The sequence below is a fragment of the Deinococcus aquiradiocola genome (assembly GCF_014646915.1).
Lineage (GTDB): Bacteria > Deinococcota > Deinococci > Deinococcales > Deinococcaceae > Deinococcus > Deinococcus aquiradiocola.
Genome location: NZ_BMOE01000008.1, coordinates 1 through 57,671, shown reverse-complemented (window position 1 = coordinate 57,671; position 57,671 = coordinate 1). Strand labels below are relative to the sequence as shown.

Genomic DNA, 57,671 nt, shown 5'->3' with positions numbered 1-57,671 from the left:
GTTCGGGGCGCTCGTCGCGACCGGGTTGCCGCTCGCCATGAGCGTCCTGAGCATCACGGTCGCCATGGCGGGCCTGTACGGCCTGACGACCTTCACGGCCGTGTCGACGTTCGCGCAGAGTGTCGTGACCCTGCTCGGCCTGGGGGCCGGCATCGATTACGCGCTGCTGATGGTGAACCGCTTCCGGGAGGAGCTGAAGCGGGACGGGGACGCGCCGCGCGCGGCGGAACGCACGGTGATGACGGCGGGCCGCAGCGTGGCGTTCAGTGGCCTGACGGTCGCCATCGCCATGGCGGCCCTGATCATTCCGCCGCTGTCGTTCGTGCGCAGCATGGGGTTCGGGGGGGTGCTGGTGGTGCTGCTGACGGTCCTGAGCAGCGTCACGGCGCTCCCCGCGTGCTTCGCGCTGCTGGGTGAGCGCGTGAACAGTCCGCGCCTGCTGCGCCTGAACTGGAGTCAGAATGCCGGGGCGAGTGCCGCGTGGACGGCGTTCGCGCGGCGCGTCACGGCGCGCCCGTGGGTGGCGGTCGTGTCGTGCACGGCCGTCCTGCTGACGCTCGCGTCACCGGCCGTGCAGCTGAAGACCGGATACGCGGGCGCGTTCGGTCTGACGCCCGGCGTGGAGTCCCGTGACGCGCTGCAGGACGTGCAGCGGCTCGGGGCGGGCGGCCTGCTCTCGAATTTCGAGGTCGTCCTGAACCTCGGGGACCGCCGGTACGGGCCGGAGTCGCGCGGCACGTTCCGGCGGGTCGTGACGGACCTGCGGGCCCTGCCGGGCGTGCGGGCCGTCCTGTCGCCGTTCGTGCAGGCGAGTGACCTGGGCGGCGCGGGCGGCACGGACGCGCTCGGGCAGATCGCGACCCTCACGCGCCGCAGCGTGAGTGCCGACCGGCACCTGCTGCGCGTGACGGTCATCCCGGACCGGTACCTGCGGGCCGACCAGATCGATCCCTTCGAGCGGCGCCTGCGTGCGAGCCTGGACCGGAGTGGCCTGCCGTACCTGCTGGGCGGCGCGCCCGTCGGGGAGCGCGAGTTCACGCGGGCGCTCACGCGGGCGACGCCCGTCGCGGTGGGCGTGGTGTTCGCCGCGACCTTCGTGCTGCTGATGATCGCCTTTCGCAGCCTCGTGATTCCGCTCAAGAGCATCGTCATGAACAGCCTCACGGTGGGCGCGGCGTACGGCGTGGTGGTGCTGGTGGTGCAGCGCGGCGTGGGTTCGCACCTGCTCGGCATTCCGGACGGGGTGGGCGTGCTCGACAGTTCCCTGCCGCTGCTGCTGTTCGCGGTGCTGTTCGGGCTGAGCATGGATTACGAGATCTTTCTGCTGTCGCGTGTACAGGAAGAGTACCTGCGCGGTGCGAGCAACGACGAGGCGATCGTGCTGGCGGTGGGGCGGACGGCGCGCATCATCACAAGTGCGGCCGCAATCATGTTCATCGTGTTCTGCGCGTTCGTGGTGGGGCGGGTCGTGGTGAACAAGAGCATCGGGCTGGGCCTCGCGGTGGCCGTGCTGCTCGATGCGACGCTGGTGCGCCTGGTGCTGGTGCCGGGCCTGCTGAAGCTCGCGGGCCGCTGGAACTGGTGGCTGCCCGCGTGGCTGGACCGGCTGCTGCCCCGCTTCACGCTCGATCACTGAGAGGGATTTCGGGACACCCGGCCGGAAAAGCAAGTCCGCTCCCAGACTCACTGAGAATCGTGCGGCAGAACACGCTCCATGTCTATCGATTTTCCGTCAGTCGCCGATCAGGAAATTCATGCTCTGGGGGCAGGGTCGGGGGGGCATTGACGATACGGTGCGGGGCACGCCAATCTGAGAAAATGGTGCATCGACACGAGCAGCGTTCACGACTTCAGAGCCGGAACCTCATCCAGGGCCGTGATATCACGCCCCGCACTGTCGGCACACTGTTCGCCACCGTCACGCTCGCACTGCTGGTCGGCTGTGGGTCCGGCACGCCCACCGCCACGCCCACCACCGGCACGCCCACCGGCCCGACCGTCCCGGCGCAGCCCGCGCCCGTCGCGGCTCCGGTGGTCCTGAACACCGACGGTCAGGCGGTCGGCGTGCCCACCGCCAGCTACCCGTACGCCGTGACCGTCAGGACCGTACGGGGCGACACGCCCGAATCGCTGCAGCAGGCATACGACGCGCGCATCGTGTCGTTCCAGCCCTCGGACGGCTTCGCGCTGCTCGCCACCAAAACCACGGCGCTGCCCAGCGACCCCGCGCGCGACCCCGTCGTCGAGAAGAACGCCAACACCATCAACGGCGGCGGCATGACGGCCCACATCAGCGCCAAGACCAAGGTCTGGCTGACGGGCGGCCTGCAGGCCTGGACCACCGCCAAGACCAAGGTCTGGCTGACAGGCCAGTACATGCCCGTCCCGGAAAACACCAACCTCTGGAAGCAGGTGAACCTCGAGGCGGCGCAGGCGGCAGCCACGACCCTCGGGGCGGGCGTGAAGGTCGCCGTCATCGACACCGGCATCGACCCCGCCCACCCGGCCTTCGAGGGCGCGCTGGCCCCGAAAAACGAGTGGCACGACTTCTACGACGACGACGCGGACCCCACCGACGTCGGCACGCTCGGGCAGGGCGGTTACGGGCACGGGACGAGCACGGCGGGTATCGTGCTGCAGGTCGCGCCGAAAGCGACGATCCTGCCGCTGCGTGCCCTCGGGCCGGACGGCGGCGGGGACGTGCTGAGCATCGCGCGGGCCATCGACTGGGCCGTCGCGCGCGGCTCGAACATCATCAACCTCAGCCTCGGCAGCAGCGACCGTTCCACCGCCATCCAGAGTGCCATCGACCGCGCCGGTAAGGCAGGCGTGCTCGTGGTGGCCGCCGCAGGCAACGACAACCGCAAGGCCCTCAACTATCCGGCCGCCGACGCGTACCGCAGTTTCTTCACGCTCAGCGTGGGCAGCGTGAACGGCGCCGACGTGAAATCCGACTTCTCCAACTACGGCGCGGCCCTGGAACTCACGGCACCCGGCGAGGAAGTGTACGGTCCTGCCCCCGGCAAGAACGCGCAGGGGGACTGGAACATGGCCGCCTGGAGCGGCACCAGCATGAGCGCCCCCATGGTGAGCGGCGCGCTCGCACTGGAACTGTCGCTGGTCGGCGCGCAGCGCAACACCATCGTCACCGCGTACCAGAAGGCCCGCCTGCTGCACACCACCGCCGAGATCGAGGACATCGCGGGCAACAAACCGTACAAGGAGCTGCTCGGGAAGGGACGACTGGACATAAGACAGTACGTCTACGGCCGATAACCCCCGTATGTCGGCCGCTCAGAATATTTCGAGGATCGACCTCTCGAATATCCTGAAACGGAACAGCATCGGGAGCAACGCCTACTTCAGCGACCCCGGCCGCTGCATCGAAGGCCTGCTGGACCGGGTCACGGACCTCATCGAGAACGACGAGTACCTTCAGGCGGAAGCGGGTGTCGGCGACGCCATCTCGCTCTCCGTCTTCTCGAAACGGCCCGAGCTGGAAGCCCGGTCGAAGAATCTGCTGTCGTACCTCATGGACCTGCAGGGCGACTACAAGTCGGCCCTCGGCCTCCTGGAGGACTCCCTGGGGATCTTCACGCGGCTGGGGGACCTGCGGGGCCGGGCCGTGTGCCTCGGCAACATCGGCGGCATCCGCGCCGGCATGAACCAGTTCGACGCGGCGATGGAGTACCTGCGGCAGGCCCTGAACGCGTCCGAGACGCTCGGTGACGAGCGGCTGTCGGCGGGCATCCTGCTGAACATCGGCCGGAACTACAGCGAGTCCGGCTTCGAGGAAAGCGGCCTCACGTACTTTCAGGAGGCGCGCAGCCGGGCCGAAACGATCGACAACGCCGACATGGTGCTCGCCTGCCTCGTCAACGAGAGCGACGCGCTCATCAACCTGGGGCGCAGGGAGGAGTCGCTCGGCATCCTCGAATACTCCAGGGACTTCTCGGTGCTGCACAACAACGCGCACACCCACATCGTCACGGTCATCAACCTGGGCCGGTATTCCGAGAAGTTCGGGTCCACGACCGACGCCGTCCGTTACTTCGCGCAGGCGCGCGACCTCGCGCGCAGCCTCGAGTACGCGGAAGGGGAACTGAACGCGGCACTGAACCTGGGCCGCGTGAACGTGGACGGCGGGGACGCGCCGGCAGCGGCGGAACAGCTGCTGGAGGCACTGCGGCTGGCGGTGCAGCTGGACCGGCCGAACAGTCGGCGGGACGCGCACCTGCACCTCTCGCGCCTGTACAAGCGCGAGGGGGAGCTGGCGCTGGCGCTGGAGCACTTCGAGGCGTACCACACCGAGGAGCGCGCCCTGTTCAGCGCGGAGCGCGACAAGACCACGCGGACCCTGATGATGCAGTTCGACGTGGAACGCGCGCAGACGCAGGCCCGCGCGGAACGCGAGAGCCGCGAGCACGCCGAGCGCCTGCAGGCAGAAGCGGAAGCGCAGGTGCGTGAACGCACCGCCGAACTGGAGCAGGCGCAGATGGAGGTCGTGGGGCGCCTCGCGATGGCCGCCGAATTCCGGGACGACGCGACCGGCGAGCACACGCGGCGCGTGGGGGTAGGGTCGGCGTTGATCGCGGAGACGCTGGGCCTGTCGAGGGGCTTCGTGGAGACGCTGCAGGTCGCGGCGCGCCTGCACGACGTGGGCAAGCTCGGCATTCCGGACGCGGTCCTGCTCAAGGCGGGCAAGCTGACGGTCGCGGAGTTCGAGGACATGAAGCGGCACACGACGATCGGAGCGCGGCTGCTGTCGGGCGGGCGGAGCGAGGTGCTGGACATGGCGCGGCAGATCGCGCTCACGCACCACGAACGCTGGGACGGGAACGGCTACCCGCACGGCCTGACCGGCACGGAGATTCCGCTGGTGGGCCGCATCGTGGCGCTGGCGGACGTGTTCGACGCGCTGGTGCACCGGCGGCCGTACAAGGCCGCGTGGGCGAAGTCCGAGGCGCTGGCGGAACTGGCGCGGCAGCGTGGACGGCACTTCGATCCGGAGTTGACGGACGCGGCCCTGAAGGTGTTCGGGAGCGGGCGGTACGAGGCGGCCCTGCTGGCAGAGGACCGCCCGGTGCTGCCCGTGCCGGGCACGGGCGCGGACGCGGTCGGCTGGGAGGTGGAGGCGCTGCGCGTGCAGTACGAGGCGCTGCTCGCGGCACGCACGGCCGAGCTGGAGGCGGCGCGCGCCCTGGCCGAGGGGCAGGTGGCGGCGCTGCGGGTGGCGGCATTCACGGACGCCCTGACGGGCCTGCACAACCGCCGGGCCTTCGAGGCGGACGTGCAGACCTTCGCGGAGGAAGCGCAGGAGTCCGGGCGGACGCTGGGCGTGATCTCGCTGGACCTGGACGACCTGAAGCGCGTGAACGACTCGGGCGGGCACGCGTCCGGCGACGCGCTCATCATGGCCGTGGCGGGCCTGCTGCGCGCGCAGTTCGAGCCGGTGGGGCGCGTGTACCGCATGGGCGGGGACGAGTTCGCGGTGCTGCTGTGGAGCGACGCGCAGCTGGACGGCACGGCGCTGGCGGGAGACGTGGCGCGGCTGGAGGGGGACCTTGGCGCGCTGGGGTTCGTGTCTTCGCTCAGTGCGGGCGTGGCGTGCTGGCCGCAGGACGCGGACGACGCGGGCAGCCTGCTGCGGCTGAGCGACGAACGGATGTACGCGCAGAAACGCACCCGGAAGGGCCAGGAAGGCACCGGCCCGGCCTGACCCTCCCCCGTGGGGGACGGAACGGCAGGACCGGCGGGGTCAGCGTTCGAGTTCGGTGCGGGCGCGCGTCCAGTCGCTCGCGCCGGAGAGTTCCGCGAGGTCGTCCGGCGTGAGGGTCAGGTCGAGCGTGCCGAGCAGGTCGTCCAGCTGCGCGGTGCTGTTCGCGCCGATGATGGGGGCCGTCATGGCGGGCTGCGCGAGGAGCCACGCGAGCGCCACCTGGGCGGGCCGGGCGGCGTGGCGTTCCGCGACGCTCACGAGCGACCCGATGACGGCGTCATTCTTCTCGGTGAGGCGGGACGCGGCCTCGCCCGCACGGACGCTGTCCGGCAGCGCCTGCCCGCGCCGGTACTTGCCGGTCAGCAGGCCCCCGCCGAGCGGACTCCACGGGATGATGCCCAGGCCGTACTCGACGCAGACGGGCATGAGTTCCCGCTCGAAGTTCGCGCGGGTGGGGTCCAGCAGGCTGTACTCCGGCTGGACGCTCACGTAGTGCTCCAGTCCCCGGCGGTCGCTGGTCCAGAGGGCCTGCATGAGTCGCCACGCGCTGTAGTTGGAGCAGCCGATGTAGCGCACGTAGCCGCGCCGCACGAGTTCCGTGAAGGCGGCGAGCGTCTCCTCGACGGGCGTCTGGTTGTCCACCCAGTGCGCCTGGTACAGGTCGATGTGGTCCGTCTGCAGGCGGCGGAGGCTGTCCTCGCAGGCCTTGATGATCCAGCGGCGCGACAGGCCCTCGCGCTGGTGGATGCTGCCGCGTCCGTCCTGGCCGTTCTGGCCCATGCCGCCCCGGACCTTGGTGGCGAGGACGATGTCGTCGCGGTTGCCGCGCGCCTTCATCCAGCGGCCGATGATCTCCTCGGAGACGCCGCCGGGGTTGCCGGGCGTCCAGGTGGTGTAGATGTCGGCCGTGTCGATGAAGTTCCCGCCGACCGCGGCGTAGTGGTCGAGGATGCCGTGCGACGTGGCCTCGTCGGCACTCCAGCCGAACTGCATGGTGCCGAGCCCGAGCGGGAAGAGGTGCAGGCCACTGCGGCCCAGTCGGCGGTACGTTGCGCTGCTCATGCCCTTCACTGTAGCGATTCAGATGACCTGCCCGGCTTCCTGAAGGAGCGCTCAAGGTCTGCGCAAGTCGCGTCAAGGTGCGTCTCGTCCGGCGGGCGGGCCGCGCCCCGTACCCTGCGGCATGAACCGTTCCGAACCCGATCTGCTGAAGGGCGCGCTGGCGGGCGCCGCCGCCGGACTGGCCGCCGCGTACCTGAAATCGAAGGCCGAACCGCCCCTGCAGGAGATCACGGAAGGCATCTGGCCGCCCACGCCCGCGCAGAAGAAGCTGGTGGGCGCCGACCCGACCGGACACCTGGACAACATGCCGCCCGCCGTGATGATCGAGGCGGCGGCCGAGCAGTTCGCGGACACGCACCTGGACCGCGAGCGCAAGCTGGCGTACCAGCAGGTGGTGCACTACGCGCTGGGCGCCGTGCTGGGCGCAGCGTACGGCGCGGCGGCCGAGCGTGCGCCGGTCGTGACGCGCGGGCTGGGCGTCCCGGCGGGCGCGGTGATGTACGCGCTGACGCACGGGAGCGCCGTGCCGGCCACAGGCTTCCAGCGCTGGCCGTGGCAGCTGCCGCGCGCGGCGGTCGCGTGGGAGAGCGGGTCGCACCTGGTGTTCGGGGCGGGCCTGGAGGTGCTGCGCCGCCCGCTGCGCCGCCTGCTGAAGTGAAGTAAGGCGGCCCGCCACCGATGCACGCGCAGGTCAGCCGGACGGCACACTCCGCGCCGGGACCACCCGGGCGGAGTACAGTCGGGACATGACGGCAACACACCTGGCGGAACAGGCGGCCGAGACCCGGACGGCTCTCGTGACGGGCGGGACGAGCGGCATCGGGCTGGCGTGCGCGCGGCGGCTGCAGGCGGACGGGCTGCGTGTGGCGGTGCTGGACCTCGACCGGCCGGAAGCGCGGGCCGTCGCGGAGCGGCACGGGCTGGCGTTCGTGCCCGCCGACCTGAGTGACCGCGCGCAGACGGTCGCGGCGGTGGCACGGGCGGCGGAAGCGCTGGGCGGGCTGGACGTGCTGGTGAACAACGCCGGGTTTCAGCACATCGAGGCGATCGCGAGCTTCCCGGAGGACACCTGGGACGCGATGCTGCACGTGATGCTGACCGCGCCGTTCCTGCTCATCAAGCACGCGTGGCCGTACCTGTCGCGCAGCGGGCAGGGGCGTGTGGTGAACGTGGCGAGCATTCATGCACGCGTCGCGAGCCCGTTCAAGGCGGCGTACGTGAGCGCGAAGCACGGCCTGATCGGCCTGACGCGCACGGCGGCGCTGGAGGGCGCGGAGGTGGGCGTCACCGTGAACGCCGTGTGCCCGGCGTACGTGCGGACGCCGCTGGTGGAGCGGCAGATGCAGGATCAGGCGCGGACGCGCGGGATCAGCGTGCAGGAGGTGGAGGAGCGCGTGATGCTGGAGAGTGCCGCCATCAAGCGGCTGCTGGAGGCGGACGACGTGGCGGGCCTCGTGAGCTACGTGGTCGGGCGGGGCGCGTGGGGCATGACGGGCGCGGTGCTGGACCTGGACCTCGGGTGGACGGCCCGCTGAGCAGCGCGGGAGGGGGATGGCGTTAAACGGCGTGTAGCACGTCCTGCCGGACGGGCGGGCGGCCGGGTCGGCTCACGGCGTCATCATCTGGCCGGGCGGGCGGGCGTGGCGCGTGGAGGCTTCTCCTCCCCTGCCGCCCACCACGCCCGGCAGGGGGCCTCATGAGTCTTCTCAGGCGGGACTCATGTGCGCTCAGGCCGGATGAGACACCCTGAAGGCACGATGAAGCCGACCTTTATGATGCTGGCCGCCCTGACCGCCCTGCTCGCCGCGTGCGGACAGACCACCACCGGCACGGGCAGCACGCCCGTCACGACAGCCCCCAGCACCGGCAGCGCCGCCCCGCTCGCGTCTCAGGCGGTGGGAAGCAGCATCGCCCTGCAGGCCGGGCAGACCCGCCAGATCACCGTGACCGTGAACGGCGCCCCCGCGCAGCCCGGACAGCTGACGTGGACGACCGGCAACGCGGGCGTCGCGACCGTCACGTCGTCGGGCCTCGTCACGGCGGTCGCGGCAGGCAGCACCACCGTCCGCGCCGCGCTGAGCAGCAACCCGGCCGCGTTCCTCGACTTCCCCGTCGCGGTCGCCGCCGCCAGCACCCCCGCACCCACGCCCACCCCGGCGCCCGCCCCCACGCCCGGCACGGGCAGCGGCATCAGCGCCACCGAGCAGCGCGTCCTCGACCTCACCAACCAGGCGCGCGCGCAGGCCCGCACCTGCGGCACCACCAGCTACCCCGCCGCGCCCGCCCTCAGCTGGAACGCCAGCCTCGCCACCGCCGCGCGCGGCCACGCGACCGACATGGCTGCCAAAAACTACTTCAGCCACACCAGCCAGGACGGCCGCACCTTCGACGTCCGCATCCGCAACGCCGGGTACACCGGGTACCGCACCATCGGCGAGAACATCGCCGCCGGCCAGCCCACCCCGGACGCCGTGGTCGCCGGATGGCTCGCCAGCCCCGGCCACTGCGCGAACATCATGAACGCCAGCTTCAAGGAACTCGGCGTGGGCGTCGGCACGGGCGGCTCGTACGGCACGTACTGGGTGCAGGACTTCGGCGCGCGCAGCTGACCCGCAGTGCGTGCCGCCGGTCACAGGACCGGCCTGCCCGTGAAGGCTCCCAGGCCCACCCGCCCCCCGGCGCGGTGGGCCTTTGCCGTGCCGGACCGGGGCCGGGCGGGCCACCGACACGTTTCGCCAACATTCGGCCAAGCGCGCTTCACGGGCAGTTCACGCCCGGCAGGCGCACCGGTCCACACAATGACTCGTCCGCCACAGGGTGCACGGGACCGTTCCCCACGGCCCGAGCACCGCGCCTCTCCACACACAGGCAGGTTCCAGCATGACGAATCCCGACCCCACCACACAGTACCCGCAGCCGCCCTTCCCCCGCCAGCCGCAGGACGCGCCCGGCAGCGTGAACGCCATGACGCCCGTCCCCGACCACGGCGAGCACAGCTACCAGGGGACCGGACGCCTCGCGGGCCGGAAAGCGCTCATCACGGGCGGCGACAGCGGCATCGGGCGGGCGGCCGCCATCGCCTTCGCCCGCGAGGGCGCGGACGTCGCCATCAACTACCTGCCCGCCGAGGAGAGCGACGCGCAGGAAGTCGTGACGCTCATCCGCGCCGCCGGACGCAAGGCCGTCGCCCTGCCCGGCGACATCACCAGCGAAACGTTCTGCACGCAACTCGTCGAGCAGGCCGTGAAGGAACTCGGAGGCCTCGACATCCTCGTGAACAACGCCGGGAAACAGCAGTTCCAGGAGAACATCGCGGACCTCACGACCGAGCAGTTCGACCTGACCTTCAGAACGAACGTGTACGCCATGTTCTGGATCACGAAGGCCGCCATGCCCCACCTGAAGCCCGGCGCGAGCATCATCAACACCAGCAGCATCCAGGCGCGCAAACCCTCCAAGAACCTCCTCGACTACGCGTCCACCAAGGCCGCCATCGTGGCATTCACGGAAGCGCTCGCGCAGCAGGTCGCGCCGCACGGCGTGCGCGTGAACGCCGTCGCGCCCGGCCCGTTCTGGACGCCCCTCCAGCCGAGCGGCGGTCAGCCGCAGGACAAGGTGCAGACCTTCGGCAGCGACACGCCGCTCGGCCGTCCCGGCCAGCCCGCCGAGATCGCGCCGCTGTACGTGTTCCTCGCCAGCAGCGAATCCAGCTACAGCACCGGCGGCCTGTTCGGCAGCACGGGCGGCACGCCCCTCAGCTGAACGCAGGCACGGGCGGGGCGGCAGGGCCGGTGTGGCCCTCGCCGCCCCGCTCCCGTCACGTGTGCTCTGGAACGTTCGTCCGTTGCAAGGTGGAAGCTCTGTTCTTCAAGCCTTCCACTTCCACCCGCTCCAGCGAGGCACTCCCTCGCTCCGCCCGGTCATCGACTCACACGACGTGTCGATGACCGGTGCTCTAGCATCAAGCCATGCGCCTCTCGCCCGCACGCCGCCGCCGCACGCTCAGCTGGCTGCTCGGCACGGCCCTGGCCCTGACGGCACTCACGGTCACGTTCCGCCCGGCCCTCACCGTGCCCGGCCCGCAGGCCCTGCAGGCCGGAGCGGACCTGCTGCGGCAACGCACCGTCCTCGTGATCGTCGGCCACCCCGACGACCTCGAATGGTACGTGGGCGGCACCCTGCGCCGACTGGCGGACGCGGGCGCGCACGTGCACGTCGTCGTCGCCACCAGCGGCGAGAACGGCCCCAACCGCACCCGCACGCCCGACCTGCCCGGCACCCGCCAGCGCGAACAGCTGGCCGCCGCGCGCATCAACGGGTACGCCCGCGTGCACTTCCTGCACCTCCCCGACCGGGGTGCGGCCCGCGACCCGCGCTTTTTGCCCGCCGTGCAGGCCATCCTGCGAGACGTGCAGCCCGGCGCCGTCCTGCTGTTCGACCCGGACCTCCCGTCCCTGCCGTACCTGCACGCCGACCACCAGGGCACCGCCCGCGCCGTCCTCACGGCCTGGCGCACGCCCGGACCGGACCGGCCAGCCGTGTACCTGTTCCAGACGCGCCGCCCCGACACGGCCACAGACATCACGCGCGTGATGGACACCAAGGAACGCGCCCTCGCGCAGCACGTCACCCAGAACGGCGGCAACGGCTCCGGCATGCGCGCCCTGTTCGGCGGCAGGAGCGTCGGCGTGCGCCACGCCGAATTCTTCCGCCGCCTCCCCTGACCCCCACCCCGACACGCCCCGCAGACGCGGGCAGAACTCGTCAGTCCTCCCACCCGTCATCGCGCGCGCGGACCGTCACCCGGTCCCCGTCCGGCTGTTTCGGCACCGGAAACCACGCGTACGCCGACGCGAGCGCCGCATCCAGCCGGAACGCCAGCGCACGCCGCACGAACCGCTCCTCCGGCGCACTCAGACGGCCCGCCGACGCGCCCACCCGCGCCACCTCGCGCACCACATCCCGCGCGTACGGCGCGCGGGCCAGCCGCACCGCACCACGACGGACGGGAAGCGCCTGCACGGACGGCACCCACTCCTCCACCAGTGCCGACAGCGCCCGCTCGCGGTTCGCGCGCCGCGTCCGGCCCGCCCGCTCCGCCCGCTCGCGCGCCTCCATCGCCCGCCCCTGCGCCACCAGGAACGCCTCCTCCCGCTCGGCGTCCGACACACGCTCCTCCCGGTACAGCTTCACGGGCGGCAGGCGCCGACGCCCCATCTTCAGGCCGTTCGGGCGCTCCGCGTCATGCTCGCCCAGGAACTCCCGGATCAGGCGCGTCGTCCACCCGCGCTCCCGCAGGTCCTGCGTGGCGAGAAACCCCTCGGGCGTGACGGGCGGCGGACGCTTGGGCACGACGACAGCATACGTGCCGCCCCCCACAGGCACACACCGCAGCGTTCACCGAACCTGCAGGAACGCCCAGCACGCACGCCACACCGTCAGGGACGCTGTGACGTCAGACCGTCCCGCCCGCTCATGCCTGCATGCCTTTGGCGGCCTGCTGCCGCTGCTGCCACGCGGGGGGTTTGGGGGCGAATTTGCTGAGGATGGTGGCCTGATCGTAGGCGAGGTACGCGTCGGCCCAGCCGAAGGTGTCGTTCACGAAGCGGATCACGTCGGGGCTGCCGAAGTTGCCGTCCAGCTGGTACAGCACGAAGTGCTCGCCGTGCCGGAAGCGGAAGTACGTGGGCATGTTGCCGCGCTGGTGGTCGAGTTCGCTCTGGAATTCGGCGAGGGCGTCGGTGCTGGCGTTGTCGAGGTCGATGTTGACGTACATGACCTTGGGCACGTCGGCGAGACCGTCGATGGTGACGAGTTCCTCGGCGATGGCGCGCAGGCCGCCGTCCTCGCTTTCCAGTTCCACGATGACGAGGGCGGGCGTGTCGTTGACGAGGCGTTCCTGAATGCGGTCGTAGGAGCGGCTGAAGGCGACGAGCTCGATGGTGCCGCTCTCGTCAGCGAGGTTGAAGCGGGCCATCATGCCGCCGGACTTGGTGGGTTTCTTGACGACGCCTTCGATCATGCCTGCCAGCACGGCCTTGATGCGTTTACCGGGCGCGACGTTCTGGCTGAGGTACCAGTCGTCGAGGCCACTGATGCGGGTGCTGGCCGCTTCGCGCAGCCCCTCGTGCTGCTCCAGCGGGTGGCCGCTGATGTACAGGCCGAGCGCTTCTTTTTCCAGCTTGAGTTTTTCGAGTTCGCCGAGCGGTTCGACGCCCGTCTTCAGTTTCGGTTCGGGGGCGGTCTCTTCCATGCCGAACAGGGAGTCCATGCCGCTGCTCAGCATGCTGGCCGCACCCTGTGCCCAGGTGATGGCTTCTTCGAGGCTGTCGAGCAGCTGGCGGCGTTCGCCGAAGGCGTCGAAGGCGCCGCTCTTGATGAGGCTTTCCATCGCTTTGCGGTTGCAGACCTTGTTGCCGAGGCGGGAGCAGAAGTCCGCGAGGGATTTGAAATTCCCGGCCTTCTGGCGTTCTTCGAGGATCTTGAGGACGGCGCCCTCGCCGAGGCCCTTGATGGCGTACAGGCCGAAGTAGATGTCCTTGCCTTCCACGCGGAAGTCGGGGGCGGATTTGTTGATGTCGGGCGGGAGGACGTTGACGCCCATCTTGCGGGCGTCGCTGGCGTACTCGGCGACCTTGTCGCTGTCGCGGCGTTCGACGGTCAGGAGGGCCGCCATGAATTCCACCGGGTAGTTGGCTTTCAGCCACGCGGTCTGGTAGGTGATCACGCCGTAGGCCGCCGAGTGCGACTTGTTGAAGCCGTAGTTGGCGAACGCGTCCAGCAGGTCGAAGAGCTTGTTGGCCTCCTCGCCGGGCACGTCGTTCTCGCCCGCGCCTTTCACGAAGATCTGGCGCTGACGTTTCATCTCCTCGGCGTCCTTCTTGCCCATGGCGCGGCGGAGCAGGTCGGCGCCGCCGAGACTGAAGCCCGCCACTTCGGACGCGATCTGCATGATCTGCTCTTGGTAGACGGGAATGCCGTACGTTTCCTTGAGGATCTTTTCGAGGTGCCGGGCGCTGTTGGGGAAGCCGTCGCGGACGTAGTCCACCTGCTCCTGCCCGTGGTGGCGTTTGACGTAGGTGGGGATGTTCTCCATCGGGCCGGGGCGGTACAGGGCGCTGAGCGCGATGATGTCGGCCAGGCGGCGCGGTTTGAGGCGGCGGCTGGCGTCGGCGATGCCCGCGCCTTCCAGCTGGAAGACGCCCTTGGTATCGCCGCGGCTCATGAGTTCGAAGGTGCGGGTGACGCTCGCGGCGCGGTCCGGCGTTTCGCCCTCCTCCGCGAAGGGGATGGTGTCGAAGTCGATGTCGAGGTGCTGCGAGTCGCGCATGATCTTGCGGGCCTCGTCGAGGAACGACAGGGTGCGCAGCCCGAGGAAGTCCATCTTGATGAGGCCGATGTCCTCGACGGCTTTCATGTCGTACTGGCAGACGATGCCTTCGCCGCTGGTGTCGCGCATGATCGGCACGAGGTCCGTGAGCACGTCGCGGCCGATCACGACGCCTGCCGCGTGGACGCTGGCGTGCCGGGTGAGCCCTTCGAGCTTCTGCGCGAACTCGTACGCTTCCAAGAGCTGCTGATCGTCTTCGAGCATCTGGGCGATGTCGGGCACGCTCTCGCGCGCCTGCTCCAGGCTGTAGCTCTTGCCGAACTTGATGGGGATGAGCTTGCTGACCTTGTCGACCTTGGCGTACTCCAGGCCCATGACGCGGGCCACGTCCTTCAGGCAGGCCTTGCTGGCCATCGTTCCGAACGTGGCGATCATGGCGACGCGGTCGTCGCCGTACTTCTGGCGCACGTACTCGATGACTTCCATGCGCCGGGCGTCGTTGAAGTCGATGTCGAAGTCCGGCATGCTGATGCGGTCGGGGTTCAGGAAGCGCTCGAACAGCAGCTCGAACTCCAGCGGGTCGAGGTTCGTGATGCGGATCGCGTACGCGACGAGGCTGCCCGCGCCGGACCCGCGTCCCGGCCCGACGCTGATGCCCTGATCCTTCGCCCAGTTGATGTAGTCCGCGACGATCAGGAAGTAGTCGGGGAAACCCATGTTGTTGATGACGCTCAGTTCGTACTCGGCGCGGCGCAGCAGCACCAGCGCGTGCGTGTGGTGCGCGAGGCACGTCGCCTCGTCGGCGCTGCCCCCTTCGGGCCGGATGGCGGTGTCGCTCGACTCGCCCCGGCTGCGCTGCCAGTCGCGGCAGGCGTAGTCCGGCAGTTCGCCGCGTTCCGCGCCGGCCTCCATGGTTTCCAGCGCCGGGTACTTCGTGTACTTCTCGCCGGCCGCCTTGCCGCCCGCTTCCCACTCGCTGCCCATGAAGGCGATCAGCGTGAGGAGCGTCTCCACGTCGCAGGTGTGCGCGTCACAGCCCGGCACGCGGGCCTGGACGCGTTCGCGCGGGCCGCGCTCCAGGGCCTCCAGGCTGCGCGCGGCGTACTCGCGCAGCAGCGATTCGGTGATGTGGTTCGGGTAGCGTTTCATGCTGCCCGCGTACGTCTGCACGCGCAGTTCCTCGGCCATGCTGCGCCCCTCGGGGATGGGCAGGGCGGGCATCTGGTACACGCGTTTCTTGCCGACCGGGAGGGTCACGTTGCAGAGGTCGGCGATGTTCGCGGTGTTGTCGAACAGTTCCTCGCCCCACTCGCTGGGCGGCAGGGCGCGGTGCATCTCCTGGAGGTCCTTGACGTAGAACTCGTCGCAGGGGAACTTGAAGCGGTTCTCGTCGGCCATGACGGCCTTCGTCTGGATGGCGAGCAGCGTCTCGTGCGCGGTCGCGTCGCTCTTCTTGACGTAGTGCCCGTCGTTGGTGGCGACCATCCCGATGCCGAGTTCCTGCGCCCACGCCTTCAGGATGGGGTTGTTCTTCTTCTGTTCGGGCAGCCCGTGATCCTGAATCTCGATGTAGTAGTTCTCGCCGAACAGGTCCCGGTACCACAGGAGCCGCTGCTTCGCTTCCGCTTCGCGGCCCTGCATCAGCAGCTGCTGCACCTCGCTGCCCAGGCAGCCGGAGAAGGCGATGACGCCCTTGTGGTGCTCTCGCAGCAGTTCGTGGTCGATGCGCGGCTTGTAGTAGTACCCCTCGGTGTACCCGCGGCTGCTGAGGCGGCAGAGGTTCTGGTAGCCCTCGAAGTCACGGGCGAGGAGCGTCAGGTGAAAGATGCCTTTCTCGCCGGTCACGCCGGGCTTGCGGTCGCGGCGCGTGCCTTCGCCCGGCACGACGTACGCCTCGTACCCCAGGATGGGTTTGACCTCCATGCTCTGCGCGTAGTTGTAGAAGTGCACCGCACCGTGCATGTTGCCGTGGTCCGTCATGGCGAGCGCCGGGGTGGTCCCCTCGGGCGTCACTTCCTTCGCCCACTTCAGCAGGTCCTTCAGTTTCGCGGCGCCGTCCAGCAGGCTGTACTGCGTGTGCTGGTGCAGGTGCGCGAAGCGTCTGGGCGTGCTTCCACCCGCACCGGGCGCGCAGCAGGTGCCGTCCGGCAGGTGAATGTGAGGGGCGGGGGCAGCGTCCGGCGAGGTCATGCGGACAGTCTAGGGTCGGCACGGCCGGGCCATAGTGACGTGACGGGGCGGCCCCCCGGTCAGGCAGGGCAGCCCGGTAAGATCCGCCCCCTTCCCGCCCGCCCGGCTGCGTTAGCCTCCGCGCATGACTGCGCCCACCCCCCTGCCGGAAGGCCCGTCGGTCACGCGGCGACTGTACGGCCTGCTCGTCCCGTACCGGCGGGCGGTGCTGCTCGGCCTGTGCTTCCTGGTGCTGAGCGTCGCGGCGGAACTGTACCCGCCGCTCGTGTGGGGCCGCGTGATCGACCACGGCCTGACGCGGCGGGGCGACACGTTCACGGCCGACTGGACGTTCATCGGGTGGCAGCTGGCGCTGCTGGTGGCGGTGTTCGCGGTGCAGCAGGTGCTGAGCGCGTGGCGGGGCGTGCTGCTGGAACGCGCCGGGCAGCAGCTGACGCTGGACCTGCGCCTGCGGCTGTACGACACGCTGGCCGGGCAGTCCGCGAGTTACTTCGAGTCGCAGCGGACGGGGGACCTGCTGTCGCGCGTGACGGCGGACGTGGACGGCATTCAGGACGTGCTGCTGCGCGGCACGGACGCCGTGCTCGGCAACGCGCTGCGGCTGGTGGGCGTGATCGGGATCTTCGTCGCGCTGCAGCCGCTGCTGGGCGTGATCGTGACGCTGCCCATGCTGGCGGTCGGCCTGCTGCTCACGCGGTACAACGCGTCCGTGCGGCCCGCGTACCGCGCGGCGCGGCGGCGCCTGGGGGACCTGTCGGCGCTCGTCACGGACCGGCTGGGCGGCATCCGGGTCGTGCAGGGCTTCGCGCGCGAGGCAGCCGAGGCGCGGCGCGTCGAGGAGATCGGGCAGCAACTGTACGACGAGGGCGTGAAGGCCGTCACCATCCGCAACCGGACATTCCCGGTCGTGCGGTTCGTGTCGAACTTCGGGAACATCCTGATGCTGGGGGGCGGCGCGGCCCTGATCGTGGCGGGGCAGTTCACGCTCGGCGGGCTGCTCGCGTACCGGGGGTACGGGCGGTACTTCTACGGCCCGATCGACGACCTCGTGAACATCAACGACCTGCTGCAGCGTGCCGAGGCGAGCGGGCGGCGCATCTTTCAGGTGCTGGACGCGCCCGTGAGCGTGGTGCAGGCGCCGGACGCGCTGCCGCTGCCCGCCCCGGCGCGCGGCGACCTGCTGTTCGAGAACGTCACGTTCGGGTACGACGCGGCCCAGCCGGTCCTGCGGGGCCTGAACCTGCGCGTCCGGGCGGGCGAGCGCGTCGCGGTCCTCGGACGGTCCGGGGCGGGCAAGAGCACCTTGATCGGCCTGCTGACGCGCACGTACGACCCGCAGTCGGGCCGGGTGCTGCTCGACGGGCACGACGTGCGCACCCTGACCCTGCCGAGCCTGCGGCGCGCGGCGACCGTCATGCAGCAGGACACCTTCCTGTTCCACGACACGGTGCTGGAGAACGTCCGCTACGCCCGACCCGACGCGACGCCGCAGGAGGTGACGGACGCGCTGCGCGTGGCGAGCGCCCTGGAATTCGTGCAGGCCCTCCCGCAGGGCCTGGAGACGATGGTCGGCGAGCGCGGCGTGAAACTGTCGGGCGGGCAGCGGCAGCGCCTCGCGATCGCGCGCGTGCTGCTGGCCCGCCCGGCCGTGCTGCTGCTGGACGAACCGACGAGCGCCGTCGACGCGGAATCCGAGGCGAGCATCGTGGAGGCCCTCGAACGCCTCATGCGCGGCCGGACGGCGCTCATCGTGACGCACCGCCTGTCGCTCGCGCGCAGCGCGGACCGCGTGGTGGTGCTGGAGGGCGGCGTGGTCGTCGAGGAAGGCCACCCGGACGTGCTGCGCAGGCAGGGCGGACGCTACGCGGCCCTGGAAGACGCCGCCGCCCTCGCCTGAATCGCATCCCCTCGCCCGACAGGGTGCGGGGATGCGCCACACGGCCTACCCCTCCCCCGTCAGGACGCGCATGCGCCCGCCCGCGCCGCGCGTCACACTGGACGGGTCTGCCTGCCGTGACGCACGAGCAGCGGACGGAGGAGCGGGACCACCATGAACGGGAAGCACATCACCAAACTCGGATTCACGGGCGCCGACATCGGCCTGGCCCTCGCGGCCGCCAGCGTGCGCGAGGACGCGGGCGCGGCGCGCGACGACATCCTGAACGAACTGCGCGCCGTGCACGCCAGCCCCGCGCAGCACCTGACCGGCGTGTACGCCACGCTCGCCGCCAGCCTGCAGGCACGGGCCGAGCAGGACGCCCTGCACGCGCACGACGCCCTGCGCGCCCAGCCCCTCCCGTACCGCGTATGGGGCGCCCACCTGATCGACGACGGCGCGTTCGCGCAGATGAACACCGCCATGCGCCTCCCCATCAGCCGCGCCGGGGCGCTCATGCCCGACGCGCACCTCGGGTACGGCCTGCCCATCGGCGGGGTGCTCGCCACCCAGCACGCCGTCATCCCGTACGGGGTGGGCGTGGACATCGGATGCAGCATGCGCCTGAGCGTGTACGCGCTGCCCGCCGCAAGCCTCGACGCGCGCAGCGGCACGGAACTCCTGCACCGCCACACGCGCTTCGGCGCGGGCGTCGGCTGGGAGAAACGCGACCGGCTCCACCACGACGTCCTCGACGACCCCGCCTGGAACGCCCAGCCGCTCCTGCGTCACCTGTTCGACAAGGCCGTCACGCAGCTCGGCACGTCCGGCAGCGGCAACCACTTCGCGGAATTCGGGACGTTCACCCTCACGCACGGCGGCCTGGACCTCCCCGCAGGCGAGTACCTCGCGTTCCTGACGCACAGCGGCTCGCGCGGCTTCGGCGCGCAGGTCGCCGGGCACTTCACGCGCCTCGCCGAGCACCTCCACCCGCACCTCGACCCGGCCGCCCGCAAACTCGCGTGGCTCGACACCCGCCAGCAGGAAGGGCAGGACTACTGGACCGCCATGACGCTCGCCGGACAGTACGCCCTGGCGAACCACGAGCAGATTCACGCGCGCGTCGCCCGCGCGCTCGGCGAGACGCCCACCCTCACGGTCAGCAACAGCCACAACCTCGCCTGGAAGCAGGTCGTGGACGGGCAGGAACTCATCGTGCACCGCAAGGGCGCCACGCCCGCCGCCGAAGGCCAGCTGGGCCTCATTCCCGGCAGCATGGCCGACCCCGCGTACCTCGTGCGCGGCCGGGGCGTGCCGGACGCCCTGCACAGCGCGTCGCACGGCGCGGGCCGCCAGCTGGGCCGCAAGGCCGCCGAGAAGACCATCCCGCGCGCCGAATGGAAGGCGTACCTCGCACAGCGCGGCGTGACCCTGCTGGGCGGCGGCATCGACGAGGCCCCACAGGCGTACAAGCGCGTGCAGGACGTGCTGGCCGCACAGTCAGACCTCGTCGAGGTGCTCGGCCAGTTCCAGCCGCAGATCGTCCGCATGGACTCGGGCAGCGAAGACATCTGAGAGCAGTCCGTACGGGACGTGGGCGGGAGGCGAAGAGCTTCCCGCCCATCTTTAGATCGGCAGGGTGTGGCGGGGCCGGACCGCGACCGATGCGCGGTGCGCGCCGATCACGCGGTCCACGTCGGTCATGGTGACGGTGTCCATCAGCGCTTCGCGGTACTGGAGGCGGCGGGCCACGGCCGTCAGTTCGTAGCACCAGTACTGCGCCATGAGCGGGTTGATCCACAGCGGCGAGCCGTGCGTGCGTTCGCTGGCGTGGTGGTCGCCGTACTGGCCGTGGATGGCGCTCAGGATGCTGCTGTTCACGATGCTGGTGTGGCGCGGCATCTGCCCGAACACGGCTTCGCAGGCGTCGCGGTACTGCTGCACGGGCGGCAGTTCGGGCGTCAGGCTGAACGATCCCAGGTACGCTCCGGCGCGTGCCAGTTCGGCGGTGGCTTCCAGCACGTTCCAGTGGCTGACGCCGTGGAAGCTGTCGATGCCGAAGCCCAGGCTGACCATGAAGCGCCGCAGGCCGGTCAGTTCGTTCACGGCGCACAGGCTGACCGCGTCCTCGTGGGGGGTGCCCAGGTCGGGCTCGTCGCCGCGCATGAGGGCGTCGGTGCCGCCGTCGATCAGGATGACGGTGTCGATGTGCAGGTGATCGGTCAGGGCGCGGTAGGCGGCGAGTGCCGGTTGCACGCCGGTCTTTTCGGTGGCGTACACGCTGGAGGGTTCGCCCTGCATGGCGAGCCAGCGGGACAGGTACGCTTCGGGGAAGTACTCGCCTGGCCGGACGGGCGTGCGGGGCGTGACCTCGATCAGGGCGGGTGCCAGTGGGCGCGGCGTCAGTGGCGAGAAGGTGCTGAAGGACAGGTTGGCGAGCGTGACGTCCCGACCCTCGGCCCGCAGCGCGAAGTACAGCGGCAGCCCGCAGAACACGTCGAAGCCGCCGCCCATGCCTGCGATCAGGATGCGGCGTGAGTCTTCGAGGGCGGCGAAGAAGGGGGGCGTCAGGCTGCGCGGCATACGGGCAGTCTTTCACACGGATTCCGGTCGGTCGGTCGTTTCGTGACGCACCCGGCGGGGAGGCGTGTCTCGTGGCCCGGCCGTGTCCGGCGCGTCTGAACGGGAGCTTCATCTGGCGGACGCAAGATGAGGGCATGACGGACGTTCCTGCGGCGTGGATGACGGTGGGCCTGGTGGTGCGTGAGGATGGGGGGAGCGTGCCGTTGTCGGAGCTGGAGGCCGTGTGGGAGGCGGTGACGGTGGTGTGTCAGGCGCGCGGGTTGCGGCTGGCGTCCATGCGGAGCGTGCCGCTGAGCGCGGGTGAGCTGGCAGCGGGGGACCTGCCGGGCATCATGCGGGCCAGCGGGTCGGGGGTGACGCAGCCGCTGTGAGGGCGGGGTGGGGGTGTGCTAGACCTCGGCCCTCAATGTCCCGTGGTGCTGGTGATAAGCTGGAGCGTACATCGGCCTGACACGTGTGTGTTCGGGCCTGGACCGTCCAGCTTTCCTTCCGCCCTTCCTCGCGCCGTGTTCGGCGTTTCCGCTCTGCTGCGTGCAGGCGAGTGAGGCTTTCCGGTATGGCAGTTCCAGAATGAATCGTGTTTCCCGTGGTGCGATCAAAGCGTCTTCCCTGGTTTCGAGGGGTGGCGCTTTTTCTACTTTCAGGCTCAGGTGCTTAGAGGTTAAAGTATGAACGATTCCCAGAACGACGTGTCCGCCCTGCGCGGCGAACTGCGCTACGAAGGCAAAGCGAAGCGCGTGTACGCCACCCCCGACGCCCTGCAGTACGTGGTGGAGTACAAGGACGACGCCACCGCCTTCAACGGCGTCAAGAAAGCCCAGATCAGCGGGAAGGGCGCCATCAACAACGCCATCACCGCGCACCTGTACCCGCAGCTGGAGGCGGCCGGCATCCCCACGCACTTCGTCCGGCAGCTGTCCGGCAACGAGCAGCTCGTGAAGGCCGTGACGATCGTGCCGGTCGAAGTGATCGTGCGGAACGTCGCGGCGGGCAGCTTCAGCAAGCGCCTGGGCATCGAGGAGGGCACGGTCCTCGCGCGGCCCGTGGTGGAGTACTGCTACAAGAGCGACGCGCTGGGCGATCCGCTCATCAACACCGACACGGCCCTCAGCCTCGGCTGGGCGACCGAAGAGCAGCTCGCGCGCATCCGTGAGCTGGCCCTGAAGGTGCAGGCGTTCCTGACGCCGTTCTTCGCGGCGCGCGGCATTCGCCTGATCGACTTCAAGCTGGAGTTCGGCACGCTCGCGTCCGGCGAGGTCGTGCTGGCGGACGAGATCAGCCCCGACACCTGCCGCTTCTGGGACGCCGAGACGAACGAGAAGCTCGACAAGGACCGCTTCCGGCGCGACCTGGGCGGCGTCGAGGACGCGTACAGCGAGATGCTGCGCCGCATCACCGCCTGACGACCCGCCCCGCGCACGGCCCCCCGCACCCCGCCCATTCCCCCCTTCTGGAGCGTTCATGTCCACCTTCAAAGCCAAGATCTACGTGACCCTCAAACCCAGCATCCTCGACCCTCAGGGCCGCACCGTGGAGCGCGCCCTGTCCCACCTGGGCCAGCAGGCCAGCGGCGTGCGCGTCGGCAAGTACATCGAACTGCACATGGAGGGCGAACGCAGCGACGTGGAGGCCCGCGTGCAGGACGTCGCCACCACGGTCCTCAGCAACCCCGTGATGGAGGACGTGCGCTGGGAGCTGGAAGGCGCATGAGCATGCCCGAAGTGGTCAACCTGGCCCGGAAGTTCGGGGCGTTCACCGAGCAGTGGTCACCGAAGATCGTGGGTGAACTGAACGGGCAGGAGGTGCGCCTCGCGCGCATCGGCGGCGAGTTCGTGTGGCACGCCCACGACGACGCCGACGAACTGTTCCTGGTGATCAAGGGCACGCTGCGGATGGGCCTGCGCGGCCGTGACGGCACCACCGAGGACCGGATGGTGAACGAAGGTGAGCTGCTGATCGTGCCGCGCGGCACCGAACACAAACCCGCCGCCGAGAGCGAAGAGGTCTGGATGCTGATGTTCGAACCCGCAGGAACGCTGAACACCGGCACGGCGGGCGGCGAGCGCACCGTGGCCGTCCTGGAGAGATTGTGAAAGTTTCAGTGATTCAGTTCCCCGGCAGCAACTGCGACGCGGACGCCCTGCACGCCGCGCGCCTCACCCTCGACCCGGACGCCAGCTTCGTGTGGCACGCGCAGGACGGCCTGCCCGAAGGGACGGACCTGGTGTTCCTGCCGGGCGGCTTCAGTTACGGCGATCACCTGCGGTCCGGCGCGGTCGCGGCACGCAGCCCCATCATGCAGGCCGTGAAGGCGCACGCGGCGCGCGGCGGGTACGTGCTCGGCGTGTGCAACGGCTTCCAGGTCCTCACGGAGTCCGGCCTGCTGCCCGGCGCGCTCTCCCGCAACCGCGAGGTGCACTTCATGTGCCGCCCCGTGCACCTGCGCGTGGAGCACGCGGGCACCGCCTTCACGGGCGCGTACCGGCAGGGTCAGGTGATCGAGGTGCCCATCGCGCACGGCGAAGGCAACTACTACGCCGACCCGGACACCATCTCGCAGCTCGAAGCGAACGGGCAGGTCGTGTTCCGGTACGTGGACAACCCCAACGGGTCCCTGAACGACATCGCCGGGATCATCAGCGAGCGCGGCAACGTGCTCGGCATGATGCCGCACCCGGAACGCGCCGTGGAGGCCCTGCTCGGCAGCGAGGACGGCCGCGGCCTCTTCGAGAGCCTGCGCGCCGGAGTGCGCGCGTGACGACCCTCAGCGCCTTCCTGGCCGACAGTTACGCCGCCGAACTCACGTCCTTCCGCGCGTCGCTGGACGGCGTGCCGGACGACGCGTTCGGCACCGCCCGCACCGGGCACGCCGCCGCGTGGCACGCGCTGCACGTCTCGGAATGGCTGCGGCTCGTGGTCCTCGACGACCGCACCCCCAACTACCAGCACCTCGGCTGGGAGAACACGCCCGCCGTGCAGACCCTCACGCAGCAGCCCGCGCCCGTGCAGGTCACGGCCGACAAGGCCGCCATCCTCGCGGAACTGGACCGCGTGACCGACACCGTCGTCCGCACCCTCCGGGACGCCGGGGACGAGGGCCTTTCCGGCACGGTGTTCTCCGCCGCCCTGCCCGGCGGGCAGCGCCCCCGCCTGCCCGCCCTGGGCGCGCACCTCGCCCACATCGCGTATCACCGCGGGCAGGTCCAGCTCGGCAAGAAGGCCTGAGCGCAGCAACGTGCGGACTGTGACGTGGTGCGTGCTGGCTGGCCTGAGTACCGTTCAGGCCGCGCCCGCCGCGTTTCACACGGCCGTGCAGTCGCTCGCGCTGCCCGTCCGGCACGTCGCGGCCGACCGGTACGTGACGGCCGGAACCGTCCGCATTCAGTATGACCCGTCCACGCCCGGCATCCTCGTCTCGAACGTCTCCGTCCCCCTGGGAAGCCGGGGCGTCGCGGTGGCCGCCGCACTCGTGCCCGCATGGTGCGGCCCGAACCTCCCTCCCCTGCCTGCCGGACACCTGAGCGGGCAGATGGAGCGCAGTGAACGCCTGAACCGCGCAGTCGAGTCGGGGCAGGCAACCAGTTCGCTCGTGCGTTCCCGCGCCGGGCACTGCGAAATCCAGACGCTGTCGAACAGTCTGGAATCCTTCGTTCTGCTCAAGCGCGTTCCGGGCGCGTCCGTCTGGCCGCCCACACCTTTTCAGGAGAATCCATGACACACACTCAATCCCTCCGCGACCGTGCGGGCACTTTTGGCCTTTCGACTGACGAGTACGATCTGCTGGTCTCGCGGATCGGGCGCGAACCGAACGCGTTGGAGGCCGCCATCGTGGGGGCTATGTGGAGCGAGCACTGCGGGTACAAGAACTCGCGGCCGCTGTTCAGTGCGTTTCCGACCACGGGGCCGCAGGTGCTTCAGGGTCCCGGTGAGAATGCGGGCGTGGTGGATATCGGGGAGGGGTGGGGCGTGGCGTTCAAGATGGAGAGCCACAATCACCCGTCGGCGGTGGAGCCGTTCCAGGGCGCGGCGACGGGCGTGGGCGGCATCCTGCGTGACATTTTCGCGATGGGCGCGCGGCCGTTCGCGGTGCTGGACAGCCTGCGGTTCGGTGATCCGGACAGTCCCCGCACGCGGTTCCTGCTGAACGGCGTGGTGGAGGGCATCAGTCATTACGGGAACGCGATCGGCGTGCCGACGGTGGGCGGTGAGGTGACGTTCCACCCGAGTTATCAGGAGAACCCGCTCGTGAACGTGATGGCGCTGGGGCTGTTGCGGCACGAGGACCTCGCGAAGGGCACGATGGGTGAGGTCGGGAACGTGATCATCTACGTGGGGTCGAAGACGGGCCGGGACGGGCTGGGCGGCGCGGTGTTCGCGTCGGCGGACCTGTCGGACGCGTCGCAGGCGGACCGTCCGGCCGTGCAGGTGGGCGATCCGTTCATGGAGAAGCTGCTGCTGGAGGCGACGCTGGAGGCGATCGAGTCGGGCGTCGTGGCGGGCGTGCAGGACATGGGCGCGGCGGGCCTGGTGAGCAGCACGTGCGAGATGGCGTACCGGGCGGGGCTGGGCATCACGATGCGTCTGGACGACGTGCCGACCCGTGAGGAAGGCATGGTGCCGATGGAGTTGTGCCTCTCGGAGTCGCAGGAGCGCATGATTCTGGTGCCCGTCCCGGGCCGTGAGCAGGAACTGCTGGACCTGCTGGCGAAGTGGGAGCTGGACGTGGTGAACATCGGGCAGGTGGAGGACCACCGCAATTACCGCCTGACGTGGCGCGGCGAGGTGGTGTGCGACCTGCCGGTCGACCTGCTGAACGAGGCGCCCAAGTACACGCGGGAGGGCGTGGAGAGCGCCGAGATCGTTGCGGCGCGCGAACGTGACCTGAGTGGCGTGCCGGTCCCGGCGGACCTGGGCGGCGTGCTGAAGACGCTGCTGGCGCACCCGACCATCGCGTCGAAGCGGCCGATCTATGAGCGGTACGATCATCAGGTCATGACGAACACCGTGGTCCTGCCGGGCGCGGCGGACGCGGCGGTGCTGCGCGTGAAGGGCAGCGGGATGGGCGTGGCCGCCACGAGCGACTGCAACCCGCGCTTCGTGCAGCTGGACCCGTACGTGGGCGCGGCGGCGGCCGTGGCGGAAGCCGCCCGGAACCTCGCGTGCGTGGGGGCCACGCCGCTCGCCATCACCGACAACCTCAATTACGGGAACCCGCACCGGCCGGAGGTGTACTACCAGATGGTGCGGGGCGTGCAGGGCATCGCGGACGCGTGCCGCGCGCTGAACACGCCCGTCACGGGCGGCAACGTCAGCCTGTACAACCAGTACGTCGAAGAAGGCCGAACGGTCGCCATTCACCCCACGCCCACCATCGGCATGGTGGGCGTGCTGCCCGACATCACGCTGCGCGCCACGCAGTCCCTGCCGGGCGGCACGCACACCCTGTACCTGCTGGGCGAGCCGGGTGACGACGCCGTCAGCGAAGGCATCGGCGCGTCGCAGTACCTGGAGAGCATTCACGGCCTGGAGGCCGGGCACGTCCCGCCGCTCGACCTGGGCCTCGCGCAGCGCGTCATCGACGGCACGCTCGCCCTGATCCGGGGCGGGCTGACCACCACCGCGCACGACTGCGCCGAGGGCGGCCTCGCCGTCACGCTGGCCGAGATGGCGCTCGGGGGCGGCGTGAACGTCACCGTGCAGCTCGACACGGCCGCCCGGCCCGACGCGGCCCTGTTCGGCGAGGCGCACAGCCGCATCGTCGTCGCCGTCCCCGACGGGCGCGAACGCGACGCCGAAACCACCCTGACGAACCTGAACGTGCCGTTCACGCGCCTGGGCCGCAGCGAGGACGCCGAGACCGGGCGTGAGAGGGTCGCCATTCTCATCCCGCGTCAGGGCATAGAGTTGAGCGTGACCCTCAGCGAACTGCGCGACGCCCACACCGGAACCCTCACGGAGATCCTGGGATGACCCTGCCCGCAGACGACCTCCTCGAACTCCAGGGGCACCAGCACGACGCCCTGCAGGACCCGGACCTCGACAAGCCCCGCGAGGAGTGCGGCGTGTTCGGCATGTACTCCCCGCAGCCCGCCGACCTCGCCTGGATGACGTACCTCGGCATCTTCGCCATGCAGCACCGGGGCCAGGAAGCGGCGGGCATCTGCGTCAGCGACGGCGAGAAATTCCACGTCGAGAAGGACCTGGGCCTCGTCACGCAGGTGTTCGACGAACGCCGCCTCGACAGCCTCCGCCTCGCGAACGCCCGCGTCAGCATCGGTCACGTCCGGTACAGCACCACCGGCAGCAACCTGCGCTTCAACGCCCAGCCGCTCACCACCCGCACCAACAAGGGCATCCTGGGCCTCGCGCACAACGGCAACTTCGTCAACGCCCGCGAGGTCCGCAACGCCATGCTGATGGAAGGCGCCCTGTTCGCCACCACCAACGACAGCGAAGTCATGCTGAACCTCATCGCGCGCGAAAGCCACATGGACCTCGTGGAAGCCACCGCCGCCGCCATGCAGCAACTCAAGGGCGGGTACGCCTGCGTCCTCATGAGCCGCACGCAACTCATCGGGTTCCGCGACCCGAACGGCGTCCGCCCCCTCGTGATCGGCCAGCGGGACAGCGAGAACGGCAACAGCGGCGCGTACGTGCTGGCGTCCGAACCGTGCGCCCTGTTCGCGGTGGGCGCCCGCCTGATCCGCGACGTGGCGCCCGGCGAACTCGTCTGGATCGACCGCGACGGCCTGCACAGCCTCATGGTGCACCCCGCCGCCCCCACCCCCTGCGCCTTCGAATGGATCTACTTCGCCCGCGTCGACAGCGTCCTCGACGGCGTCGACAGCCACGCCGCGCGGCTGCGCATGGGCGCCCAGCTCGCGCGCGAACAGCCGGTCGAGGCGGACATCGTCGTGCCCGTCCCCGACTCCGGCATGGTCGCCGCCATCGGCTACGCCCGCGAGAGCGGCATCCCCTTCGACTACGGCCTGTACAAGAACCCCTACGCGGGCCGCACGTTCATCGCGCCCACCCAGGAAGCCCGCGAACTGAAAGTCAAGATGAAGCTCTCCCCCACCGCCGCCGTCGCCGGGAAACGCGTCATCCTCGTGGACGACAGCATCGTGCGCGGCACCACCAGCCGCCAGATCGTGAACCTCCTGCGCGAGGCGGGCGCCACCGAAGTGCACTTCCGCGTGTGCAGCCCACCCATCAAGCACCCGTGCTTCTACGGCATCGACACCGCCGCCCGCAAGGAACTCGTGGCGAGCACGCACAGCATCGAGGAGATCCGCGAACTGATCGGCGCGGACACCCTGAGCTTCATCTCGGAACAGGGCCTGCGCGACGCCGTGAACGGCCCCGGCCTGTGCCTCGCCTGCTTCAACGGCGAATACCCCGCCGGAACACCACTGATTAACGATCTGGACAAGCTGGCGCTCGAAGTCTGAACGGCGAAACAGCTCAGGAGTTGACAGACTGCCCGTAGATCTGCGGGCAGTCTCTTTTGAAGATTGCCCTCCCGCCGGGAAGGTGGTTCCAAATGTTCAGCTCGGCTCCGCTTCCGGCGTCTCCGGTTCTTCTTCGCCGGTCACGGCGTTGTCGTTGCCTTCCCCCACCCCGTAATCGTCGCTGCCGTAGCCGAAGCGGTTGTCGTCGGGCGTGCGGCGCGGGTCCACGGCGGGGCGGGTGTCGTGGTCCTGCGGTGCGGCGCGGTCGTCGTCGGTGGGCATGTGGGTCTCCTTGTGAAGCTTCAGCTTCACCGAGCAGAGCGAGAGAGGAACAGTCGGGGGCGCGGCGAGAGTGGAGGGGTGGAGCGCCCTGTGTGGGCAGGCGGGACCGGGTGCGTCCCGCGTCCGTGCGGCCCAGGAAGCGGAAGCCCGGAACGGCAGCCGGGCCGTCCTGGGTCATACGTCAGTCTGCCTCTGCCCCGGCCCTGGCAGGTGATGAACACTTCAGGCCGGGTTGACCGTTGCGGGCGCGTGACACGGAAGCAGGGCCGCTCCTTTCGGTGGGCGGCCCTGCGTGCGCGTGGGGTTCGGTCAGGCGGGGAGGGCGCCGAGGCGGCGTTCCTTCCACACGCCGCGACTCCCGGCGTGCTGCGCGCGTGGGGCGGGGCGGGTGGGCGTGCGGGGGGTGGGGGGGCGCTGCTTCACTTGGTTCCCATGAGCTTGCCGATGTTGAGGGTGCCGTTGCCGAGCAGGCCGGTGTAGGCGGTGTCGGTGGGGGCGATGCCGCTGAGTTTCATGCTCCTGTACAGCGCGATGACGTCGGTGCGGCCGTTGCTCATGGCGAGGGCGACGGCGCCGCTGACCATGGGGGCGGCGAAGGACGTGCCGGTGGCGGCGGCGCGCTGCGCGCCGGGGAACGTGGTGACGATGCTCTCGCCGGGCATCAGGAAGTCCAGGGTGCCGTAGCAGGAGAAGCTGCTCTTCTTCTGCGTGACGTTCTCGCTGCCGACGCTGACGAGGCCGCCGCCGAGCGTGGCCTGCATGTCGGTGCTGTACCGGGCGGGGTACGTGACCTTGTCGTCGCCGGAGTTGCCGCTGCTGGCGACGACCATGACGCCGCTCCGGATGGCGCTGCTGATGGCGGTGCTGAGGGCGGGAGAGGCGTAGGTGGCGCCGAGGGACAGGTTGATGACTTTGGAGCCGTACTTCACGGCGTCGTTGATGGCCATGATGATGTTGGAGAGTTTCCCGGCGCCGTTGGGGTTCAGGACGCGGTACGGGACGATGGTGGCGTTCGGGGCGACCTGCAGGATGATGCCGGAGACGGCGGTGCCGTGCCCGTAGGATTTGCTGTAACCGCTGGTGGCGGTGTTCTCTTCCTGGGGGGTGGCGTCACCGCCGACGTAGTCCCAGCCGGAGGCGACGTCGAGGCGTCCGGCGAGGCCGGGGTGGTTGATGTCGACGCCGGTGTCGAGCACGGCGACGCGGATGCCTTTGCCGAGGGTGGGGCTGAGTTTCTGTGCGCCGGTCACGTCGAGAAGCGTCCAGGCGGCGAGGTTCTCGCTGAAGGTGGTGGCGGTGGTGGTGGTGCCGGTGATGGCGCTGTACCCGCCCGCCCAGGCACCGTTACCGCCTGCCCAGGCGCCGTTGCCCTGCGCGCCGGCCTCGTCGGGCGCGGTGACGCTGGAGGCGAGGGTGAGGTCGGGTTCGGTGGTGGTGGCGGTCACGGCCTGCGCGTTCAGGCTGAGCGTGCCGGCGCTGGCGGGCGTGGCGGCGGCGAGGGTGGGGACCCACACCTGCGCGTAGCCTTCGCTGGCGTGCAGGTCGAGGACGCGGCCCTGCGGGTAGCGGGCCTGCACGTCGGCCTCGGTGGTCCCGGCGCGGACCCGGACGGTCACGATCTGCGGGCCGGTGGTGTCGGTGCTGGCGGTCTGGGTGGGCGTCTGTGCCTGCGTGCCGGTCTGGCTGCCGCAGGAGGCGAGCGCTGCCGTGAGGAGCAGGAGTGGACCGGCGGTGTGGATGAGTCTGAAGCTGCGCATTGGTCGTTCCTCCCTGTTCAGGTGGTGGGGGCGCTCCCTGCTCGTGCCGCGACAGTCCGGCCACCCTCTTTTCCTGCCTCCATCCTGAGTGGGGGGTGTGACTGCTGTGTGACTTTCCGGCGTCCCGCCGGGGGGGGTACCTCCCCCCGGTTGGGGGGGGCGGCGAGGCTGTCCAGCACGGCATTCACAGCCACCGGCAGGGGAAAGGTGGAATTGCTTCCATTTCCTGCCGTCAGGCCGGGCGACGGCAGGACGGTCGTCGCCCTTCCTTCTCCCTGCCGGGGCCGCGACCGGTCGGAACCCTACAGGCAGATGCGGTCGCGGCCGCTGTTCTTCGCCTCGTACAGCTTGGTGTCGGCGCGCGAGATGAGCCGCTCGTGGTTCGGGACGTTCAGGTCCGCCACCACCCCGATCGACAGCGTCACGCTCAGACCCGGATGCACCTGCTCCCACGGGTACTGCCGCACGGCGTTCTGCACGCGCTCGCACACCGCGCGCCCCTGCTCCAGCGTCGTACCGGGAAACACGAACAGGAACTCCTCCCCGCCGTACCGGCCGATGGAGTCGCTCGGACGGCACGTCTGCGTGAACAGCTGCGCCACCACCCGCAGCACCTGATCGCCCACCAGGTGCGAGAACCGGTCGTTGATCTGCTTGAAGTGATCGATGTCCACCATCGCGATGCACAGCAGCTGCGCCGAGGACTTCTGCTGCCAGAACTCGTGCTGCAGCAGGCCCTCGATGTGCTTGCGGTTGTACAGTCCCGTCAGTCCGTCCTCCGACAGCTGCCGCCGCAACAGCCGCGACTGGTCCTCCAGCATGTTCACCAGGCCGCTCTTCTCGGCGTTCACGCGTTCCAGCGCCTCGTTCGCGTTCGCGAGTTCGATGCTGCGCAGCTTGTAGATCTGCGCTTCGGACTTCGCGCGCTCCACCTCCAGCTGCACCATCAGCGCCCGCGTCTTCAGGGACGCCTCCTGATTGAAGATCTCCAGCTCCACCGCGTGGTGCTTCTGGTAGTACTCCAGCGCGCGGGCCGGGTCGTTCGCGGCGGCACTCAGTTCCGACAGGCTGCGGTACACCTTCATCTCCAGTTCCTTGACACTCAGCTCCACCGCCAGCGTGAGGGCCTCCTCGTACATGCCGGTGGCGCGGTCCGCCTCGCCGCGCTGCTGGTACACCTGCCCCAGCTCGTACAGACTCCACGCCTGCGACTGCTTGTACCCGGACGCCACGGAGTACGCGAGCGACGCCTGCTGCAGGCTCTCCGCGAGGTCGTACCGGTCGAGGCGGGCGTAGGCCTTGCCTGCCGTGGACTGCGCGAGCGACTCCAGGTACGGCTGCTCGTACTCTCCCGCCTCGCGGATGGTCTGCAGGGCGAGCTGCACGGCGAGTTCGTAGTCGCCCTGCTCGAAGGCGAGGCTCGCGAAGGTGCTCATGGCCGTGATCTCGCCCACATGATCGCCGATCTCGCGGTACGTGGCGAGGCTCTGGCTGAGGTATGTCTGGGCTGCGTCCAGATCGCGGCTCGCGATATTCACGAAGCCGAGGTTGTGCAGGCAGTGCGCCTCGCGGAGCCGGTCCTTCTCTTCCCGCGCGATCCGCAGCACCACCGAGAGGTGCTCGGTGGCCTTGTCGTAATCCGCGAGCGAGTTGTACACGCCCGCGATGTAGTTCGCACAGTCCGCCTGCAGCGCGAGGTGCCCGAGCGACACGGCGAGGTCCAGGCCCGTCACGAGGTGACTGAGCGCCTCCTCGAAGTCCGAGGACATGAACTTGAAGGTCCCGACCGCGTAGTGCGCGCGCCCCAGCAGGTACTGGTCGTCTCCGGCCTGCGCCTGCCGCAGCGCCTCGCGGGCGAGGGCCTCGGCCTCCTGCGGCTGCGTCTGCCGGGTGGCCCAGATGCGGTCCAGCAGTTCCGCGAGGGCGTTCGTGCCCTCCGGCGGGGCAGCGTCCGGCGCTCCGGGCGGCTGCGGGTGACGCGGCTGCGGGACCCTGGGCGGGGCCGGGCGGGCGTGCATGAGGTCTCCGACCGCGCTGATGTTCGACTCGATCAGGACGGTCAGGCAGTCGACGACCACCGGGTCGAACTGCTGGCCCGCCAGCTGCCGCATCTCGGTCAGGGCGGCGTCCACCGTCCAGGCGGGCTTGTACAGGCGGGCGGTGGTGAGCGCGTCGAACACGTCCGCGACCGCCACGATCCGCCCGGAGATGGGGATGTCCTCGCCGCTCAGGCCCGCCGGGTAGCCGCGTCCGTCCCAGCGTTCGTGGTGCGTGCGCGCGATCTCCTCGGCCATCCGGAGCAGCGGGGAGGTGCTGCCCTCCAGCACCTTCGCGCCGATGACGGTGTGGGCCTTCATGCGCGCGAATTCTTCCGGGGTGTAGTGCCCGTTCTTGAGGAGCACGCTGTCCGGAATGCCGATCTTGCCGATGTCGTGCAGGCGGGCCGCCCAGCGGATCAGGTCGACGGTCTCGTGCGGCAGGCCGAGCGCCTGCGCGAGGTGGCCGGACAGTTCACCGACGCGGCGCGTGTGCTGGCCCGTCTCGTCGTCGCGGTACTCGGCGGCCATGCCGAGCCGCGTGACGATCTCGACCTGAGCGGCCTCCAGTTCGGTGGTGCGTTGCCGGACGGTCTCCTCGGCGCGCAGGCGGGCCGTCTGGGACACCTCGCCGATCTGGCGGTACATTTCCGCCTCCTGCCGCGCACGTTCCGCCTCGAATCGCGCGGTGAGCGTCTGGATGCGGCGCTCGCTGTTGTCGTTGAACAGCTGCCGGGACAGGTCCTGGTACGCGCGCAGGTGCGGGTACGCGGCCGCGAGTTGCCCGTGCGTCTCGAAGCCCTGCGCGAGCGCGTGGTACACGTCGAGGGCCGACTGGTGCAGGTTGTGCTGCAGGGCCGTGTCGCGCGCGGCGAGCAGCAGGCGTTCGGCCTCGCCCAGGTCGCCCAGCGTGAAGTTCAGGCGGCCCAGGCTGAGCTGCGCGTTCACGCGGCCCTGCAGGTCGCCGTGCTCCTCGGCCTGCTGCAGCGAACGCAGGAACAGGTCGCGGGCGCGGTTCAGGTCGCCGAGTTCGCTGTACACCTGTCCGAGGTTGTCGGTCAGGTCGATCTGTTCCTGCGCGTCGTGCGTGCGGGCGAGGTCCAGGCCGCGCGTGAGCGTCTCGATGGCGAGCGGGTGCTGGCCCTGCGCCTTGTACACGAGGCCCAGTTCGCTGAGCGCCGCGAGCTGCGTGCCGAGGTCCTGCGCGGCGCTCGCGGCGTCCAGGCCGGGCAGCAGGTACTCGAGGGCCTGCGCGTACTGCTGCAGCGCGAGGTACGTGTGCCCGATGTTCACGAGGCACGCGGCGTGGTACTCGGCGGGCACCTCGGCGTACTGCAGAGACAGCTGCTGGCACTGGAAGAGGGTGGTGAGCGCCTCGGCGTGGTCGCCGAGGGTGGAGTACAGCATGCCGAGGTTGCTGAGGCACTCGACCTGCCCCACCCAGTCGCCCAGGCGGGCGCGCACCTCGGTCTCCTGCCGCAGGTGCTCCATGACCTGCAGGTACTGGCCCTGCCGCTGTTCGGCCGTGATGAGGTACGAGAGGGCCTCGGCGGTGGCGGCGTCGTCGTACTGGCGCGTGGCGAGCGACAGGTACGCGTGCGCGACGTCGTGGAGGGCCGCGTCGTCGTCCCGCGTGAAGGCCTCGCGGGCGCGCGCGGCCAGCCGTTCGAGCTGCGCCGCGTCCGGTGCGTGAGGGTGGTCGTGAACCACGCCTGCCGCTGTGCCGTGGTTCTCCTGGGTCATGCGGGGCCGGGGGGCGGCTCGGGCTGCTCTTCCAGTCGCGCGAGCGCGAGGTGCAGCAGGTCGGACAGTTCGGACGTCTCGTCGGGGGAACTGGCGTGACTGACGCGCAGCGTGCCGCCGTCCGTTCCGGCAGGAAAGGTGGCGGCCAGGGCATTCAGGCGGGCGCTGAGGGCGTGGCGTTCGTGCAGGTCCACGGACCGCACGAGGCTCGCGACGACCGCGCCGCTCAGGCGGTACATGCGGTCCTCGAGGCGCAGCGTGCGGCGCAGTTCGTCGGCCAGCGCGCGGATCAGGTCGTTCCCGGCCGCGAAGCCCGCCGTGCTGTTCACGTCCCGGATGTTCGGGAGTTCGAAGAGGCTGAGCGTGAGGGAAGTGCGGTGCCGCTGGCTGTACGACAGTTCCGCGGCGAGGTCCGTGAGGAGCGCGCGGCGGTTGGGCAGGCCCGTCAGTTCGTCGCTCAGCGCGACGTGTTCGAGCATCAGGGTCTGCGTCTGCCGTTCGAACGCCAGCCCGAAGGACCGGGCGGCCGCGTCCAGCAGGCTCAGGTCGTCGGGGATCTCGCCGGGCAGTTCGAGGTGCAGGGCGTGCACGCCCGCCGCGCCGCACGCGACCGGGATGAGCAGCACCTGCCGTCCGTCCGGCAGGGACGCGGTGCGCGTCAGGACGCTCTGCACGGACGTGCACGCCACGGACTGCCGCAGCAGGCGGGTGAGCGCGGCGGACTGCTGCTGCTGCGCGTGCGTGCGCTCCTCGCGGTCCGGGGTGTACGCGCCCAGGCAGGAGAGTTCGGTGTGGTGCAGGCGCCACAGCGAGCAGACGGTGGCGCCCGCCAGCTGCGCGAGGATGCTCAGGCCGCGCGACAGGACTTCCGGGAGGCTCGCGGCGCCCGCGAGTTCCTGCGCGAGGCCGTACAGGGCGCTGAGGTCGGCGTTGGCGCGGGCGAGGTCCTGCGTGCGCGCCTGCACGCGCCGTTCGAGTTCGGTATTCAATTGCCGGACCTGCTGTTCGGCCAGTTCACGGCCCCGGATCTCACCGTTGAGCCGCAGGGCGGGGTTCACGAGGCCCGCGACGGCGTCCAGCGCGGAGCGCACGTCGACGGGCCACCCGTCGCGGCCGGACCCGTCCCAGAAGGCCAGGAGCGCCCAGGGGCCCTGGTCCGGCTGGCCGGTCCCGAGCGGCACGCACAGCAGGTCGGGGCGGCCGTCCGTGCCGTTCAGGGCGGCCCCGGCGGGCAGGGACGACACCTGCGGGCTGCCCGCGTACCCGAGCAGCGTCCGGTCCGGCATGGACCACAGCGACACCTCGCGCACGTTGTAATGGTCGCGCAGCAGTTCCTGCACGTTCGCGACGATGTGGGCGGGGTCCGTGACCTGCAGGATGCGCTGCGCGAGGCGCGTCAGGAGGCGCGCCTCGGGCGGAAGGCGCTGCAGGTGCGGCTGCGCCACGCCCACCAGTTCAGGCAGCGGGCAGCGGTACCCGAGGCCGCGCACCGTCTCGATGGCGCCCGGCCCGAGCTTGCTGCGCAGCCGCTTGACGTACGCGTCCACGATGCGCGCCTCGCCCAGGAAATCCAGGCCCCAGATGCGCTCCAGGATGTCGTCGCGGGTAAAGAGACGGCCGCGCGAGCTGTACAGCAGTTCGAACAGCAGGTATTCCTTGGCGGTGAGCGGCACGGTGTGCCCGTCGACGCTCACGGCACGCCGGGCCGGATCGAGGTCCAGGGCGGGCGGCAGGACGCCGCGCGGGCCGGGCGTGGTCCAGCGGTCCGGGTCGGAGTACGCGGCTTCGGTCATGCGTCTCCCGCTGCCCGCCCGGTGACGGTACGCCGCTGCCCGCGCGTGATCCGTGCAGGGCACAGGAGGCCCCTCGACCGGAAAGCCGACGCAGGGGGGACGGACGCGGGGACGTTAGGCATAGGAGGGGGGGAAGTCAGAGGACCGGATGTTGTCTGTGGGTGGGGTCTTCCGTCATCAAAGTATGCTGACCCGAAACTGACAGTTTTCTCACATCGGTTCGCATGTGACTGTACAGGTTTTTTTCCTGCCCAGCACAGTTCATGGCCGCCCGCGACCTCCCCGACGCCTGCCGAATGCCAAGCCGACGTCCAGGCCGAGCGCCCGAGCGTCACAGTGCCCTGTCCACCCCGCTGCGGGCCTCGCGCCCGCCGCTTCCCCTCCTCTCCTGCAGGAGGGGGCATCAGGTCGTTCGTGTCCCGGTGGACCGGAGGTCCGTCTCAGAGGCGCGCGGCGAGCTTCAGGAACAGGGGCGGGGCGTCCGGCACGTGCCCGCCGTTCGCCCACGTGAAGCGCGCGTCCCGCAGCGGGCCGTCCGTCCCGACCCCCATCCCGTCCGGGTACAGGGCGCGGTAGTCGGGCGGCGCCGTGACGGGCTCGCCCCCGAAGGCCCGCATGACGCTCTCCACCTCGCGCACGTGCCCGAAATGAAAGGCGTGCAGCGTCCCGCCCTCCTGCCACAGGTAGCGTGCCGCCGTGACGGGCGCGTCTTCCAGGCGGCCGGGGCGGGCGTGGTGCGCGGCCATCAGGCCGGGCCGCAGGCGCAGCGTCACCGTCTGCGCCTGCCCGAGCTGCCCGAAGCTGCCCACGAAGGGTCTGGTCAGGTCGTAGCCCTGCACGTTCTTGACGGTGCGCCCGCCCGCCACGAGCGTCCGTCCGCTGGGCGCCACGAAGGTCAGGCCGAGCACTTCCGCCCCGAAAAAGAACGTCTGCCCGAAACCGCCGCGCGTCACGAGGTCCCCCACGCCGCCCGGCAGGTCGAGCGGCGGGAACGGCGGGTACAGTCCGGCAGGCAGCGCGGCGTACACCTCCGGCAGCGTCGTGCTGCCGCTGACGGTCACGTACTGGTCGGCGGCCGACACTTCAATCATGGGCGCCTCCCAGGCCGTCCGGCGAGGGCAGGACCTTGCCGGGATTCAGGCGGCCCTGCGGGTCGAGGGCGTGCTTGGCGTCCCACAGGGCCGACATCGTGACCGGGTCGACCGCCTCGGCCATGAACGGCAGTTTCATGCTGCCGATCCCGTGCTCGCCGCTCAGGACGCCGCCGTGCCGGATGGCGACGCTCGCGATCCGGTGCGCGAGGGCATGCACCGCCTCCTCGCTCTCGGTCCGGGGATCGAACAGGATGTTGGGGTGCAGGTTGCCGTCCCCGATGTGCCCGAACTGCACGAGCTTCAGGCCGGACGCCTGCCCGAGCGCCTCGATCTCGCGCACCACCTCGCCCAGCACGCTGCGCGGCACGACGATGTCCTCGTTCATGCGCTGCGGCCGGATGCGGCCCAGGGCGGGCGACACGCTGCGCCGCGCCTGCCACAGCGCCGCCGCGTCCGCGTCCGTCGCGGCGCGCCGCACCTCTCCCCCGCTGGAGGTGCAGGCGCGCTCCACCAGCTCCAGCTCCTCCTGCACGGTGTCGAGGTCGTCGCCGTCCGTGTCGACGAGCAGCACGGCGCCCGCCGCCCTGGGCAGCCCGATGTTCAGGTAGTCCTCGATGGCGTTCACGCAGGCACGGTCCATGAACTCCAGCTTGGCGGGCACGGCGCCCGCCGCGATGGCGCGGCTCACGGCGTCCGCCGCGTCGCCCACCCGCGCGAAACTGCTCATCAGGGTGCGGGTGTAGCGGGCCGGGGTGCTCAGGCGCAGCGTGGCCTCCGTGATGAGGCCCAGCGTGCCCTCGGAGCCGATCAGCAGGCCCGCGAGGTCGTAGGCGTCCCGCGTCAGGTCGTGAATGTCGCCGTCCGCGTCCACGAACTGCAGGCCCCTGACGTAGTCGCCGCTCACGCCGTACTTGAAGCACATCGGGCCGCCCGCGTTCTCGGCGAGGTTCCCGCCGATGGTGCTCGTCCGGAAACTGGCCGGGTCGGGCGGGTACACCAGGCCGTGCGGGCGGGCCGCGTCGCTCACCTTGAGCGTCACGACGCCCGCCTGCGCGTGCGCCTCGCGGCGCGCCGCGTCGATGCTCAGGCGCGTCATGCGCGTGAAGCTGATCACCAGGGACGGCTCGGCGGGCGCGGCCCCGCCGCTCAGGCCGCTGGCCGCGCCGCGCCCCACCACCGGCAGGCCCGCCGCGCGCGCGGCCTTCACGGCCAGCGCCACGTCCTGCGTGCTTTCCGGCAGGACGACGCACACCGGCACGACGCCCATCTGGATGGCGTCGTAGGAGTACATGCGGCGCTCGCCGGGCGTGCTGAGCACCTTGCGCGGCCCGAGCTGCCGCGTCAGGTCCCGCGCGAGCGGGTGGGGGAGCGTCACAGTTCGCCCCGGTACGCGAGGTCCAGCATTTCGACGGTGTGCAGCACGCGGATATCGCTGCCCAGCCGCGCCAGGTGACTCTGCAGCTGCGTGTGGCAGCCGACGTTGCCGCTCACCACGTAGTCGGCGCCGGTGGCGATCACGTTTTTCGCCTTCATGTCGCCCAGCTGCCCGGCCAGGTCCGGCTGTTCGAGGTTGTACGTCCCGGCGGACCCGCAGCACAGGTCGCCCTGCGGCACTTCCAGCAGCGTCACGCCGGGGATGCTGCGGATCAGGGCGCGCGGTTCGGCCCGCACGCCCTGCGCGTGCGCGAGGTGGCAGGCGTCGTGGTACGCGACCCGGATGGGCCGCGAGGTCGGCATGAACGGCTCCAGGCCACCCCGCTCACCGAGTTCCGCGAGGTACACGCTGATGTCGCGCACCTTGCCCGCCAGGGCCGCCGCGCGGCTCTCGTCGCGCTCGCCCTCACCGGCCAGCAGCATCGGGTACTCCTTCAGGCCCGCGCCGCACCCGGCGGCGTTGGACACGACGGCGTCCACGTCCTGCACGTCGAAGGCGTCCAGGTTGCGGCGCGCCTGCGTGAGCGCGAGGGAGCGGGCGCCGGTGTGCATGGCGGCCGCGCCGCAGCAGCCCTGCGCGGGCGGCACCGTCACCTCGACGCCGTTGCGCGCGAGGACCCGCACGGTCGCCGCATTGAAGTTGGGCGTCAGCACCTGCTGCGCGCAGCCGCTCAGGAACGCCACGCGCCCGCGGCGCGCCCCCTGCGCGGGCGTGAAGGCGGGCGTGTCCTGCGCGGGCGGCACGGTTCCCGGCAGCAGGTCGAGCGGGGCGCGCAGCGCCTGCGGCAGCAGCGGCGCGAGCGGTTTGGCGAAGCGGCCCACCTGCGCGCCCGCCCGGAACAGCCACGGGCGCGGCAGCATGGTGAGCACGGCGGCCCGCGTGAGCTTCTGAATGACGGGCCGGGACCGCTGCGGCTCCGACCACCCACGGAACCCGGTGATCAGCTCGCCGTACGGCACGCCGCTCGGGCAGGCCGTCACGCAGCCCACGCAGCCCAGGCAGCGGTCCAGGTGCGGCGTCGCCTCGAACAGCGGCAGGGTGCCTTCCAGCACCTCCTTCATCAGGATGATGCGGCCGCGCGGGCTGTCCATCTCGTCGCCCAGCACCTGATACGTGGGGCAGGCGGGCAGGCAGAACCCGCAGTGCACGCAGGCGTCCACCGCGTGCGCCATCAGTTGCCCCTGCGCGTCCGGGTGTGCTCTGGCGATGTCGTTCTTCAAGGCGTCCTCCGAAACCGCCTGGCCTCGGCGCGCCAGGGAGTGCGTTCAGCCTAACGTCCACGGCATGAGGCGAAGGTGTCTCGGGCCAGACAGGAACGCGGCCCGCAGGCCAGGGCGGCGCGGCAGGCGAAGGCCGGGCCGGACGCGCCCTCCCCGGCCGTCACGGCTGGGAGTCAGGAGCGTCCGGCCCGGGGCCAGGAGGGCAGGATTTGGTGTTCGTGGCCGGGCGGCGGCTTCGCGTTCCGCTCAGCTGAACTTCGGGAGTTCAGCTCAGTCCGGGATCACTGCTCAGTCCGGGCTTACTGCGCGCTGAGCGTGACGGCGAGCGCCTTGAGCGGCGTGCTGAGCGTGGCGATCTGCGTGGCGGCGCCCGTCATGAGGTTCACGGTGTACAGGGTGCTGCCGTTCACGAGGTACGCGGTATTCATGCCGCCCCTGGTGACGATGTCGAAGCCGACGCTGCTGCCGAGCGTCACGCCGAGCGCGCCGACCGTGCCGAGCGTGTTGAAGTTCCCGGCGGCGGTGCCGGGAGCGGTGCTGTGCAGGTCGAGGGTGTTGGTGGTGGCGTCCACGCTGTACAGAAGGGTGCTGGCGGGCAGCGTGCCGCCGTTCAGCGCACTGTTCGTGTATGCCGCGCCCAGCACGTTGGGGGTCTTGCCGGCGTTGGTGTCGGTGGCGGCGTACGCGAGGGTGCCGTCGGTCGTCACGGTGCCCTTGGGGGAGGTGCTGGGGCCGGGGTCGACGGTCAGGCGGGCGTTGCTGGCGGACGCGCCGATCACGCGCACGCGGTTCGCGGCGGGGTTGAAGTCCGTCACGCGGGGCGCGACGGTGCTCAGGGGCGTGGTGTTGAGGGTCGCGGCGCCGGTGGCAGGATCGACGGTGTAGACGTTGCCGGAGGTCGCGAAGGCGTACAGGGCGCCGTTGGCGGGGTTGAAGTCCAGGTCGGCGAGGGTGTCGCTGCCCAGGCCGGTCACGCTGCGGGTGGTGGCGCTGCTGCCCGCATTATCAAGGCCGAAGGTGACGAGCTGGCCGCTGGCGTTCAGGCCGTACGCGAGGGTCCCGGCGGGCGGGACGCTGGCCTGGGTGCAGGCGGCGAGGGTGAGGGTCAGGGCGGCGATCATGATGGGGTGACGCATGTGTTCCTCCGGCCGGGGGGGCTGCGCGCTGACAGGGGTCCACCGGGACATCCACCCTGCTATACGCGGCTCTCATGCTTCTGGATGTCCGGCAGGACCGACCGTGAAGGGTGACTCAAGCCAGGGGCGTCATTCTTGGAACACCGTGAGAGCACACGCCTTCCATGTCCGCCCGTGGACCCTCAATCGACCGGTTCGGCGCGCCGCTGACTGAAGGCCAGTCCGGCCCCCACCAGCAGCACCAGCGCCGACAGGCCCAGACCCAGCCGCAGACCGCCCGCCCCGCCGTCCGCGAGCAGGCCCGCCAGCACCGGCCCCAGACTCTGGAACGCCGCGAACGTGATGGTGTACGTCGCCACGCCCGCCCCCCACACGGCAGGCGGCAGGCTCTGCCGCGCGAGGGCCGTGGTGGACGCCACCACGCTCAGGCACGTCGCACCGAACAGCAGCGCCGACACGAACGCCACGCCCGGCGCGGCACTCAGCACCGGCAGGGCCGCGCCGAGCGCCATGATCGTCATCAGCAGGCCCATCGTGCGGCCGCCCCACACGCGCGACATCAGCCGACTCCACAGCAGCGGGGCCACCAGACCGGCGAAGCCCAGCAGCGTCCAGAACAGCGCCACCTGCGCCGTGCTCGCCCCCTGCGACCGCAGGTACGTGACCGAGAAGGTCGTGTACGCCACGTACCCCAGGCCCGAACAGGCGTACGCGAGCAGCGAACGCAGCAGCGGCCGCAGCTGCGCCGCGCGCACGCCCGGCCCGACGGGACCGCCGCGCGCACCCGTCCCGCGACTCGCGAGCCACGCCGCACCGAGCGCCAGCAGCGACACGCCCCCCAGGACCGCCCAGCCGGACCGCCAGCCCGCGTCGCCCAGCCGTGCCAGCAGGGGCGGCAGGCCCAGCCCGGTCAGCAGGATGCCGAGGCTCGCCCCGGCGTAGAAGGTCGTGAGGACCGCGCCCGCCTGCCGTGCCGGCGCGCGCGACGCGGCCTGCGCGGCGAGCAGGCCGCCCGCCGTGAAGGTCACCGCCCCGCTCAGGCCCGTCAGGCCGCGCAGGGCCAGCAGCGCCCAGAACGGCGTGACGAGCGCCGTGACGAGCAGCGTCAGGGCCGTGAACAGCATGGACGCCAGGAAGGCGGGCCGCGCCCCCAGCTGCCCGATCAGCAGGGGGGCGAGCAGCGCGCCGAGCAGGTACCCGGCACCGTTCGCGGTGTTCATGCCGCCCGCCTGCGTGTACGTCCACCCCAGCGACGCGCGCATGGGCGGCAGCAGCAGCGCGTAACTGAACCGCCCGAAGCCCAGCGCGACCGCCGCGCCGAGCGCCAGTCCGGCAGCGGTCAGGAGCGGCGCGGGAACGGAAGGCGTCCGGCCGGGTCGGGATTCGGGCATGAAGTCACTGTAGAGCAAGGCGGGGCGGCGGGCCTCAGCCGGTGCCTGCCGTCAGCCGGTGACTGCCGGGTCCGTGAGGGCCGCGTCGCCGGGCGCGGCGTCCGGCCGTCCGGCCCGGCGCGCCCACAGCGTCAGGGACGCCCAGCCGACCGCCAGCGCCAGCAGCGTCAGGGCCAGCAGGGCCAGCAGCGTCAGCGGGGAGCGCAGCTGCGTGCACGCCATCAGCAGCGGCACGGCGGGCGCGCTGGCCGCCTGGATGGCCGCCTGCACGCTCAGGTCGCGGCCCTCGGGCGTGCCGGGCACGGCCGGTCGGGCCTTGCGGTGCGCGAGCCCCAGGGCCAGCGCGGCACATACCAGGGCTGAGGCGCCCAGCCCCAGCAGCGCCGCGCTGTTCGGGGCAGGGCTGGACGTCACCCCGAACGGCACGCCGATCAGCAGGCCCGGCACGGCCAGCGCCGCCAGCGCGAGCAGGTACGCGCGGCGCAGCGCGCCGAGCAGCGCGGCCCGGCGCGGCGCGTCCCCCAGCCGCTGCAGCGGGGCCAGCATCAGGGCGTGACGGCGTCCGTCACGACGCGTGCAGGCACGTCCGCGACGCGCAGCTCCGCCCCTTCCGGCAGGTCGCGCCGCAGCCGCGCCAGGGCCAGCGTGCCGGTGCTCGCGCCCGTGCGGCCCACCACGCGCTCACCGAGCAGCACGTCCGCGTGCGCGGGCAGCCCCTCCCCCGCGAGCCGCGCGAGCGCGTGACGGGCGTTGCCGCGCGCCTCCAGCCTCGCCATGATCTCCTGCCCCACGTAACAGCCCTTGCGGTAACTGATGGCGTCGTCCAGCCCGACCTCCTGCAGCAGCGTGCCCTGCCACCCGTCGCGCGCCACGTCGCTGATCCCGGCCGCGATGCGGGCCGCCTCCAGCACGTCCGCGCTGGCCTCCTCGCCCAGCAGCGGCAGCAGCGTCCCCTCGTGCGCGCGCAGGTGGTGCAGGTCCACGCCCGGCACGCCCGTCCGGTTCACGCGGCCCGCCAGGACCGTCCCGCCGCCCAGCTCGAAGATCTGCACGTCCGGCCCGGCCGGGTCCCAGCCCTGCGGCACGCCGTCCCAGACGTGCACGCTCGCCAGGACGCCGCTCACGTCCTGCACCTCCACCTGATCGAAGATGATGTACTTCTTCAGGCGTGCGGCGAGCTGAGCGGCCGCCTCGCCCGGCGTGCCGGGATCGTCGAGGTGCAGGTACAGGTCGTCCGCACGGCGGTACACGCGCGCGAAATGCTCGATCTGACCGCGCACGTTCAGGAAGCAGGCGGGCACCATGCCGGGCGTGGGCGCGGCCTTGACGTTGGCCGTCATCTGCCCCTGCACGAAATCCAGGCGGTCCGGGCCGGTCAGCCGCAGGGCGCTGGAGGGAAGGCGGGTGAAGCGTGACATGACGGGAGCTTAACCCAAGGCCGCGCCGCGCAACGTGACGCGCGCGGGCCGCCGCGCCGCGCGGTACGCTGGAGCATGACGCTCCATTCCCGCCTGCGCCCGTACCGCCAGCCCGGCCCCGCCCGCTTCCGGCTGTACGCGGGCCTGTACGTCACGCTGCTGCTGACGGCCATCCTGGGCCGCCGCAGGCCCGGCGACCCCGGCACGCTGGGCGCCCTGCGGTCGAGCAGCTTCACGCGCGTGATGTTCATGGACATCGGCGCGCTCAGCACGCTCGGCGCCCTGTACCTGCTGCTGACGGGCCGCACGCCCGCCCGCTACCCGGCCGCCCTCGCGAGCCTCTTCGTGGGCAGCTTCGCGCTCATTCCGGGCCTCGCGTACGAAGACTGGGCCGCCCTGCAGGCGCAGCGCAAGGACACCCCGAAGGACTGATCCGGGACCGGGCCGGAGTTACAGTTCGCGGACCTTCGCGAGCACCTGCTCGGGCCTCAGGGTGTAATCTCCGGTCTTCTCCTCGACGTACTCGAAGCGCACCACGCCCTCCCGGTCGATGACGAACACGGCGCGCTGGCTCGTGCCGCGCTCGTCGATGGCGACGCCGTACTCGTGCGCGACCTTCAGGTTCATGTCGGCCAGCAGCGGCACCTCGATGCCGTACTCGGCGGCCCAGGCGCGGTGCGCGTACACGCTGTCCCGGTTGACGCCCAGCACCACGGCGCCCGCGTCTCCGAAATCGTCCTGACGGCCCGAGTACTCCGGGAGCTGCATGCTGCACACCGGCGAGAAATCCAGCGGGTAGAAGACCAGCACCACGTTCTTGTGCCCCCGGTAACTGCTGAGCGTGACCGGGTCGCCGCCCGAGGACGGCAGCGTGAAGTCCGGGGCGGGCTGACCTGTCAGGGCGGTTCTGGGGGAAGCGTGCGTCATGCCCACAGTGTACCGGCGGACCGGCCGGACCTCCCGTGCCCGGCGCGCGTGGCGTATCCCGGAATGCAACGCTTCTGCGACGCCCGCCCGCGTACCGTGCAGGACAGGAGGGCCAGATGCGGGAGGAACCGAGACGGGCAGGGGCGGGGGGCACGCAGGTGAGGGAAAGGGATCCGTGGAATGAAGGGACCACGGCCGGGCGGCCGGGACCGGGGGGGACCGGCACGGTCGGCACGAGGAGCGGCGCGGCAGGCGTCCGGGCAGCCGTGCAGGACGTCACCGACGACGCCGGGACCGGCACGGCGGGGCTGCAGGTGCGGCTGCAGGTGCGGCTCACGCCCGCCAGTTCCCGCTCCGGCTTCTATGCCCGCGTGAGCGGCAGGCCGCTGGGCGCGCCGCAGGAGTTCAGCGACCGGCAGGCGTTCCTGCGCTTCCTGGACCGCCTCGCGGACCTGGGTCCCGACTGAACCCGGGACGGCAGGGCACGCCCTGAGGGTCGCCTGCCCGCTGACCTTCAGGAACGGAGACTGGCGGACGTGACCCGCGCGGCACGGGCGGTATCCTGGGAACCTCAACCGGAGGACTCCCTATGCGCCTGCTTCGCGGACTTGGCCTGCTGCTCTTCGTTCTGCTTCTCGTCGTGTTCGCGGGCGTGCTGTACGCCCGCAAGGTCAGCAACCCGGTGGTGTCGGGCAGCGTGCAGCTGCGCGGCCTGACCGGCAACGTCACCGTCACGCGCGACCGCTGGGGCGTGCCGCACATCCGCGCGCAGGCGAGCGACGCGGACGCCCTGTACGCGCTGGGCTTCGTGCACGCGCAGGACCGCCTGTGGCAGATGGAGTTCCAGCGCCGCGTCGCGCAGGGGCGGCTGTCGGAGGTGCTGGGCGACGCGGCGCTCCCCCAGGACCGGTTCCTGCGCACGTGGGGGTTCTACCGGGCGGCGCAGTCGGCCCTCCCGGCCCTCAGTCCGCGCACGCGGACGCTGATCTCGGCGTACACGGCGGGCGTGAATGCCGCGATCGCGCAGGATCGCCTGCCGCTGGAGTTCCGGCTGCTGCGCTTCCGGCCGGAACGCTGGACGGACGTGGACAGCATCGCGTGGTCGAAGCTGATGGCGTACGACCTGGGCGGCAACTGGGATCAGGAACTGCTGGGGCAGCGGGTCGTGGCGCGGCTGGGCGCGGCGGGCCTGGACGCGGTGCTGCCCCCGTACCCGGCGGGCGGGCCAACCATCCTCAGCAGTCAGGAACTCGGCAGTACGGGCCACCTGGGCACGCCCGGCACGCCGCGCACGGGACTGGCCGGGGTGACGCTCCCGGCGGGCGCGGCCGCGCAGCTCGCGTCGCAGCTCGCGGCGGCACGCTCGCTCGGCTTCGTGAACGCGCCCGGCAAGGGCAGCAACGACTGGGTGATCGGCGGGCAGCGCACCAGCACCGGCAAGCCCATCCTGGCGGACGACCCGCACCTGGGCCTGTCCGCCCCGATGCTGTGGTACCTCGCGGACGTGCAGGGGCCGACGCTGCACGCCATCGGGGCGAGCATTCCGGGCCTGCCGGGCATCGTGATCGGCCGCAACGAGCGCGTCGCGTGGGGCGTCACGAACGTCAACCCGGACGTGCAGGACCTGTTCGTGGAGGCGCCCGGCGCGCCGCTGCAGTCCCGCACGGAAGTCGTCCGCGTCAAGGGGAAACCCGACGTGAAGCTCACCGTGCAGTGGAGCGCGCACGGGCCGGTCGTGGCGCGCAGCGACGAGTGGGGCGACAGGCAGTCGCGCGCCGTGACGCTGCAGTGGACGGCGCTGGAGACGGGCGACACCACCTTCGACGCCTTCCTCGGCCTGAACTACGCGCGCAACTGGACGGAGTTCCGGCAGGCGCTCGGCAGTTACGTCGCGCCGTCCCAGAACTTCGTGTACGCCGACGTGGACGGCAACATCGGCTACGTCGCGCCGGGCCGCGTGCCCGTCCGCACGCCCGGCTGGGACGGCAGCCTGCCCGTCCCGGACGACGCCGCGCACCGCTGGACCGGGTACGTGCCCTTCAGTCAGCTGCCGCAGGTGTACAACCCGCAGGACGGTCTGGTCGTCACCGCGAACAACCGGGTCGCGCCGGACACGTACCGGCCCTTCCTGGCCGGGAACCGCATGTGGGCCGAACCGTACCGCGCCGAACGCATCCTGCAGCTCCTGAACCCCGGTCATCCGCTCAGCCCGGCGGACGTGGCGGCCGCGCAGCTCGACACGTTCAGCCTCGTGTGGCGCGACCTGAAACCGTTGCTGCTCGCCACGCAGCCGGACGGCGCGCTGAGCACACAGGCGCTCGCCCTGCTGCGCGACTGGGACGGGCACGAGACACTGCAGAGCGTGCAGGCCAGCATCTTCGAGGCATGGCTGGCGCAGCTGCAGCGCATGGCGCAGGACGAGCTCGGCACGCCCGCCCAGCCGGACGCGACGGCCCTCACGTCCGTCGCGGTGCTCGCGCAGCTCCGGCAGGACGGCCCGCTGTGCCGCGACACCCGGGCGGGCGTCCGCGACTGCGCGCAGGAACTCACGCGGACCCTGTCGGCCGCCACCGCCGACCTCGCCGGGCGGCTCGGCACGGACCCCGCCCGCTGGGCCTGGGGCGACCTTCACCGCAGCTACAGCAAGCACGGCGCGTTCGGCGGGGTGAGCGCCATCGGCTGGATCTGGAACCGTGGCCTGCCCACGCCCGGCGGCACCGACACCGTCGACGTGGCCCGCCCGGAACCCGGCACCTTCCGGCAGACGCACGCGCCCAGCTACCGCCAGGTGATCGACCTGTCGAACCCGAACGCCAGCCGCTACATCGGCACGCTCGGACAGGGCGGGAACCCCATCGGGTCGCACTACGCGGACCTGCAGCGCCTGTGGCGCGACGGTCAGACCATCCCCATGAGCAGCGATCCCGCCGACTGGGGACGCAGCGAGACGCTGAACCTCCGCCCCGCCCGCTGACCCCGGCCACCCCAGGCCGCCTGCGGGGGCCGTCTGGGGTGCGTTCGGCACGGCCTGCACACCCCCCGACATTCGAATGCATGAGTTGACGCTGGGTGCATACCGCGCTATCCTGTGCTTATCAGCGTCCGAGAGGGCGCTTTTTTTGTTCCTGCCCTGCCGCTGTTTCCGCTGCCCTTCGCCCGCCTCACCTCCCGGTCCGTCCGGGGCGCGGTATGATGACCCGCGAATCGTCCGCAGGGGGTGAGTGTTATCTCGCAGGAAATCTGGACGGACGTACTCGGTTACGTCCGCAAAAACATTTCGGAGGTGGAGTACCACACCTGGTTCGCCCCGGTGCGCCCGCTCGGCGTGCAGCAGGGCTCGCTGGTGCTCGGTGTCCGCAACTCCTTCGCCCAGGAATGGTTCCGCAAGCACTACCTGGAGCTGCTGGAGGACGCCCTGAGAAGCATGGGCGCGCAGCAGCCGCAGGTGAGCTTTCAGGTGCTGCCCGCCGTGCAGGACGCCATGATGCTGCCCGCCGACCCGCCGCCCCCACCCAAGAGCAGCACGCGCGGGCCGCGCAGCGCGCCGGAACGTCCGGCCGTGACGCCCACCGAGAACCGCAAGTCGCTCAACCCGAAGTACATCTTCGAGAACTTCGTGGTCGGCCCGAACAACAACCTCGCGCACGCCGCGTCGCTGGCCGTCGCCGAGAGTCCCGGCAAGGCGTACAACCCGCTCTTCATCTACGGGGACGTGGGGCTCGGCAAGACGCACCTGATGCACGCCGTCGGGCATTACATGTCGGAACGCTACCCCGACAAGCGCATCGAGTACGTGTCGACCGAGAGCTTCACGAACGACCTCATCAACGCGATCCGCGAGGACAAGATGACGCAGTTCAGGAACCGGTACCGCAGCGTGGACCTGCTGCTGGTGGACGACATCCAGTTCCTGGCCGGGAAGGAGCGCACGCAGGAGGAGTTCTTCCACACCTTCAACGCGCTGTACGAGAACCACAAGCAGATCATCCTCAGCTCCGACCGGCCGCCCAAGGACATCCAGACGCTGGAGGGCCGCCTGCGCAGCCGCTTCGAGTGGGGCCTGATCACGGACATCCAGAGCCCGGAGTTCGAGACGCGCGTGGCGATCCTGAAGATGAACGCCGAGCATCACCGCATGAACATCCCGCAGGACGTGCTGGAACTCATCGCGCGGCAGGTGACGAGCAACATCCGCGAGCTGGAGGGCGCGCTGATGCGGGTGGTGGCCTTCGCGAGCCTGAACAACGTGCCGTTCTCGCGCACGGTGGCGGCCAAGGCACTCTCGAACGTGTTCGCGCCGCAGGAAGTGAAGGTGGAGATGGCGGACGTGCTGCGGGCCGTGGCCGCGCAGTACAACATCCCGCCCGAGGCGATCCGGGGGTCCGGGCGGGTGCGTGAGGTGGTGACGCCGCGTCAGGTGGCGATGTACCTGATCCGTGAACTGACGGGGCATTCCCTGCCGGAGATCGGCGGGTTCTTCGGGCGGGATCACTCGACCGTGATGCACGCCATCAGCAAGGTGACGGAGCAGCTCGGCAAGGACAGCGAGATGACCGAGGCGGTGGCGTTCCTGAAGCGGCGACTGCAGGGGCTGGAAGGGGAGGAGCTGTCGTCCTGAACGGGGTGCGGGGCGAGCGGCTGCCCCCCATCTGAATCGGTTCAGTCCGTCGACCGCCAAGTCTGTGCCGATTTTCACGATCTGTGGATAACTCTGTGGATAACCCTGTGGATAACCTGTGGATAACCCTGTGGATAACCCTCCTCCCAAACTGCCTGTGGATAAGTCCCGAAGTTTTCCACAGGTTATCCACAGGCAGAGCCGACTTATCCACAATTTTGTCCACAGGCAAGACACCGTGCAGCACGCACTCCAGGCCACTTATCCACAGTTTCCACAGGCCCTATTACTACTACTACTATATTTTAGATATCTTTAACTGAAGAATCTTTTAACGGGCAGGCCGGAAGGTTCACCCCAGTCCAGACCCACCCCGAGAGCGCACCAGCATGGCTACACTTGACCCCCGGTGAGATCCTCACCCCCACATCACGTCCACCCACGACCCGGCCAGGGCAAGCGAACCTGGCGCAGGGGTCTGCAAGGAGAACACCATGCGCGCGCAAGTCAGCAAGAAAACCCTCAGTGAAGGCCTGGGCATGCTCGAACGTGTCATTCCGAGCCGCAGCAGCAACCCCCTCCTGACCGCCATCAAGGTCGATGCGACCGAGCGCGGCCTGACGCTCAGCGGCACCAACCTCGAAATCGACCTGAGCTGCTTCGTGCCTGCCGAGGTGCAGGGACCGGCGTCGTTCGTGGCGCCCGCGCACCTGTTCGCGCAGATCGTCCGCAACCTCGGCGGCGAACTGGTGGAACTGGAACTGGTCGGCTCGGAACTCGCGGTGCGCGCCAGCGGGTCGGACTTCAAGCTGCAGACGGGCGACCTGCAGGCCTACCCGGAACTGACGTTCCCCGGCACGGCCGACGCCACGCTCGACAGCGCCGAACTGGCGCGCTCCCTGTCGAGCGTGCGGTACGCCGCGTCGAACGAGGCGTTCCAGGCGGTGTTCCGTGGCCTGAAGGTTGAGCAGCATGCCAGCAAGGCGCGCGTGGTCGCGTCGGACGGGTTCCGGCTGGCGCTGCGGGAGTTCGCGGTGACGGGCGAGCCGCGCAGCCTGATCGTTCCGGCACGCAGCGCGGACGAACTCGTGCGTGTCCTGAAGGACGGTCAGGTGGGCCTGAGCTTCGGGGACGGCATGCTGGGTGTGACGACCGAACGCGTCCGCATGAACGTCAAGCTGCTCGACGGGGACTTCCCGGACTACGAGCGCGTGATTCCCAAGGACATCAAGCTGCGGGTGCTGCTCCCGGCCGCCGCGCTGAAGGAGGCGGTGTCGCGCGTGGCGGTGCTGGCCGACAAGAACGCCAACAACCGCGTGGAGTTCCTGATCTCGGAAGGCACGCTGCGGCTGGCGGCCGAGGGGGATTACGGGCGCGCGCAGGACACGCTGGCCGTGACGCAGGACGGCAGCGAGCCCGCCCTGAGCCTGGGCTTCAACGCCAAGTACGTCCTCGACGCGCTGGGTCCCATCGAGGGTGAGGCGGAGCTGCTGTTCAGCGGCTCCACCAGCCCCGCCATGTTCAAGGGCAGCGGGGACGCGGGGTATCTGGCCGTGGTGGTGCCGCTGCGCGTCTGAGGGGCCATTGGTGCGCCGCACGGGGCATGCCCGCGGTGGTGGGGGACCGGGGTTCACCTCTCCCCTCCCCTGCGGGACCGGTGTTCGCCGCCCTCAACGCTGAACCCGGTCTAGCCGCGCCTGACCCTGAGCGCATCTGGCCGAGGTACACTTCGCCGGGATATAGTGTGCAAAGTACACCTACGCGAGACGGTCCGGACCCCGGGCGACGCGGGGTGCGGAGGAACCCATGAAAATTGACAGCATCATCGCCCGTGAAGTGCTCGACAGCCGTGGCAACCCCACCGTCGAGGCGGAAGTGACCCTGGAGAGCGGCTACCTGGGCCGCGCCATCGTGCCCTCGGGCGCCAGCACCGGCAGCCACGAGGCGCTCGAACTGCGCGACGGAGGCGACCGCTACCTCGGCAAGGGCGTCCTGAAGGCCGTCAAGAACGTCAACGAGATCATCGCGCCCGCGCTGCTCGGCATGGACGCCACCGAACAGGGCCTCATCGACCACGCGATGCTGGACCTCGACGGGACCGGCAACAAGGCCAAACTGGGCGGCAACGCCATCCTGGCCGTGTCGCTCGCCACCGCCCGCGCCGCCGCCGAAGGCCTCGGCCTGCCGCTCTACCGCTACCTGGGCGGCAGCAACGCCCGCACCCTGCCCGTCCCGATGATGAACGTCATCAACGGCGGCGCGCACGCCGACAACAGCGTCGACTTCCAGGAATTCATGGTCATGCCGGTCGGCGCGCCCACCTTCCGCGAAGCGCTCCGCTACGGCGCCGAGACCTTCCACGCCCTCAAGAAGGTGCTGTCGGGCCGCGGCTACAACACCAACGTCGGTGACGAGGGCGGCTTCGCGCCGGACCTCGGCAGCAACGAGGAAGCCCTCGAAGTGCTGCTGGAAGCCATCCAGAAGGCCGGGTACGAGCCGGGCAAGGACATCATGATCGCCCTCGACCCCGCCGTCACCGAGCTGTACAAGGACGGCAAGTACCACCTGGAGAGCGAGGGCCGCACCCTGTCCAGCGAGGAGATGGTGGACTTCTGGGCCGACTGGAGCAGCCGCTACCCGATCATCAGCATCGAGGACGGCCTGAGCGAGGACGACTGGGACGGCTGGAAGCTCCTCACCGACACCATCGGTGACCGCGTGCAGCTGGTCGGCGACGACCTGTTCGTCACGAACCCCGAGCGTCTGGGGCGCGGCATCGACACCGGCGTCGGCAACGCCATCCTCGTGAAGGTCAACCAGATCGGCACGCTCACCGAGAGCATGGACGCCATCGAACTCGCCAAGCGCAACCGGTACGGCACGATCATCAGCCACCGCAGCGGCGAGAGCGAGGACGCGTTCATCGCGGACCTGGCGGTCGCCACCAACGCCGGGCAGATCAAGACCGGCAGCGCCAGCCGCAGCGACCGCATCGCGAAGTACAACCAGCTGCTGCGCATCGAGGATCAGCTGGGAGGCGCGGCGCAATTCCTGGGCCGCAAGGCCCTGAACAAGTAAGGCACTGTCCGTGAACGGTTGGGCTGTGAGTCGACCCTCCGGGGCGGCCCATGGCCCAACCCGCTGCACGACCCCGGCCCTCAATGGAAGCTGTTCCAGGGCTTCCGTACTGGAGAACCCGCATGAAGCACTTTGACCGCGCCACCAAGATCGTCGCCACCATCGGCCCCGCCAGCCGCGACCCCGAAATCCTCAGCCAGATGATGGACGCGGGCGTGAACGTCGTCCGCATGAACTTCTCGCACGGCTCGCACGACGACCACCGCGCCACGTACACCATGGTTCGCGAACTGGCCGCCAAGAAGGGCCTCACCATCGGCATCCTGCAGGACCTGCAGGGCCCCAAGATCCGCACGGCACGCTTCACGAACGGCTCGGCCACCCTGCAGAAGGGCCAGAACTTTATCATCACGATGGACGACGTGGAAGGCGACGAGACCCGCGTCGGCAGCACCTACAAGGGCCTCGCGGGCGACGTGTACCCCGGCATGGACCTGCTGCTCGACGACGGCAACATGGCGCTGCGCGTGGAGAGCGTGAAGGGCAACGACATCCACACGACGGTCGTGGTGGGCGGCGTCCTCAAGAACAACAAGGGCATCAACGTCCCGCAGGCCGAACTGAGCGTGCCCGCCATGTCCGACAAGGACGTGGAGGACATGGCCTTCGGCGCGGAACTCGGCGTGGACTGGGTGGCGCTCAGCTTCGTGCGCTCCCGCGACGACCTGCTCCTCGCGCGGCACTACCTGTCGCGGTACGGCAGCAAGGCCAAACTGATGGCCAAGATCGAGAAGCCGCAGGCGGTGGACCGTTTCGAGGACATCCTGAAGGAAGTGGACGGCATCATGGTCGCGCGCGGCGACCTGGGCGTCGAGATGCGCGCCGAGCAGGTGCCCGTCATCCAGAAGCGCCTGATCCGCGCGTGTCGCGAGGTCGGCAAGCCCGTCATCACGGCCACGCAGATGCTGGAGAGCATGGTGACGCTCCCCCGCCCCACCCGCGCCGAGGCGAGCGACGTGGCGAACGCCATCTTCGACGGCACGGACGCCGTGATGCTCTCCGCCGAGAGTGCCGCCGGCATGTACCCTATCGAGGCGGTCGCCATGATGGACCGCATCGCACGTGAAGTGGAGGCCAGCACCGAGTACAAGCTGCTGCAGGCGCAGGAGATCGACACCAGCCTCGCGCAGGACGCCATCGCGCAGGCCGCCTGCAACATCGGCGAGGGCCTGAGCGTGCCGGTCATCGTGAGCTTCACGAAGACGGGCGGCGCGGCGGCCCGCATCTCCAAGAACCGCCCCAAGCTCGCCATCCTGGCCCTCACGCCCAACGAGCAGACCCGCAACCAGTTGGCGCTCGCCTGGGGCGTCGTGCCGATGCTCAGCGAGGACCCGCGCGACACGGACGACATGGTCCGCATCGCCAACCAGGAACTCAAGCGCAGCCAGCTCGCGGACGTCGGCGACCGCTACGTGATCACGGCGGGCGTGCCGTTCGGCGTGCAGGGCACCACCAACATGATCCGCGTCGAGAAGCTGCGCGAGTCCGGCCGCAGCATCTGAACGGCGCCGACCTCGCCTGAAGGTCGATCTGAAGATTGAAAGAGGGACGCCCGGTCAGCTGACCGGGCGTCCCCTTTTGACTGTGACCTTGCTGTGCCGTACCCCTGGATCTTTATTCAGTCTTCAGAATTGATGTCAGCGACCGGTCAGATTTTTGTCCACAGGCGGGCACTTTTATCCACATTAGGGTGTGGATAACTTCTGCATCCTGGGGATAAGTCATGAATCCCGCCCGCATGCATGAAGGCGGGGCGGACTTCCTTCAGCCCTCCAGCACGGCCCGCATGAACTTGTCCTTGCCTTTCTGCAGGACCACGCCGTCCGCGCCGAGCGTCCAAAGGCCCTGTGGATCGCCGTACACCTCGCCATTCAGCCGCAGGCCCCGGTTCTGGATGAGTTTCCGGGCCGCGCCGTTGCTGGGTTCCAGGCCCGCCAGCGCCACCAGCCGCGCCACGCTCACCTGACCGTCCGCGTTCACCTCGCCCGCCGGGACCGTGACGCTGGGGATGTTCTCCGGGATGCCGCCCTTCGCGACCGCGCGGTAGCGTTCGAGGGCCGAGTCCAGGTCGGCGTCCGGGTGCAGCCAGCTCACCACGGTCCGCGCGAGCGCTTCGTGCGCGGCGGCCGGGTGCCCGGCCAGCAGGGCCTGCACCTCGCCTTCCGGCAGGTCCGTCAGCAGCGTGAAGTAGTTGGGCATCAGGGCGTCCGGGACCTTCATCAGCGCCGCGAACATCAGGTGCGGGGCGTCCGTGATGCCGATGTAGTTGTCGAGGCTCTTGGACATCTTCTCGGTGCCGTCCAGCCCCACCAGCAGCGGCAGCGTCATCACGATCTGCGGTTCCTGCCCGTAGTCGCGCTGCAGGGCGCGGCCCACGAGGTTGTTGAACAGCTGGTCCGTGCCGCCCAGCTCCACGTCCGCCTCCAGCGCCACGCTGTCGTACCCCTGCGTGAGCGGGTACAGCAGTTCGTGCACCGAGATGGGCACGCCGCCCTCGAAGCGCTTGCGGAAGTCGTCGCGCTCCATGATGCGCGCGACCGTGTAGCGGCTCGCGAGCTGGATGATGTCCTTGTAGCCCATCTTTTCCAGCCACTCGCTGTTGTAGCGGACCTCCAGCACCTCGCTTTCCTGCCGCAGGACGAGTCTGCACTGCTGCAGGTAGCTCTCGGCGTTGGCGCGCGCCTCCTCCAGCGTGAGGGGCGGGCGGGTCTTGCTCTTGCCGGTCGGGTCGCCGATGGTGGCCGTGAAGTCCCCGATCAGCATGATGACCTTGTGCCCCAGGTCCTGAAACTGCCGCATCTTGCGCAGGATCACGGCGTGCCCCAGGTGCAGGTCCGGGCGGGTGGGGTCGGCGCCCAGCTTCACGCGCAGCGGCGTGCCGCGCGTCAGGCGTTCCTTCAGGTCGGGTTCGGACACGAGGTCCACCACGCCGCGTTTCAGGAGGGTCAGTTGCTCGTCGGTGGACAGGTTGCGCTGAATGTCGTTCATGGCAGCTCCTCGCAGGGCGTCCCTGCAGGCAGAAAAAAGCGGCGCACTTCCGCGTGCGCCGCCTGGACGGGAATCGGGTTGTGACGGACCCTCACCCCACCGTGCGGCGGGGCGAATACGCAAGTCGGGTCAGACGCCTCATGCCCGCGAGTATACCAAAGGGCAACGCCGCACGGCCTCCCGCTGCCGACACACCGCCGCACGGTTTTTCGCTGCCGACAAGTGCCGCGGTCCGGCCCTGCGGCGCTACCCTGCACGCATGACTGGGGGCTGCGTGTGCTGACGATGCAGGAACTCCGGGAGCGGCTGCCGCGTCCCGGACAGGTGGAGTGGATCGGGATTCGTCGCGAGCGGCGAGGCGAGGTGCTCAGCGTGCCGGACGCCGAGGCGCACGAGATGGTCGGCCTGATCGGCGATCACGGGCGGGTCGCGCCGGGCCGCCTGAAGGCCCTCACGGGCGCCCAGGCCGGCCAGCAGGACCCCGCACCTGCAGCAGAGCCTGCCGGGCCGCTCGCGGCGGGCGTGGCGCGACCCATGGCCGGAAAGCGGCAGGTGACGCTCATCCAGGCGGAACACCTGCCGGTCATCGCGGCGCTCGCGGGCCTGGGGGCCGTGACGCCCGAACAGCTGCGCCGCAACGTCCTGGTGTCGGGCCTGCCGCTCCTGGCCCTCAAGGACCGCCGGTTCCGCATCGGGAGCGACGAGCGCGGCTGGGTGCTGCTGGAAGGGACCGGTGAGTGCCACCCCTGCTCCCGCATGGAGGAGGCCTTCGGGCCGGGCGGGTACAACGCCGTGCGCGGCCACGGCGGCATCACGGCCCGCGTCCTGCAGGGCGGCACCCTGCACGTCGGGGACCGGCTGGAGCCGCTGTGAAGGGCGGCCGTGACCTTCCCGGCTGTGGCATCCTGAACGCGTGACTTCCCCCGAACGGCCCGACCCGGCACCCGAACGCTCCCCCGCCCCGGCAGCGGGCAGTCCGCTGCGGCAGGGGCTGGCGCGGCGCGGGTTCGGCCTGACGCTGCTCATCGTGGAGTTCGGCGTGCTGTCCAGCTTCCTGTTCTCGCTGGCGCTGTACATCTTCGGGACGGTGCAGACGGTGCACGAACTGTGGGCGGCCCTGCCGGGCCTGGGGCAGAGCAGCACCCTCAAGACGCTGCTCGTGTCGGCCATCGAGCAGGCGGACGTGCTGCTCGTCGCGACGGCCCTGCTGATCATCAGCATCGGGCTGCAGGCGCTGTTCGTGCAGCAGCTCGACGACCTGCCGGACTGGCTGCACATCCGGACCTTCGACGACCTCAAGAACAAGCTGCTGGGGATCGTGGTGGTGGCGCTGGTGGTGGAGTTCTTCAAGCTGGCCATCAAGTGGGACGGGAGCAGCAGCATCCTGACGCTGGGGCTGGCGCTCGCCGCGATCATCCTGGCGGTCGCCGCCTACACGCTCGCGCAGGCCCGCGCGAACGGCAGCCACGGGCAGCAAGGTCACGGGGAGCAGGGTGACTGACGGCCCGACCACCGACCCGGCCTCCCCTCCCCCGCCAGTCGGGAAGACAGGGACGGACGCGCACTTCGGGGAGGCAGGGACGGACGCGCACCTCGGGGAGGCAGGGACGGACGCGCTCGCGGGCCTGGACGAGCGCCTGCGTGCCGCGGCGGAACTCGTGCAGGCGGACCGGCACGCGGACATCGGCTCGGACCACGCGGCCCTGCCGCTCGCCCTGCTGCGGTCCGGGCGGGCACGGCACGCCGTGATCGTCGAGAAGACCGGCGGGCCGCTCGCCGTGGCCCGGACCGCCGTGCAGCAGGCGGGCCTGCAGGACCGCGCCACCCTGCACCTCGGGGACGGCCTCGCCCCGCTCGGGCCGCAGGACCTGCACAGCGTCAGCCTGACCGGCATGGGGGCACGCACCATGCTCGGCATCCTGGGGCGCGGCCGGGCGGGCGGGCGCGTACCGGGGGCGCTCGTGCTGCAGCCGAACGACGACCCCGGCCTACTGCGCGGCTGGGCGCAGGAGCACGGGTACTGGCTCGTCACGGAACGGCTCGCGCGCGGCTTCTGGCGCTACCCGGTCCTGCGCCTGGAGCGGCACGCCGGGCCTGACCCCGCCTACGCCGACCTGCCCGCCGACGCCGCACGCCGGTACGGACCACACCTGCTGCGCGCCCGCGACGCCCTGCTGCAGCAGGAACTGTCCACGCAGCTCACGCGACTGGAGGCCCTCGCCCGGCACGGGCGGCCACAGGTGCTGCACGACCTGAACGTGGTGCGCGCCGCCCTCGCCGTGATCGGCTGAAGCAGGCGGGCAAGGCAACAAAAAACCGCCCTCTCGGGCGGTGATGCAGAGAATATAGCGCGGTATGCACGGCGAGTCAACTCATGCAGGCGGGTGGTCGTGGACTCTTGGGCACGACAGTGGTTCAATGAACCATGAACGAGCTTACGTGTCCGCACTGCGGCGCCGTCCGCATCGTCAAAAACGGCCATGC

The 57,671-nt window shown here is 70.4% G+C and carries 46 protein-coding genes (1 of these 46 running past the window's edge); 29 read left to right on the top strand and 17 right to left on the bottom strand.

Annotated elements, in window-relative coordinates:
- The 3 genes from IEY33_RS12125 to IEY33_RS12115 form a co-directional block, all read left to right on the top strand.
- Positions 1–1,636, top strand: partial view of an MMPL family transporter gene (locus tag IEY33_RS12125; RefSeq protein WP_188963545.1) — the 3' portion only. Its footprint begins 578 nt before the window's first position; the window shows 1,636 of its 2,214 coding nt (coding positions 579–2,214); the start codon falls outside the window, past its left edge; the stop codon is at positions 1,634–1,636.
- Positions 1,637–1,818: 182 nt separating this feature from the next.
- Complete coding sequence (locus IEY33_RS12120; RefSeq protein ID WP_229670975.1) at positions 1,819–3,276, top strand: S8 family serine peptidase; 1,458 nt, start codon at positions 1,819–1,821, stop codon at positions 3,274–3,276.
- Between the two features lie 7 nt (positions 3,277–3,283).
- Positions 3,284–5,719 (top strand): HD domain-containing phosphohydrolase, encoded by a 2,436-nt coding sequence (locus IEY33_RS12115; RefSeq protein WP_188963544.1) that lies wholly within the window; start codon positions 3,284–3,286, stop codon positions 5,717–5,719.
- Between the two features lie 39 nt (positions 5,720–5,758).
- Here the strand turns inward: IEY33_RS12115 and IEY33_RS12110 are convergent, their stop codons facing one another.
- A complete protein-coding gene (locus IEY33_RS12110) occupies positions 5,759–6,781 on the bottom strand; it encodes an aldo/keto reductase (RefSeq protein WP_188963543.1) in 1,023 nt (340 codons plus the stop codon).
- 121 nt (positions 6,782–6,902) lie between these two features.
- Here IEY33_RS12110 and IEY33_RS12105 point away from each other — a divergent pair, with 121 nt between their 5' ends.
- The 5 genes from IEY33_RS12105 (at position 6,903) to IEY33_RS12085 (ending at position 11,505) form a co-directional block, all read left to right on the top strand.
- Positions 6,903–7,439 (top strand): DUF1440 domain-containing protein, encoded by a 537-nt coding sequence (locus IEY33_RS12105; protein WP_188963542.1) that lies wholly within the window; start codon positions 6,903–6,905, stop codon positions 7,437–7,439.
- Between the two features lie 88 nt (positions 7,440–7,527).
- Positions 7,528–8,316, top strand: a complete 789-nt coding sequence (locus tag IEY33_RS12100; protein ID WP_188963541.1) for a 3-hydroxybutyrate dehydrogenase — start codon at positions 7,528–7,530, stop codon at positions 8,314–8,316.
- Between the two features lie 222 nt (positions 8,317–8,538).
- Complete coding sequence (locus IEY33_RS12095) at positions 8,539–9,390, top strand: CAP domain-containing protein (protein WP_188963540.1); 852 nt, start codon at positions 8,539–8,541, stop codon at positions 9,388–9,390.
- Between the two features lie 271 nt (positions 9,391–9,661).
- Positions 9,662–10,543 carry an SDR family oxidoreductase gene (locus tag IEY33_RS12090; protein WP_188963539.1) on the top strand — a complete coding sequence of 294 codons (882 nt, stop codon included), beginning with the start codon at positions 9,662–9,664 and terminating at the stop codon, positions 10,541–10,543.
- Between the two features lie 206 nt (positions 10,544–10,749).
- Complete coding sequence (locus tag IEY33_RS12085; RefSeq protein WP_188963538.1) at positions 10,750–11,505, top strand: PIG-L deacetylase family protein; 756 nt, start codon at positions 10,750–10,752, stop codon at positions 11,503–11,505.
- Positions 11,506–11,545: 40 nt separating this feature from the next.
- On the opposite strand, the gene IEY33_RS12080 is transcribed toward IEY33_RS12085, so the two are convergent.
- Both IEY33_RS12080 and dnaE read right to left on the bottom strand, forming a co-directional pair.
- Entirely contained in the window at positions 11,546–12,133 is a 588-nt protein-coding gene (locus IEY33_RS12080; RefSeq protein ID WP_229670974.1) for a hypothetical protein, read from the bottom strand.
- A gap of 121 nt (positions 12,134–12,254) precedes the next feature.
- A complete protein-coding gene (gene dnaE / locus IEY33_RS12075; RefSeq protein WP_188963537.1) occupies positions 12,255–16,301 on the bottom strand; it encodes a DNA polymerase III subunit alpha in 4,047 nt (1,348 codons plus the stop codon).
- 124 nt (positions 16,302–16,425) lie between these two features.
- Between dnaE and IEY33_RS12070 the strand changes: the two genes are divergently transcribed.
- Positions 16,426–18,198 carry an ABC transporter ATP-binding protein gene (locus tag IEY33_RS12070; protein WP_188963536.1) on the top strand — a complete coding sequence of 591 codons (1,773 nt, stop codon included), beginning with the start codon at positions 16,426–16,428 and terminating at the stop codon, positions 18,196–18,198.
- A 153-nt stretch (positions 18,199–18,351) separates the two neighbouring features.
- Positions 18,352–19,752, top strand: a complete 1,401-nt coding sequence (locus tag IEY33_RS12065; RefSeq protein ID WP_188963535.1) for an RtcB family protein — start codon at positions 18,352–18,354, stop codon at positions 19,750–19,752.
- Between the two features lie 51 nt (positions 19,753–19,803).
- Here the strand turns inward: IEY33_RS12065 and IEY33_RS12060 are convergent, their stop codons facing one another.
- Positions 19,804–20,760: a DUF1152 domain-containing protein gene (locus IEY33_RS12060; RefSeq protein WP_188963534.1), complete on the bottom strand. Its 957-nt coding sequence runs from the start codon at positions 20,758–20,760 to the stop codon at positions 19,804–19,806.
- Positions 20,761–20,894: 134 nt separating this feature from the next.
- Between IEY33_RS12060 and IEY33_RS12055 the strand changes: the two genes are divergently transcribed.
- From IEY33_RS12055 to purF, 9 genes are all read left to right on the top strand, one after another.
- A complete protein-coding gene (locus IEY33_RS12055) occupies positions 20,895–21,131 on the top strand; it encodes a hypothetical protein (protein WP_188963533.1) in 237 nt (78 codons plus the stop codon).
- A gap of 297 nt (positions 21,132–21,428) precedes the next feature.
- Positions 21,429–22,163, top strand: coding sequence for a phosphoribosylaminoimidazolesuccinocarboxamide synthase (purC, locus tag IEY33_RS12050; RefSeq protein WP_188963532.1), 735 nt, complete (start codon positions 21,429–21,431; stop codon positions 22,161–22,163).
- A 58-nt stretch (positions 22,164–22,221) separates the two neighbouring features.
- Entirely contained in the window at positions 22,222–22,470 is a 249-nt protein-coding gene (purS, locus tag IEY33_RS12045; protein WP_188963531.1) for a phosphoribosylformylglycinamidine synthase subunit PurS, read from the top strand.
- Positions 22,467–22,853 (top strand): cupin domain-containing protein, encoded by a 387-nt coding sequence (locus IEY33_RS12040; protein WP_188963530.1) that lies wholly within the window; start codon positions 22,467–22,469, stop codon positions 22,851–22,853. The genes purS and IEY33_RS12040 overlap by 4 nt, the downstream gene beginning before the upstream one ends.
- Positions 22,850–23,518 carry a phosphoribosylformylglycinamidine synthase subunit PurQ gene (gene purQ / locus IEY33_RS12035; protein WP_188963529.1) on the top strand — a complete coding sequence of 223 codons (669 nt, stop codon included), beginning with the start codon at positions 22,850–22,852 and terminating at the stop codon, positions 23,516–23,518. Before IEY33_RS12040 ends, purQ begins: the two co-directional genes overlap by 4 nt.
- The gene (locus tag IEY33_RS12030; RefSeq protein WP_229670973.1) at positions 23,515–23,985 is read left to right on the top strand and encodes a DinB family protein; all 471 of its coding nucleotides are present in this window, start codon (positions 23,515–23,517) and stop codon (positions 23,983–23,985) included. The genes purQ and IEY33_RS12030 overlap by 4 nt, the downstream gene beginning before the upstream one ends.
- A 10-nt stretch (positions 23,986–23,995) precedes the next feature.
- Positions 23,996–24,475: a hypothetical protein gene (locus IEY33_RS12025; RefSeq protein ID WP_194517277.1), complete on the top strand. Its 480-nt coding sequence runs from the start codon at positions 23,996–23,998 to the stop codon at positions 24,473–24,475.
- Entirely contained in the window at positions 24,472–26,730 is a 2,259-nt protein-coding gene (purL, locus tag IEY33_RS12020; RefSeq protein ID WP_188963527.1) for a phosphoribosylformylglycinamidine synthase subunit PurL, read from the top strand. Before IEY33_RS12025 ends, purL begins: the two co-directional genes overlap by 4 nt.
- A complete protein-coding gene (purF, locus tag IEY33_RS12015; RefSeq protein ID WP_188963526.1) occupies positions 26,727–28,211 on the top strand; it encodes an amidophosphoribosyltransferase in 1,485 nt (494 codons plus the stop codon). Before purL ends, purF begins: the two co-directional genes overlap by 4 nt.
- A gap of 96 nt (positions 28,212–28,307) precedes the next feature.
- Here the strand turns inward: purF and IEY33_RS12010 are convergent, their stop codons facing one another.
- The 11 genes from IEY33_RS12010 to ygfZ form a co-directional block, all read right to left on the bottom strand.
- On the bottom strand, positions 28,308–28,493 hold the full coding sequence (locus IEY33_RS12010; protein WP_188963525.1) for a hypothetical protein: 186 nt from the start codon (positions 28,491–28,493) through the stop codon (positions 28,308–28,310).
- 419 nt (positions 28,494–28,912) lie between these two features.
- Positions 28,913–30,250: a S8 family serine peptidase gene (locus tag IEY33_RS19485; protein ID WP_188963524.1), complete on the bottom strand. Its 1,338-nt coding sequence runs from the start codon at positions 30,248–30,250 to the stop codon at positions 28,913–28,915.
- 302 nt (positions 30,251–30,552) lie between these two features.
- Positions 30,553–34,029 carry a tetratricopeptide repeat protein gene (locus IEY33_RS12000; RefSeq protein WP_188963523.1) on the bottom strand — a complete coding sequence of 1,159 codons (3,477 nt, stop codon included), beginning with the start codon at positions 34,027–34,029 and terminating at the stop codon, positions 30,553–30,555.
- Positions 34,026–35,822, bottom strand: coding sequence for a winged helix-turn-helix domain-containing protein (locus IEY33_RS11995; protein ID WP_188963522.1), 1,797 nt, complete (start codon positions 35,820–35,822; stop codon positions 34,026–34,028). Before IEY33_RS11995 ends, IEY33_RS12000 begins: the two co-directional genes overlap by 4 nt.
- Before the next feature lie 440 nt (positions 35,823–36,262).
- Positions 36,263–36,913, bottom strand: a complete 651-nt coding sequence (locus IEY33_RS11990; RefSeq protein WP_188963521.1) for a DUF5639 domain-containing protein — start codon at positions 36,911–36,913, stop codon at positions 36,263–36,265.
- Complete coding sequence (locus IEY33_RS11985) at positions 36,906–38,291, bottom strand: FAD-binding oxidoreductase (RefSeq protein ID WP_229670972.1); 1,386 nt, start codon at positions 38,289–38,291, stop codon at positions 36,906–36,908. Before IEY33_RS11985 ends, IEY33_RS11990 begins: the two co-directional genes overlap by 8 nt.
- Positions 38,288–39,571, bottom strand: a complete 1,284-nt coding sequence (gene glcF / locus IEY33_RS11980) for a glycolate oxidase subunit GlcF (protein WP_229670971.1) — start codon at positions 39,569–39,571, stop codon at positions 38,288–38,290. The genes IEY33_RS11985 and glcF overlap by 4 nt, the downstream gene beginning before the upstream one ends.
- A gap of 299 nt (positions 39,572–39,870) precedes the next feature.
- A complete protein-coding gene (locus IEY33_RS11975) occupies positions 39,871–40,707 on the bottom strand; it encodes a DUF4394 domain-containing protein (protein ID WP_188963520.1) in 837 nt (278 codons plus the stop codon).
- 182 nt (positions 40,708–40,889) lie between these two features.
- Positions 40,890–42,098 carry a YbfB/YjiJ family MFS transporter gene (locus IEY33_RS11970; RefSeq protein WP_188963519.1) on the bottom strand — a complete coding sequence of 403 codons (1,209 nt, stop codon included), beginning with the start codon at positions 42,096–42,098 and terminating at the stop codon, positions 40,890–40,892.
- Between the two features lie 51 nt (positions 42,099–42,149).
- Complete coding sequence (locus tag IEY33_RS11965) at positions 42,150–42,644, bottom strand: hypothetical protein (protein WP_188963518.1); 495 nt, start codon at positions 42,642–42,644, stop codon at positions 42,150–42,152.
- Positions 42,644–43,516 carry a CAF17-like 4Fe-4S cluster assembly/insertion protein YgfZ gene (gene ygfZ / locus IEY33_RS11960; RefSeq protein WP_188963517.1) on the bottom strand — a complete coding sequence of 291 codons (873 nt, stop codon included), beginning with the start codon at positions 43,514–43,516 and terminating at the stop codon, positions 42,644–42,646. The genes IEY33_RS11965 and ygfZ overlap by 1 nt, the downstream gene beginning before the upstream one ends.
- A gap of 75 nt (positions 43,517–43,591) precedes the next feature.
- On the opposite strand from ygfZ, the gene IEY33_RS11955 reads away from it, so the two are divergent.
- On the top strand, positions 43,592–43,948 hold the full coding sequence (locus tag IEY33_RS11955) for a hypothetical protein (RefSeq protein ID WP_188963516.1): 357 nt from the start codon (positions 43,592–43,594) through the stop codon (positions 43,946–43,948).
- A gap of 18 nt (positions 43,949–43,966) precedes the next feature.
- Here IEY33_RS11955 and IEY33_RS11950 read toward each other — a convergent pair whose 3' ends face one another.
- The gene (locus tag IEY33_RS11950; protein WP_188963515.1) at positions 43,967–44,443 is read right to left on the bottom strand and encodes a peroxiredoxin; all 477 of its coding nucleotides are present in this window, start codon (positions 44,441–44,443) and stop codon (positions 43,967–43,969) included.
- 266 nt (positions 44,444–44,709) lie between these two features.
- Between IEY33_RS11950 and IEY33_RS11945 the strand changes: the two genes are divergently transcribed.
- The 6 genes from IEY33_RS11945 to pyk all read left to right on the top strand — a co-directional run bounded on the left by IEY33_RS11945 (position 44,710) and on the right by pyk (position 53,701).
- Complete coding sequence (locus IEY33_RS11945) at positions 44,710–44,910, top strand: hypothetical protein (protein WP_188963514.1); 201 nt, start codon at positions 44,710–44,712, stop codon at positions 44,908–44,910.
- A 122-nt stretch (positions 44,911–45,032) separates the two neighbouring features.
- Positions 45,033–47,417 carry a penicillin acylase family protein gene (locus IEY33_RS11940; protein ID WP_188963513.1) on the top strand — a complete coding sequence of 795 codons (2,385 nt, stop codon included), beginning with the start codon at positions 45,033–45,035 and terminating at the stop codon, positions 47,415–47,417.
- Between the two features lie 252 nt (positions 47,418–47,669).
- Positions 47,670–49,061: a chromosomal replication initiator protein DnaA gene (gene dnaA, locus IEY33_RS11935; protein WP_188963633.1), complete on the top strand. Its 1,392-nt coding sequence runs from the start codon at positions 47,670–47,672 to the stop codon at positions 49,059–49,061.
- Positions 49,062–49,555: 494 nt separating this feature from the next.
- Positions 49,556–50,638, top strand: a complete 1,083-nt coding sequence (gene dnaN, locus IEY33_RS11930; protein WP_188963512.1) for a DNA polymerase III subunit beta — start codon at positions 49,556–49,558, stop codon at positions 50,636–50,638.
- A gap of 229 nt (positions 50,639–50,867) precedes the next feature.
- Positions 50,868–52,139 (top strand): phosphopyruvate hydratase, encoded by a 1,272-nt coding sequence (gene eno / locus IEY33_RS11925; RefSeq protein ID WP_188963511.1) that lies wholly within the window; start codon positions 50,868–50,870, stop codon positions 52,137–52,139.
- Positions 52,140–52,261: 122 nt separating this feature from the next.
- Positions 52,262–53,701 (top strand): pyruvate kinase, encoded by a 1,440-nt coding sequence (gene pyk, locus IEY33_RS11920; protein ID WP_188963510.1) that lies wholly within the window; start codon positions 52,262–52,264, stop codon positions 53,699–53,701.
- A gap of 262 nt (positions 53,702–53,963) precedes the next feature.
- On the opposite strand, the gene tyrS is transcribed toward pyk, so the two are convergent.
- Positions 53,964–55,187, bottom strand: coding sequence for a tyrosine--tRNA ligase (gene tyrS, locus IEY33_RS11915; protein ID WP_188963509.1), 1,224 nt, complete (start codon positions 55,185–55,187; stop codon positions 53,964–53,966).
- Between the two features lie 276 nt (positions 55,188–55,463).
- Here tyrS and IEY33_RS11910 point away from each other — a divergent pair, with 276 nt between their 5' ends.
- The 3 genes from IEY33_RS11910 to IEY33_RS11900 are packed head-to-tail and all read left to right on the top strand — an operon-like array spanning position 55,464 to position 57,478.
- On the top strand, positions 55,464–56,060 hold the full coding sequence (locus IEY33_RS11910) for an MOSC domain-containing protein (RefSeq protein ID WP_188963508.1): 597 nt from the start codon (positions 55,464–55,466) through the stop codon (positions 56,058–56,060).
- A 40-nt stretch (positions 56,061–56,100) separates the two neighbouring features.
- Positions 56,101–56,688: a YqhA family protein gene (locus IEY33_RS11905; RefSeq protein WP_229670970.1), complete on the top strand. Its 588-nt coding sequence runs from the start codon at positions 56,101–56,103 to the stop codon at positions 56,686–56,688.
- The gene (locus IEY33_RS11900; protein WP_229670969.1) at positions 56,681–57,478 is read left to right on the top strand and encodes a tRNA (adenine(22)-N(1))-methyltransferase; all 798 of its coding nucleotides are present in this window, start codon (positions 56,681–56,683) and stop codon (positions 57,476–57,478) included. Before IEY33_RS11905 ends, IEY33_RS11900 begins: the two co-directional genes overlap by 8 nt.
- Positions 57,479–57,671 lie beyond the last annotated feature (193 nt).

Coding starts and splice junctions, on each gene's coding strand:
- IEY33_RS12120 (WP_229670975.1), top strand. CDS start 1,819: ATGGTGCATCGACACGAGCAGCGTTCACGACTTCAGAGCCGGAACCTC.
- IEY33_RS12115 (WP_188963544.1), top strand. CDS start 3,284: ATGTCGGCCGCTCAGAATATTTCGAGGATCGACCTCTCGAATATCCTG.
- IEY33_RS12110 (WP_188963543.1), bottom strand. CDS start 6,781: ATGAGCAGCGCAACGTACCGCCGACTGGGCCGCAGTGGCCTGCACCTC.
- IEY33_RS12105 (WP_188963542.1), top strand. CDS start 6,903: ATGAACCGTTCCGAACCCGATCTGCTGAAGGGCGCGCTGGCGGGCGCC.
- IEY33_RS12100 (WP_188963541.1), top strand. CDS start 7,528: ATGACGGCAACACACCTGGCGGAACAGGCGGCCGAGACCCGGACGGCT.
- IEY33_RS12095 (WP_188963540.1), top strand. CDS start 8,539: ATGAAGCCGACCTTTATGATGCTGGCCGCCCTGACCGCCCTGCTCGCC.
- IEY33_RS12090 (WP_188963539.1), top strand. CDS start 9,662: ATGACGAATCCCGACCCCACCACACAGTACCCGCAGCCGCCCTTCCCC.
- IEY33_RS12085 (WP_188963538.1), top strand. CDS start 10,750: ATGCGCCTCTCGCCCGCACGCCGCCGCCGCACGCTCAGCTGGCTGCTC.
- dnaE (WP_188963537.1), bottom strand. CDS start 16,301: ATGACCTCGCCGGACGCTGCCCCCGCCCCTCACATTCACCTGCCGGAC.
- IEY33_RS12070 (WP_188963536.1), top strand. CDS start 16,426: ATGACTGCGCCCACCCCCCTGCCGGAAGGCCCGTCGGTCACGCGGCGA.
- IEY33_RS12065 (WP_188963535.1), top strand. CDS start 18,352: ATGAACGGGAAGCACATCACCAAACTCGGATTCACGGGCGCCGACATC.
- IEY33_RS12060 (WP_188963534.1), bottom strand. CDS start 20,760: ATGCCGCGCAGCCTGACGCCCCCCTTCTTCGCCGCCCTCGAAGACTCA.
- IEY33_RS12055 (WP_188963533.1), top strand. CDS start 20,895: ATGACGGACGTTCCTGCGGCGTGGATGACGGTGGGCCTGGTGGTGCGT.
- purC (WP_188963532.1), top strand. CDS start 21,429: ATGAACGATTCCCAGAACGACGTGTCCGCCCTGCGCGGCGAACTGCGC.
- purS (WP_188963531.1), top strand. CDS start 22,222: ATGTCCACCTTCAAAGCCAAGATCTACGTGACCCTCAAACCCAGCATC.
- IEY33_RS12040 (WP_188963530.1), top strand. CDS start 22,467: ATGAGCATGCCCGAAGTGGTCAACCTGGCCCGGAAGTTCGGGGCGTTC.
- purL (WP_188963527.1), top strand. CDS start 24,472: ATGACACACACTCAATCCCTCCGCGACCGTGCGGGCACTTTTGGCCTT.
- purF (WP_188963526.1), top strand. CDS start 26,727: ATGACCCTGCCCGCAGACGACCTCCTCGAACTCCAGGGGCACCAGCAC.
- IEY33_RS12010 (WP_188963525.1), bottom strand. CDS start 28,493: ATGCCCACCGACGACGACCGCGCCGCACCGCAGGACCACGACACCCGC.
- IEY33_RS19485 (WP_188963524.1), bottom strand. CDS start 30,250: ATGCGCAGCTTCAGACTCATCCACACCGCCGGTCCACTCCTGCTCCTC.
- IEY33_RS12000 (WP_188963523.1), bottom strand. CDS start 34,029: ATGACCCAGGAGAACCACGGCACAGCGGCAGGCGTGGTTCACGACCAC.
- IEY33_RS11995 (WP_188963522.1), bottom strand. CDS start 35,822: ATGACCGAAGCCGCGTACTCCGACCCGGACCGCTGGACCACGCCCGGC.
- IEY33_RS11990 (WP_188963521.1), bottom strand. CDS start 36,913: ATGATTGAAGTGTCGGCCGCCGACCAGTACGTGACCGTCAGCGGCAGC.
- IEY33_RS11975 (WP_188963520.1), bottom strand. CDS start 40,707: ATGCGTCACCCCATCATGATCGCCGCCCTGACCCTCACCCTCGCCGCC.
- IEY33_RS11970 (WP_188963519.1), bottom strand. CDS start 42,098: ATGCCCGAATCCCGACCCGGCCGGACGCCTTCCGTTCCCGCGCCGCTC.
- IEY33_RS11965 (WP_188963518.1), bottom strand. CDS start 42,644: ATGCTGGCCCCGCTGCAGCGGCTGGGGGACGCGCCGCGCCGGGCCGCG.
- ygfZ (WP_188963517.1), bottom strand. CDS start 43,516: ATGTCACGCTTCACCCGCCTTCCCTCCAGCGCCCTGCGGCTGACCGGC.
- IEY33_RS11955 (WP_188963516.1), top strand. CDS start 43,592: ATGACGCTCCATTCCCGCCTGCGCCCGTACCGCCAGCCCGGCCCCGCC.
- IEY33_RS11950 (WP_188963515.1), bottom strand. CDS start 44,443: ATGACGCACGCTTCCCCCAGAACCGCCCTGACAGGTCAGCCCGCCCCG.
- IEY33_RS11940 (WP_188963513.1), top strand. CDS start 45,033: ATGCGCCTGCTTCGCGGACTTGGCCTGCTGCTCTTCGTTCTGCTTCTC.
- dnaN (WP_188963512.1), top strand. CDS start 49,556: ATGCGCGCGCAAGTCAGCAAGAAAACCCTCAGTGAAGGCCTGGGCATG.
- eno (WP_188963511.1), top strand. CDS start 50,868: ATGAAAATTGACAGCATCATCGCCCGTGAAGTGCTCGACAGCCGTGGC.
- pyk (WP_188963510.1), top strand. CDS start 52,262: ATGAAGCACTTTGACCGCGCCACCAAGATCGTCGCCACCATCGGCCCC.
- tyrS (WP_188963509.1), bottom strand. CDS start 55,187: ATGAACGACATTCAGCGCAACCTGTCCACCGACGAGCAACTGACCCTC.